The 57,471-nt window shown below is 40.7% G+C and carries 47 protein-coding genes; 31 read left to right on the forward strand and 16 right to left on the reverse strand.

Annotated elements, in window-relative coordinates:
• From odhB to argA, 4 genes are all read left to right on the forward strand, one after another.
• Positions 1 to 934: 2-oxoglutarate dehydrogenase complex dihydrolipoyllysine-residue succinyltransferase (gene odhB / locus CWC02_RS16645; RefSeq protein WP_138619442.1), on the forward strand; the 934-nt coding region annotated here is incomplete at its 5' end.
• Positions 935 to 1,111: 177 nt separating this feature from the next.
• Positions 1,112 to 2,278 (forward strand): ADP-forming succinate--CoA ligase subunit beta, encoded by a 1,167-nt coding sequence (gene sucC / locus CWC02_RS16650; RefSeq protein WP_054551366.1) that lies wholly within the window; start codon positions 1,112 to 1,114, stop codon positions 2,276 to 2,278.
• The gene (gene sucD, locus CWC02_RS16655) at positions 2,278 to 3,150 is read left to right on the forward strand and encodes a succinate--CoA ligase subunit alpha (RefSeq protein ID WP_054551365.1); all 873 of its coding nucleotides are present in this window, start codon (positions 2,278 to 2,280) and stop codon (positions 3,148 to 3,150) included. Before sucC ends, sucD begins: the two co-directional genes overlap by 1 nt.
• A 194-nt stretch (positions 3,151 to 3,344) precedes the next feature.
• Positions 3,345 to 4,685, forward strand: a complete 1,341-nt coding sequence (argA, locus tag CWC02_RS16660) for an amino-acid N-acetyltransferase (protein WP_138619444.1) — start codon at positions 3,345 to 3,347, stop codon at positions 4,683 to 4,685.
• 76 nt (positions 4,686 to 4,761) lie between these two features.
• On the opposite strand, the gene CWC02_RS16665 is transcribed toward argA, so the two are convergent.
• The gene (locus tag CWC02_RS16665) at positions 4,762 to 5,832 is read right to left on the reverse strand and encodes a DUF3083 family protein (protein ID WP_138619447.1); all 1,071 of its coding nucleotides are present in this window, start codon (positions 5,830 to 5,832) and stop codon (positions 4,762 to 4,764) included.
• 228 nt (positions 5,833 to 6,060) lie between these two features.
• On the opposite strand from CWC02_RS16665, the gene glnS reads away from it, so the two are divergent.
• Complete coding sequence (glnS, locus tag CWC02_RS16670; RefSeq protein WP_138619449.1) at positions 6,061 to 7,728, forward strand: glutamine--tRNA ligase; 1,668 nt, start codon at positions 6,061 to 6,063, stop codon at positions 7,726 to 7,728.
• Positions 7,729 to 7,814: 86 nt separating this feature from the next.
• Here the strand turns inward: glnS and CWC02_RS16675 are convergent, their stop codons facing one another.
• On the reverse strand, positions 7,815 to 10,235 hold the full coding sequence (locus CWC02_RS16675) for a TonB-dependent receptor (RefSeq protein WP_138619494.1): 2,421 nt from the start codon (positions 10,233 to 10,235) through the stop codon (positions 7,815 to 7,817).
• Positions 10,236 to 10,388: 153 nt separating this feature from the next.
• Between CWC02_RS16675 and CWC02_RS16680 the strand changes: the two genes are divergently transcribed.
• Positions 10,389 to 10,916: a YaeQ family protein gene (locus tag CWC02_RS16680; RefSeq protein ID WP_138619451.1), complete on the forward strand. Its 528-nt coding sequence runs from the start codon at positions 10,389 to 10,391 to the stop codon at positions 10,914 to 10,916.
• Here CWC02_RS16680 and yfaE read toward each other — a convergent pair.
• The 5 genes from yfaE to ubiG all read right to left on the reverse strand — a co-directional run bounded on the left by yfaE (position 10,913) and on the right by ubiG (position 16,448).
• A complete protein-coding gene (gene yfaE / locus CWC02_RS16685) occupies positions 10,913 to 11,185 on the reverse strand; it encodes a class I ribonucleotide reductase maintenance protein YfaE (protein WP_054551359.1) in 273 nt (90 codons plus the stop codon). The genes CWC02_RS16680 and yfaE overlap by 4 nt on opposite strands.
• Entirely contained in the window at positions 11,185 to 12,315 is a 1,131-nt protein-coding gene (gene nrdB, locus CWC02_RS16690) for a class Ia ribonucleoside-diphosphate reductase subunit beta (RefSeq protein ID WP_138619454.1), read from the reverse strand. Before nrdB ends, yfaE begins: the two co-directional genes overlap by 1 nt.
• Before the next feature lie 70 nt (positions 12,316 to 12,385).
• The gene (gene nrdA, locus CWC02_RS16695) at positions 12,386 to 14,671 is read right to left on the reverse strand and encodes a class 1a ribonucleoside-diphosphate reductase subunit alpha (RefSeq protein WP_054551357.1); all 2,286 of its coding nucleotides are present in this window, start codon (positions 14,669 to 14,671) and stop codon (positions 12,386 to 12,388) included.
• Positions 14,672 to 15,063: 392 nt separating this feature from the next.
• The gene (locus CWC02_RS16700; RefSeq protein WP_138619456.1) at positions 15,064 to 15,738 is read right to left on the reverse strand and encodes an HAD family hydrolase; all 675 of its coding nucleotides are present in this window, start codon (positions 15,736 to 15,738) and stop codon (positions 15,064 to 15,066) included.
• On the reverse strand, positions 15,738 to 16,448 hold the full coding sequence (gene ubiG, locus CWC02_RS16705) for a bifunctional 2-polyprenyl-6-hydroxyphenol methylase/3-demethylubiquinol 3-O-methyltransferase UbiG (protein ID WP_058585083.1): 711 nt from the start codon (positions 16,446 to 16,448) through the stop codon (positions 15,738 to 15,740). The genes CWC02_RS16700 and ubiG overlap by 1 nt, the downstream gene beginning before the upstream one ends.
• A gap of 176 nt (positions 16,449 to 16,624) precedes the next feature.
• On the opposite strand from ubiG, the gene gyrA reads away from it, so the two are divergent.
• The 13 genes from gyrA (at position 16,625) to CWC02_RS16765 (ending at position 30,206) form a co-directional block, all read left to right on the forward strand.
• Positions 16,625 to 19,321, forward strand: a complete 2,697-nt coding sequence (gene gyrA, locus CWC02_RS16710; protein WP_138600685.1) for a DNA topoisomerase (ATP-hydrolyzing) subunit A — start codon at positions 16,625 to 16,627, stop codon at positions 19,319 to 19,321.
• 69 nt (positions 19,322 to 19,390) lie between these two features.
• Positions 19,391 to 20,479, forward strand: a complete 1,089-nt coding sequence (gene serC / locus CWC02_RS16715) for a 3-phosphoserine/phosphohydroxythreonine transaminase (protein WP_054551353.1) — start codon at positions 19,391 to 19,393, stop codon at positions 20,477 to 20,479.
• Between the two features lie 2 nt (positions 20,480 to 20,481).
• A complete protein-coding gene (aroA, locus tag CWC02_RS16720; protein ID WP_138619458.1) occupies positions 20,482 to 21,762 on the forward strand; it encodes a 3-phosphoshikimate 1-carboxyvinyltransferase in 1,281 nt (426 codons plus the stop codon).
• 104 nt (positions 21,763 to 21,866) lie between these two features.
• On the forward strand, positions 21,867 to 22,574 hold the full coding sequence (gene cmk / locus CWC02_RS16725; RefSeq protein WP_058585079.1) for a (d)CMP kinase: 708 nt from the start codon (positions 21,867 to 21,869) through the stop codon (positions 22,572 to 22,574).
• A 98-nt stretch (positions 22,575 to 22,672) separates the two neighbouring features.
• Entirely contained in the window at positions 22,673 to 24,340 is a 1,668-nt protein-coding gene (rpsA, locus tag CWC02_RS16730) for a 30S ribosomal protein S1 (protein ID WP_054551350.1), read from the forward strand.
• A 65-nt stretch (positions 24,341 to 24,405) separates the two neighbouring features.
• Complete coding sequence (ihfB, locus tag CWC02_RS16735) at positions 24,406 to 24,693, forward strand: integration host factor subunit beta (RefSeq protein ID WP_036968575.1); 288 nt, start codon at positions 24,406 to 24,408, stop codon at positions 24,691 to 24,693.
• 20 nt (positions 24,694 to 24,713) lie between these two features.
• A complete protein-coding gene (locus CWC02_RS16740) occupies positions 24,714 to 24,995 on the forward strand; it encodes a lipopolysaccharide assembly protein LapA domain-containing protein (RefSeq protein ID WP_054551349.1) in 282 nt (93 codons plus the stop codon).
• A gap of 2 nt (positions 24,996 to 24,997) precedes the next feature.
• Positions 24,998 to 26,134: a lipopolysaccharide assembly protein LapB gene (lapB, locus tag CWC02_RS16745; RefSeq protein WP_058585078.1), complete on the forward strand. Its 1,137-nt coding sequence runs from the start codon at positions 24,998 to 25,000 to the stop codon at positions 26,132 to 26,134.
• Positions 26,135 to 26,166: 32 nt separating this feature from the next.
• A complete protein-coding gene (gene pyrF, locus CWC02_RS16750; RefSeq protein ID WP_062564454.1) occupies positions 26,167 to 26,871 on the forward strand; it encodes an orotidine-5'-phosphate decarboxylase in 705 nt (234 codons plus the stop codon).
• A gap of 626 nt (positions 26,872 to 27,497) precedes the next feature.
• Positions 27,498 to 28,049: a hypothetical protein gene (locus CWC02_RS16755; protein WP_138619460.1), complete on the forward strand. Its 552-nt coding sequence runs from the start codon at positions 27,498 to 27,500 to the stop codon at positions 28,047 to 28,049.
• A gap of 86 nt (positions 28,050 to 28,135) precedes the next feature.
• Positions 28,136 to 28,360, forward strand: coding sequence for a hypothetical protein (locus CWC02_RS20870; protein ID WP_212751480.1), 225 nt, complete (start codon positions 28,136 to 28,138; stop codon positions 28,358 to 28,360).
• Between the two features lie 16 nt (positions 28,361 to 28,376).
• Complete coding sequence (locus tag CWC02_RS16760) at positions 28,377 to 29,357, forward strand: hypothetical protein (protein ID WP_212751481.1); 981 nt, start codon at positions 28,377 to 28,379, stop codon at positions 29,355 to 29,357.
• A gap of 120 nt (positions 29,358 to 29,477) precedes the next feature.
• The gene (locus CWC02_RS16765) at positions 29,478 to 30,206 is read left to right on the forward strand and encodes a restriction endonuclease (protein WP_138619462.1); all 729 of its coding nucleotides are present in this window, start codon (positions 29,478 to 29,480) and stop codon (positions 30,204 to 30,206) included.
• A gap of 212 nt (positions 30,207 to 30,418) precedes the next feature.
• Here the strand turns inward: CWC02_RS16765 and CWC02_RS16770 are convergent, their stop codons facing one another.
• Both CWC02_RS16770 and CWC02_RS16775 read right to left on the reverse strand, forming a co-directional pair.
• The gene (locus CWC02_RS16770; RefSeq protein WP_138619464.1) at positions 30,419 to 31,249 is read right to left on the reverse strand and encodes a CvfB family protein; all 831 of its coding nucleotides are present in this window, start codon (positions 31,247 to 31,249) and stop codon (positions 30,419 to 30,421) included.
• A 2-nt stretch (positions 31,250 to 31,251) separates the two neighbouring features.
• Positions 31,252 to 32,577 carry a DEAD/DEAH box helicase gene (locus CWC02_RS16775; RefSeq protein ID WP_054551932.1) on the reverse strand — a complete coding sequence of 442 codons (1,326 nt, stop codon included), beginning with the start codon at positions 32,575 to 32,577 and terminating at the stop codon, positions 31,252 to 31,254.
• A 199-nt stretch (positions 32,578 to 32,776) separates the two neighbouring features.
• Between CWC02_RS16775 and trhO the strand changes: the two genes are divergently transcribed.
• From trhO to CWC02_RS16800, 5 genes are all read left to right on the forward strand, one after another.
• The gene (gene trhO, locus CWC02_RS16780; protein WP_054551341.1) at positions 32,777 to 33,784 is read left to right on the forward strand and encodes an oxygen-dependent tRNA uridine(34) hydroxylase TrhO; all 1,008 of its coding nucleotides are present in this window, start codon (positions 32,777 to 32,779) and stop codon (positions 33,782 to 33,784) included.
• Positions 33,785 to 34,074: 290 nt separating this feature from the next.
• Complete coding sequence (locus CWC02_RS16785; RefSeq protein ID WP_138619466.1) at positions 34,075 to 35,091, forward strand: efflux RND transporter periplasmic adaptor subunit; 1,017 nt, start codon at positions 34,075 to 34,077, stop codon at positions 35,089 to 35,091.
• A gap of 2 nt (positions 35,092 to 35,093) precedes the next feature.
• Positions 35,094 to 38,171, forward strand: coding sequence for an efflux RND transporter permease subunit (locus tag CWC02_RS16790; protein WP_082389291.1), 3,078 nt, complete (start codon positions 35,094 to 35,096; stop codon positions 38,169 to 38,171).
• A gap of 84 nt (positions 38,172 to 38,255) precedes the next feature.
• A complete protein-coding gene (locus tag CWC02_RS16795) occupies positions 38,256 to 40,154 on the forward strand; it encodes a DUF294 nucleotidyltransferase-like domain-containing protein (protein ID WP_138619468.1) in 1,899 nt (632 codons plus the stop codon).
• Entirely contained in the window at positions 40,154 to 40,861 is a 708-nt protein-coding gene (locus CWC02_RS16800) for a 3'-5' exonuclease (protein ID WP_138619470.1), read from the forward strand. Before CWC02_RS16795 ends, CWC02_RS16800 begins: the two co-directional genes overlap by 1 nt.
• Positions 40,862 to 40,965: 104 nt before the next feature.
• Here CWC02_RS16800 and CWC02_RS16805 read toward each other — a convergent pair whose 3' ends face one another.
• The 5 genes from CWC02_RS16805 to CWC02_RS16825 form a co-directional block, all read right to left on the reverse strand.
• On the reverse strand, positions 40,966 to 42,540 hold the full coding sequence (locus CWC02_RS16805) for a BCCT family transporter (protein WP_138619472.1): 1,575 nt from the start codon (positions 42,538 to 42,540) through the stop codon (positions 40,966 to 40,968).
• A 332-nt stretch (positions 42,541 to 42,872) separates the two neighbouring features.
• Positions 42,873 to 44,540, reverse strand: a complete 1,668-nt coding sequence (asnB, locus tag CWC02_RS16810; protein ID WP_138619474.1) for an asparagine synthase B — start codon at positions 44,538 to 44,540, stop codon at positions 42,873 to 42,875.
• A 368-nt stretch (positions 44,541 to 44,908) separates the two neighbouring features.
• Positions 44,909 to 45,844 carry a 5-oxoprolinase subunit C family protein gene (locus tag CWC02_RS16815; RefSeq protein WP_138619476.1) on the reverse strand — a complete coding sequence of 312 codons (936 nt, stop codon included), beginning with the start codon at positions 45,842 to 45,844 and terminating at the stop codon, positions 44,909 to 44,911.
• The gene (pxpB, locus tag CWC02_RS16820) at positions 45,841 to 46,509 is read right to left on the reverse strand and encodes a 5-oxoprolinase subunit PxpB (RefSeq protein ID WP_138619478.1); all 669 of its coding nucleotides are present in this window, start codon (positions 46,507 to 46,509) and stop codon (positions 45,841 to 45,843) included. The genes CWC02_RS16815 and pxpB overlap by 4 nt, the downstream gene beginning before the upstream one ends.
• 152 nt (positions 46,510 to 46,661) lie before the next feature.
• Positions 46,662 to 48,185, reverse strand: coding sequence for a leucyl aminopeptidase (locus tag CWC02_RS16825; protein ID WP_138619480.1), 1,524 nt, complete (start codon positions 48,183 to 48,185; stop codon positions 46,662 to 46,664).
• 157 nt (positions 48,186 to 48,342) lie between these two features.
• On the opposite strand from CWC02_RS16825, the gene msrA reads away from it, so the two are divergent.
• From msrA to CWC02_RS16845, 4 genes are all read left to right on the forward strand, one after another.
• Entirely contained in the window at positions 48,343 to 49,620 is a 1,278-nt protein-coding gene (gene msrA, locus CWC02_RS16830) for a peptide-methionine (S)-S-oxide reductase MsrA (RefSeq protein WP_138619482.1), read from the forward strand.
• 276 nt (positions 49,621 to 49,896) lie between these two features.
• Positions 49,897 to 51,303 (forward strand): TackOD1 domain-containing metal-binding protein, encoded by a 1,407-nt coding sequence (locus CWC02_RS16835; protein ID WP_138619484.1) that lies wholly within the window; start codon positions 49,897 to 49,899, stop codon positions 51,301 to 51,303.
• Positions 51,300 to 52,628 (forward strand): glycosyltransferase family 2 protein, encoded by a 1,329-nt coding sequence (locus tag CWC02_RS16840; RefSeq protein WP_138619486.1) that lies wholly within the window; start codon positions 51,300 to 51,302, stop codon positions 52,626 to 52,628. Before CWC02_RS16835 ends, CWC02_RS16840 begins: the two co-directional genes overlap by 4 nt.
• Before the next feature lie 14 nt (positions 52,629 to 52,642).
• A complete protein-coding gene (locus CWC02_RS16845) occupies positions 52,643 to 53,731 on the forward strand; it encodes an HlyD family secretion protein (RefSeq protein WP_054553787.1) in 1,089 nt (362 codons plus the stop codon).
• A gap of 66 nt (positions 53,732 to 53,797) precedes the next feature.
• On the opposite strand, the gene CWC02_RS16850 is transcribed toward CWC02_RS16845, so the two are convergent.
• Entirely contained in the window at positions 53,798 to 54,217 is a 420-nt protein-coding gene (locus CWC02_RS16850) for a tetratricopeptide repeat protein (protein ID WP_054553788.1), read from the reverse strand.
• Positions 54,218 to 54,653: 436 nt separating this feature from the next.
• Here CWC02_RS16850 and CWC02_RS16855 point away from each other — a divergent pair, with 436 nt between their 5' ends.
• From CWC02_RS16855 to CWC02_RS16865, 3 genes are all read left to right on the forward strand, one after another.
• The gene (locus CWC02_RS16855) at positions 54,654 to 55,088 is read left to right on the forward strand and encodes a GNAT family N-acetyltransferase (RefSeq protein WP_138619488.1); all 435 of its coding nucleotides are present in this window, start codon (positions 54,654 to 54,656) and stop codon (positions 55,086 to 55,088) included.
• A 107-nt stretch (positions 55,089 to 55,195) separates the two neighbouring features.
• On the forward strand, positions 55,196 to 55,720 hold the full coding sequence (locus CWC02_RS16860) for a hypothetical protein (RefSeq protein WP_138619490.1): 525 nt from the start codon (positions 55,196 to 55,198) through the stop codon (positions 55,718 to 55,720).
• A gap of 75 nt (positions 55,721 to 55,795) precedes the next feature.
• A complete protein-coding gene (locus tag CWC02_RS16865) occupies positions 55,796 to 56,713 on the forward strand; it encodes a DUF5700 domain-containing putative Zn-dependent protease (RefSeq protein WP_138619492.1) in 918 nt (305 codons plus the stop codon).
• A gap of 69 nt (positions 56,714 to 56,782) precedes the next feature.
• Here the strand turns inward: CWC02_RS16865 and CWC02_RS16870 are convergent, their stop codons facing one another.
• Positions 56,783 to 57,205, reverse strand: coding sequence for a hypothetical protein (locus CWC02_RS16870; RefSeq protein ID WP_054553792.1), 423 nt, complete (start codon positions 57,203 to 57,205; stop codon positions 56,783 to 56,785).
• Positions 57,206 to 57,471: the final 266 nt, after the last annotated feature.

The raw sequence follows: 57,471 nt of genomic DNA on the forward strand, positions 1-57,471 counted from the left end.
GGCAGCAGCAGCTCCTAAAGCTGAAGCAGCACCAGCAAGCGAATCAAATGACAGCTCTGACGTATTAACACCGTCAGTTCGTCGTTTAATCGCTGAGAAAGGTCTTGATGCATCAAAAATCAAAGGTACTGGCAAAAATGGCCGTGTAACTAAAGAAGATGTTGATACATTCTTAAAAGCACCGGCAGCAGCGCCTAAAGCAGAAGCAGCAGCGCCAGCAGCACCTATGGGTGACCGTACGCAAAAACGTGTTCCTATGACTCGTTTACGTAAAACAATCGCTAATCGTCTTCTTGAAGCGAAAAACTCAACTGCAATGTTAACGACTTTCAACGAAGTTAACATGAAGCCAATCATGGATCTTCGTAAGCAGTACCAAGAAGTTTTCGAAAAGCGTCACGGTATCCGTTTAGGTTTCATGTCTTTCTACGTGAAAGCAGTAACTGAAGCACTTAAGCGTTTCCCTGAAGTAAATGCGTCTATCGACGGTGATGACATTGTTTATCACAACTACTTCGACATCAGCATCGCGGTTTCTACACCACGTGGTCTTGTTACACCAGTACTTAAAGACTGTGACAAGCTATCAGTTGCTGAAATCGAAAAAGGTATCCGTGAGCTAGCGCTTAAAGGTCGTGACGGTAAATTATCAATTGATGACATGACAGGTGGTAACTTCACTATCACTAACGGTGGTGTATTCGGTTCATTACTATCTACACCAATCATCAACTTACCACAGTCTTCAATTTTAGGTATGCACAAAATCCAAGAGCGTCCTATGGCTGTAAATGGTAAAGTTGAAATCTTACCAATGATGTACTTAGCGTTATCTTATGATCACCGCCAAATCGATGGTAAAGAATCAGTAGGTTTCTTAGTAACAATTAAAGAGTTACTTGAAGATCCGACTCGTTTACTACTAGATGTTTAATCTGGTTGTATGAAAACTAAGCTGTGAACCTCGTTCACAGCTTTTTTTTTGCGCCTTTGGTCTAACTGGGGTTTTCATGTGGAGCCTTGGGATTTATACTAAGTGCGCAATTTGGGATAGCTGTTTATTTTGCATAAATATTCAGCTCTTTTAGTATAAAAAATTGGATAAAGCATCATGAATTTGCATGAGTATCAGGCAAAACAACTTTTTGCCGAATATGGTTTACCAGTTTCTCAAGGTTTCGCTTGCGATACACCTGAAGAAGCTGCAGCAGCTGCTGAGAAAATCGGCGGTGATATGTGGGTTGTTAAAACACAGGTTCACGCAGGTGGCCGTGGTAAAGCTGGCGGTGTTAAGCTAGTTAAAACAATCGACGAAGTTAAAGAGTTCGCTGCGAACTGGTTAGGTAAAAACTTAGTTACTTACCAAACAGACGAAAATGGTCAGCCAGTAGCTAAAATCCTTGTTGAAAGCTGCACTGACATCGCTAACGAATTATACCTTGGCGCTGTAGTAGATCGTGCTTCTCGTAAAGTTGTTTTCATGGCATCTACTGAAGGTGGTGTTGAAATCGAGCAAGTTGCAGAAGAAACTCCAGAATTAATTCACAAAGCTGAGATCGATCCACTAGTTGGTCCTCAAGCTTACCAAGCTCGTGAATTAGGTTTCAAACTAGGTTTAAACCCTACTCAAATGAAACAGTTCGTTAAGATCTTCATGGGTCTTGCAAACATGTTCAACGATTTCGATTTCGCATTATTAGAAATCAACCCGCTAGTAATCACAGACGAAGGTAACCTTCACTGTCTAGACGGTAAAATCGGTGTAGATGGTAACGCGCTTTACCGTCAACCTAAAATCCGTGAAATGCACGATCCTTCACAAGAAGACGCGCGTGAAGCTCACGCTGCAAGCTTCGAGCTTAACTACGTTGCACTAGACGGTAACGTTGGTTGTATGGTTAACGGTGCAGGCCTAGCGATGGGTACTATGGACATCGTAAACCTACACGGTGGCAAGCCAGCTAACTTCCTAGATGTTGGTGGCGGCGCAACTAAAGAGCGTGTATCTGAAGCATTCAAGATCATCTTATCTGACGACAACGTTAAAGCTGTTTTAGTTAACATCTTTGGTGGTATCGTTCGTTGTGACATGATCGCAGAAGGTATCATCGGTGCAGTTAAAGAAGTAGGTGTAAATGTTCCTGTAGTAGTACGTTTAGAAGGTACTAACGCGGAACTTGGTCGTGAAGTACTAGCTAGTTCTGACCTTAACATCATCGCTGCTGAATCACTAACAGACGCAGCTGAAAAAGTTGTTGCTGCTGCGGAGGGCAAATAATGTCTGTATTAATCAATAAAGATACAAAAGTTATCTGTCAAGGTTTCACAGGTGGCCAAGGTACTTTCCACTCTGAGCAAGCGCTTGAGTACGGTACGCAAATGGTTGGTGGTGTAAGCCCAGGTAAAGGCGGTCAAACGCACCTTGGTCTTCCAGTATTCAACACAGTACGTGACGCTGTTGAAGCAACTGGCGCAACTGCATCAGTTATCTATGTACCAGCACCTTTCTGTAAAGATGCAATCTTAGAAGCTATCGATGCTGGCATCGAGCTAATCGTTTGTATCACTGAAGGTATCCCAACACTAGACATGGTTGACGTTAAAGTTAAGCTTGATGAAACTGGTGTTCGTATGATCGGTCCTAACTGCCCAGGTGTTATCACTCCGGGTGAAACTAAGATCGGTATCATGCCTGGTCACATCCACAAGCCTGGTAAAGTAGGTATCGTATCGCGTTCTGGTACTCTTACTTACGAAGCGGTTAAGCAAACTACTGACGCTGGTTTCGGCCAATCAACATGTGTTGGTATCGGTGGTGACCCAATCCCTGGCACTAACTTCATCGACGTTTTAGAAATGTTCGAAAAAGACGAGCAAACTGAAGCTATCGTTATGATCGGTGAAATCGGTGGTACTGCAGAAGAAGAAGCTGCAGAATACATCAAGCACAACGTGACTAAACCTGTTGTTTCTTACATTGCTGGTGTTACTGCACCTGCAGGTAAGCGTATGGGTCACGCTGGTGCAATCATCGCAGGCGGTAAAGGTACTGCTGATGAGAAATTTGCTGCATTAGAAGCTGCTGGCGTAAAAACTGTACGTTCATTAGCTGATATCGGTAATGCACTTAAAGAGAAAACAGGCTGGTAATCAGTTCTAATCTCTTAAAAAAGGCTCGCTTATGCGGGCCTTTTTTGTATCTGCCACTATCTTATAACATGCACGAAAATTCCACCTGCAAATTAAGAATAATAATGCTTTATTTGTGAATATAAATTCTCTACACTTGTTGCTTGTATATCTGTTTTTATTAAAACATTCGACTTTAATAAGGTAAATATTACGTGCGTACCACAGAATTGGTAGATGGATTTCGCCAGTCAACTCCATACGTTAATGCTCACCGCGGTAAAACATTCGTTGTTATGCTTGGCGGAGAGGCGATCGATCAGTCTGGTTGTCGCAGCATCATCAACGATGTCGCGTTATTAACTAGTCTTGGTATTAAGATTGTTTTAGTGTTTGGTGCTCGCCCACAGTTTAACGCCGCGCTTGAACAAGTTGGCATAACTAGTCAGTTTCATAATGAGATACGTGTAACTGATAACGCAACATTTGATGTAATTAAAAAAGTTGCGGGTGCAATGCAGTTTGATATAACCGCGCGTTTATCTACGTCTTTAAGTAGTACACCTATGTCTGGCTCATTTTTAAATGTGGTGAGTGGTAATTTTGTTATTGCTCAGCCTTTAGGTGTTGATGAAGGTGTTGACTATCATCATTCAGGTAGAGTGAGACGTATCGATGTTGCGGGTATTCGCCACCAGTTAGATAACAACGGAATTGTGCTGCTTGGGCCAATAGCGGCGTCTGTTACAGGTGAAAGCTTTAATTTAACTGCTGAAGAAATTGCTACGCAAGTAGCTCTCAAACTACGCGCCGATAAAATGCTTGGCTTTTGTAAAGAAGCCGGTATTTTGGATGAAAATGGTGAAGCAATTGCAGAGCTAATGCCAAATGAAGCTGAGCAGCTATTAGCAAGCTATCGCAAGCAACCAGATTCATGTTTAAGTGCTACTGTATTTTTACAAGCTGCAATTGATGCTTGTCGAGGTGGCGTGCATCGTTGCCACCTTGTTAGCTATAAAGAGGATGGCGCATTACTTCAAGAGTTATTCTCTTTAGATGGTATTGGTACACAAATCGCACCACAAAGCTCTGAGCAATTACGAAGTGCCAGTATTGCTGATATTACCGGTATCATTAACCTTATTAGACCCCTTGAACAGCAAGGCTATTTGGTTCGTCGTTCTCGTGAACAGCTAGAAATTGAAATTGAACAATTTACGGTTATTGAGCGTGATGGACTTATCATAGCCTGTGCGGCTTTGTATCCGTTTGCTGATGAACAAGTAGGGGAGTTTGCAAGTTTGGCTGTCCACCCTCAGTACCGAGATGCCGACCGCGGCAGTTATCTACTGAGGTTTATTATTAATAAGGCTAAACGTGCAGGTTATTCGCATTTATTTGCTCTCACTACACGCAGCATTCACTGGTTTTTAGAGCAAAGTTTTGAAATAGTGACAGTTGATGAGCTACCTGCGAAGAAAAAAGCGCTTTATAACCATGAACGCCGCTCTAAAGTATTGCGTCTAGATTTAACTAAGCTAGGTAATAAGAGGTGACGCATGTGTCACCTCTTATATACCCAAACCACCCCAAGGTGCGAGTTTCAGCATATTGAGGGGCTTGGGTATACTCTTAATATTGATAGTTAATGTGCTGATAAAAACGCACACGTAAATCTTGGCGAGTTGGATTAAATGCCAGCTCGTCAGTAACTTCATTTATCGCACTTTGCACTTGATTCATAAACTTACCATAACCAATGTCATGCTTGTCTTTATCGGCTGCGGCAATCACAAAATGTAGTGAATCTACAAGTTGAGCTGCATCCCAATACTGTTGTAATTGCACCTGCTCAGAGCTGCAATCAAAGGTCAGCTTTTGCAGTTCGCTGTTACTTTGTGCGTTATCAATATTGCTATTACGAACAATAGGGCGGGTACCGTTAGCGATGAAAGCGCCGAGTGTTAATCCGCGTTTATCACATGCTCGTTTGAATGCATCAAAGATGTATTGATAAAACTGCGTATAATTCTCTTCATTCAACATATGCTGAAATTGCGTTTTAATGGCGCGAGTTACTGGAAGCGAAAACCCAGCGTATGTCATCTCACTGTGTTCATTTGGCACATGACATTGGCGAGACTGGTAACGTGGGTATAAGCTACGTAATTTATAGCCATAGCTTTCTTTGTGACCTTTTGCTTTAGCAAATAAATCATAAGTTAGATGTTGGTGGTCACGAATTTTAAGAGGTGGTTGGCCGCTTAGTAGCTTTTCTTGTAATGAGTTGATCACTCTTTGCACATTATGATGAAAACTAGCCGCATGAGCGCGAATATCTTTACCAGTCGCTAAGAATAATAAACGAATTTTTTTGCATTTTTGCTCACCATCAGCAAATACATTATGTGCTTCATGGTATTGTGGGTTATAGAAAAACAAAATCTGCTTAGCGGTTTCTAAGCTATATGCCTCATCATGGTAACGAACCACGGGTAATTTATCGTTGGCGATTAGGTGTACATTATGTAATTCATACTCATCACATAGTGCAAATAACTCCCTTGCAAGACGCTTATAAGCACAGCTCACATTGGTGAACTGGGCAAAAAACTCATCAGTAGGTTTAAATTCAACTAACACATACTGGTTTGCACGTGCTGAGCTTGGAATATAGACTCGATGTTGATTGAGCGAAGCCATCTTTTTTCCTTATTGGTAGTGAAACTGACGGCACTATATCGCTAGTCAATGATCATTTTATTGCGTTAGAACAATTTTTTTACCGATTTTGTCGAGTCTGTGAACTATGTATTCAACAATCGACGTAATATCTTCAATAAACATGATGCAACCACTGTATGTTAGGGTTTGTTTTTGTAATAATGCATTAGTTTTGTCACCATGCAATATTCAGAGGATTATGCTCCTATGGCGGAAATTGAGAATCGCCCAAGTAACTTTATTAGAACGCGTATCGACGAAGATCTAGCAAGCGGTAAGCATGCGACTACACACACGCGTTTTCCACCAGAACCAAACGGTTTTTTACACATTGGTCATGCAAAGTCTATTTGTTTAAATTTTGGTATCGCCCAAGATTATCAAGGTCTTTGTAACTTACGTTTTGATGATACGAATCCAGAAAAAGAAGACATCAACTACGTAAACTCGATTAAAGAAGATGTGCAGTGGTTAGGTTTTCAGTGGGATGGTGAAATTAAGTATTCATCTAACTATTTCGATGCGTTATACGGCTATGCTGTTGAGCTTATCGAAAAAGGCCTAGCATATGTGTGTTTCTTATCGCCAGATCAAGCCCGTGAATACCGTGGTACTTTAAAAGAGCCAGGTAAAAACAGCCCATACCGTGATACACCAGTTGAAGAAAACCTAGCGTTATTCGAAAAAATGCGTAATGGCGAATTCAAAGAAGGTGAATGTGTACTGCGTGCTAAAATCGATATGGCAAGCTCATTCATGGTATTGCGTGATCCAATTTTATACCGTGTACGTTTTGCTCATCACCACCAAACAGGTGACAAGTGGTGCATTTACCCAATGTACGACTTCACGCACTGTATTTCAGATGCGCTAGAAGGTATTACACATTCATTATGTACGCTTGAGTTCCAAGATAACCGTCGTTTATACGATTGGGTATTAGATAACATCAGCCTTGAGTGTCATCCGCAACAAATCGAGTTCTCACGATTAAATCTTGAGTACACCATTATGTCTAAGCGTAAATTAAACGACTTAGTAGTAAATGGTCATGTTGAAGGCTGGGACGACCCACGTATGCCAACGATTGCTGGTCTACGTCGTCGTGGTTATACACCTGCATCAGTGCGTGAGTTCTGTTCTCGTATCGGTATCACTAAACAAGAAAACATGGTTGAAATGGGCATGCTAGAAGCTTGTATCCGTGAAGACCTAAATGAACATGCACCTCGTGCAATGGCTGTTCTTGATCCGGTGAAGATTGTTATCGAAAACTATGACGCAGATAAAGTAGAAACATTGTCTGTAGCTAATCACCCGAATAAAGAAGAGATGGGTCGCCGTGACGTACCTTTCACTCGTGAACTTTATATCGAGCGTGAAGACTTCCGTGAAGAAGCAAACAACAAGTTTAAGCGTTTAGTTCTTGATAAAGAAGTACGTTTACGTGGTGCGTATGTAATTAAAGCTGAGCGCGTTGAAAAAGACGAAAACGGCGAAATTACAACTATCTACTGTTCTTACGATCCTGAAACTCTGGGTAAAAACCCAAGCGATGGCCGTAAGGTTAAAGGTGTAATTCACTGGGTATCAGCGAGTGAATCTATCACAGCTGAAGTTCGTTTATACGACCGTTTATTTAACGTGCCTAACCCAGCGGCAGCAGAAGACTTTAACGCAACACTAAACCCTGAATCACTTGTGGTTCTTGAAAATGCGAAAGTTGAGCCGTCACTTGCAAATGCACAAGCAGAGCAGGGCTTCCAGTTTGAGCGTACAGGTTACTTCTGTCGTGATAGCAAAGCAGAAACCTTAGTATTCAATCAAACTGTGGGTCTTCGTGATTCATGGGCGAAGATTGAACAAAAGGGCTAATAGCTAATTTTGTTAAGTTTCTATGCTTAATAAAAAACCCTTTCACTTTAAAAGTGAGAGGGTTTTTTTATAACTATTAAAAGCGATTAGAAATAACCGCGAATACCCAAGCTGAAGTTACGACCAGGTAGTGGTGCTTTTTCTTTAATGAATGAGCTGTGTACGAAACCAAGTTCATCGGTTAAGTTGTCAACATTGATGTAAAGCTGTGTATCAACAGGACCTAAGTCAAGTTGGTAGTTAGCTGATGCATCAAATAGGGTATAGCCGTCAGTTTTTGTCTCGTAAGCAGTAATGTCAGACTGCTCAAAATAATGAGTACCGGTTAGGCTAAACTTCCAATCAGACACTGTGTACTGTAATTCAGAACCCAGTTTATTAGCCGGAATACGAGGTAAGTAACCTTCATCATCTTTTAGCTTAGCCGTTGTTGAATCACCAAACACTTTAACTAACGCACTTGGCGTCACTTGATAATGTACGTCAAATTCAATACCGTATAATTTCGCATCTTTACTTGTGAATTGGTAAACCGCCATTGCATCTTCATCTGCATCAGCTGCTGATTCTAAGCCATGCTCTTCATCAAAAACTAAACCGGTATTTTGCTGGTAGTAGTAGTTTTCAATGTCGTTATAGAAGAAGTTAACTGTGTAACCAAAGTCACCAATAAAACGACGGAAACTTAAATCAAAGTTAGTTGCAGTTTCTTGCTTGATATCTTCTGGCTCAAAATGAATTTCGCCATCTTCAATATGATAACCAAGGCCTAGCTCATAAGTACCTGTTGCGATATGAATACCGTTTGAAAGTAATTCAGCACTTAGCGGCGCACGTTCTGAACGTGATACACTCAGAGCAACACTTTGGCCTTCTTGATATTGCCAAATTGCACCTGCAGATAAGCCTAGATTTGTGAAATCTTCACTGTAGTTAATTATTTCAGCTTCTTCTTCGTCATGGTGCTCTTCTTCCTCTTCATGATCGTGATCGTGATCATGATGATGCTCAGCCATGCTTACAGCAGAATCGATTTGATAATCTTCAAGGCGTGCACCTAGCTCAATGGTCACATCACCAAACTGGCGCTCTTCAAGAACGAATAACGCGTTTGTTTTAGTGACACTTGCTGGCGTAAAGGCTTCTTCACCATCTGCATCATAGTCAGACTCAGTGTAGTGATAACCAGCCATACCGTGCCAAAGGCCTAACTTGTGCTCAACGGTTGCACGTGCTTCGGTTGTTTTGTTTGTAAACACGGTGCCCACTGCACCATCTTCGATTTCAGCGTGTTTGTAGTCTGTGTAGCCAACGCGTAGTGAGATATTTTCAATCCAGTTATCATGAAGTGCATAGCTCATGTAGCCTTGCCAGCGGTCTTGCTCTAGCTGTGCAAATACTGATTCTTCGTGCTCTTCTTCACCTTCATGTTCGTCATGATCTTCCTCTTCTTCATGATGATGATGCTCATGAGCAGGAATACCGTAATCTGTTTCGATGCGGCCGAATGACACACCTAGCGTTAGGTGATCGCCCACGTAACTAGTACCAAAGTTAACTGTTTGGCTATCGATAAAGGTGTTTTCTACGCTGTTAGCTGTATCGTGTTCTTCATGCTCTTCACCTTCATGCTCCTCGTGCTCTTCATGTTCCTCAGGAAGCTCAAAGTTCGGTGTGTCGTAATCGTGACCTTTGCGCTTAGTACCGTCAAAATGGAAGTTGAAACCATCGTTACCGGTTTCAAGTTTTGCAGCATAGGTGTTGGTATTAGATACTGTATCGTGTGTATATTGAGCAGCACCGGTTAAAGACTCGATGTTATCGGTAGGAATACGGTTATCAACAACGTTCACCACACCACCGATAGCGCCAGAGCCATAAAGTAGAGTAGCAGGGCCGCGAAGTACTTCGATTTGCTCTGCTGCTAGGCTGTCATTTGATGTTGCGTGGTCAGGGCCTATACGAGATGCATCACTGCTATCAAGGCCATTTTGGGTGATCTTCACACGCGGACCATCTAAACCACGAATAATTGGGCTTGATGAAACTGGGCCAAAGTAGCTAGCATTAACGCCCGGTAAACCTTTTAGTGTTTCGCCTAATGTCGGTTTTGCTTTGTCTTTTAACTCATCACCGGCTAAAACATTCACAGGCGAAATCATTTCAAGACTATTTTTATGAAGCGCTGATGCATAAACAACAACCGTTTCAACTGAGGTTGGTGTAAGCGTAACCACAACATTTTGGTCTTCGCCATTAATAGCAATACGCTTATCGATGAAATTGTTTTTACTGATGTGAAGCTGACCTTTATTGTCTACATCAATTTTAAACTGACCTTGTTTGTCAGTCACAACGCTTTGTGATTTGCCGTGTACATGTATTTCAGCATTGCTGATAGGTTGTTGGTTTTTATCTAATACTTGACCTGTGATCACAGCAGCCATTGTTGATTGAGAAAACAGCGCAGCGGCAACAGCACTAGAAAGAATTGAAACTTGTTTCATCATTACTACTTCTAAGTTTGTTGTTGAGTGTTGCGTTATATTATAACGCTGAAAATATTAATCGCAATAACGTTATACTATAACTTTACCTGAAGTCGCGATTTTATCACCATACACTATACTTAGACTGTTACACTGAGATGGCTGAATCTTATGTCTGATAAAAATAGGGTATTCAAAGCAAATTTTACTATTGCTGATTTAAGAGAGCATCGTAATCACAAAGAGGTGTTTACCACTGCTTGTGACCGTCGTGAAAGCTATCAACACTTTGTACTCAAGCTTTTAAGTTATTGCTTATTTTCACACAAAGAAACAGCCATATTGAATGCAAGGTTCAGTCATGCTGAACCAGATGTGTCAATAAAAGCGCTTGATGACCACTATCAAACATGGCTTGCTGTTGACCAACCGGATATTGTGCAGCTTAATAAAATCGCGAAGCGGGTTGATGAACTGTGGGTCGTGACAACCTTAAACAACGACTGGCTTAAAGAAAATGAGCACCAGTTGGATCTGATCAATAATGGCCATTTAATTGCGTTTGATGACAGCTTCATTGAGGAATTAGCGAGTCATCTAACTAAAAATCTGCAGTGGGATGTTACGATTGATCAGCAAATGGTGAGTGTGTCAGATAAAGAAAATTTCTACCAAACGAGTAAGCTTATTTGGCATTAAAGCTCAATTTTTACCTTGCCATTGGGTTTACTACAACACAGCAATACTTCACCAGTTCTAACAAAAGCAAGCGGCTCTTGATTGTAGCTCACATCACCTTCGACTAATTTTGCACGGCATGCGCCACAATAACCTTCACGGCATTGGTAGGGGACATCTATTTTGTGTTGTTCTAGGCATTCAAGGAGAGATGAACAGCCAGAATCAAATTCAAGATTCTGGCTGTCTGTTCCTGCAAGGATAACCTCTGCAGTGGTGTTTGAGCTCATTACAGGTCGAAGTCACCAAAGTCAGATGCATCAACTTGAGAGTCAATTTGACCAACAAGGTAAGAGCTGATTTCAGCTTCTTGTGGGGCAACTTGAACGTTGTCTGATACTAACCAAGAGTTGATCCACGGAATAGGGTTACTCTTACTTTCAAACTGTGTAGGTAGGCCTACCGCAGTCATACGTGCATTAGTGATGTATTCAACGTATTGGCATAAGATATCTTTGTTAAGACCAATCATAGAACCATCCTTGAACAGGTATTCTGCCCAATCTTTTTCTTGTTCTGCTGCTTCAACAAACATCTGAATTGCTTCTTCACGACATTGTGCTGCAACGATTGCCATTTCTGGGTCGTCTTTACCTTCTTGCATAATGTTCAAGATGTGCTGTGTGCCAGATAAGTGTAGCGCTTCATCACGGGCGATTAGCTTGATGATTTTTGCGTTACCTTCCATTAATTCACGCTCAGCGAAAGCAAATGAACAAGCAAAGCTTACATAGAAACGAATCGCTTCTAAGATGTTAACCGACATCATTGCTAGGTAAAGTTGCTTTTTAAGGTCAAACAAGCTGACTTTAACTTCTTCACCGTTGATCACATGTTTACCTTCACCATATAGGTTGTAAACAGAAATCATGTTAATTAAATCATCGTAGTACTTAGTTACCGCATCAGCACGCTCACTGATCTTCTCGTTGCTTACGATATCGTCAAAGATAAGTTCAGGAGATTGCGTAACGTTACGAATAATGTGCGTGTATGAACGGCTGTGAATGGTTTCACTGAACGCCCATGTTTCAATCCAAGTTTCTAACTCAGGAATAGACACAATAGGTAATAACGCAACGTTAGGTGAACGGCCTTGTACACTATCAAGAAGCGTTTGATATTTTAAGTTACTTAAAAATATGTGCTTTTCGTGTTCTGGTAACGCTTGGAAGTCAAGACGGTCTTTACTTACATCAACTTCTTCAGGACGCCAAAAGAACGAAAGTTGCTTTTCGATTAGCTTTTCGAAGATAGGGTACTTTTGTTGGTCGTAACGTGACACGTTTACCGTTTGGCCGAAAAACATCGGTTCTTGTAATTGGTTATTATGATTTCGGCTAAAAGTTGTATATGACATAGTGATTTCTCAAAAAACAGTCAGGACAAAGCGGGCTAATGAGCCCGCTTTTGTTATGTTATTAATTTAATTAGATTTTACAAGCGCCGCCTGCACAACCGTCATCTTCTACCTCTGGTGTTAACTCATCTTGAGAGTCTGATGCACCATCACGTGTGTTGTGATAGTACAGGGTTTTAACACCAAGTTTATACGCAGTCAGTAGGTCTTTTAATAGCACCTTCATAGGTACTTTACCGCCTTCGTACTTAGATGGATCATAGTTAGTGTTTGCAGAGATCGTTTGGTCAACGAATTTTTGCATAATACCAACCAGCTGTAGGTAACCATCGTTTGAAGGAATATCCCACAGTAGCTCGTAGTTATCTTTCAGATTTTCATAATCTGGCACTACTTGCTTTAAGATACCATCTTTACTTGCTTTAACGCTGATATGACCACGTGGTGGCTCGATACCATTTGTCGCGTTAGAGATTTGCGATGATGTCTCTGAAGGCATAAGGGCAGATAGCGTTGAGTTACGCATACCGTGCTCTTTAATGCTCTCGCGTAATGAATCCCAATCTAAGTGAAGAGGCTCATCACAGAACTGATCTAGGTCACGTTTGTAAGTATCTGTTGGCATAATGCCTTGAGAATACGTTGTCTCGTTAAATTTAGGACACGCACCACGTTCTTTCGCTAACTCATTTGATGCTTTCATTAGGTAATATTGAATTGCTTCAAATGTCTTGTGAGTTAGGGCATTTGCGCTGCCATCTGAGTAACGCTTACCATTTTTCGCTAAGTAGTACGCGTAGTTAATAACACCAATACCTAGCGTACGACGACCCATAGTCGCGTTTTTAGCCGCAGGAACAGGGTAGTCTTGGAAATCAAGTAAGTTATCAAGGGCACGTACTGCAAGTTCAGCAAGCTCTTCTAATTCATCAAGTGATTCAATTGCACCTAAGTTAAACGCCGACAGCGTACAAAGTGCAATTTCACCTTCTTCATCCATTACATTGCTAAGTGGCTTAGTTGGTAATGCAATTTCTAAACATAAGTTAGATTGACGAATTGGTGCCACAGTCGAGATGAAGGGGCTGTGCGTATTACAGTGGTCAACGTTTTGCAAGTAGATACGACCTGTGCTCGCACGCTCTTGTGCAAACATTGAGAATAACTCAATCGCCTTAATACGTTTTTTACGAATTGACTCGTCTTGCTCGTATTTGATGTATAGCTCATCAAACTTTGCTTGATCTTCAAAGAACGCATCGTATAGACCTGGTACATCTGAAGGGCTAAATAATGTGATGTAATCGTCTTTGATTAAACGGCTATACATTAATTTATTGAATTGCACACCGTAGTCAAGGTGACGTACACGGTTATCATCAACACCACGGTTGTTCTTAAGAACAAGTAGGTTTTCAACTTCTAAGTGCCAAAGTGGGTAGAACAGTGTTGCTGCGCCGCCACGAACACCACCTTGTGAACAGCTCTTAACTGCTGTTTGGAAGTGCTTATAAAACGGAATACAACCTGTGTGGTACGCTTCGCCGTTACGAATAGGGCTACCAAGGGCACGGATGCGACCGGCATTAATACCAATACCTGCACGTTGCGAAACATATTTAACAATCGCAGACGATGTTGCATTAATAGAATCTAGGCTATCACCACATTCAATAAGTACACATGAGCTGAACTGGCGTGTAGGGGTACGAACACCAGCCATGATAGGTGTCGGTAATGAAATTTTGAATGTAGATACTGCATCATAAAAACGCTTGATGTAATCAAGGCGTGTCTCTTTTGGATAATCAGAGAATAAGCTTGCAGCAACTAAGATATATAAAAACTGTGCACTTTCGTAGATTTCACCAGTAACACGGTTTTGAACTAAATACTTACCTTCAAGTTGCTTTACAGCAGCGTAGCTGAAGTTTAAGTCACGGTTGTGATCAATGTAAGCATCTAACTCGTCAATTTCTTGCTCGGTATAATCAACAAGTAGGTGTTGATCATAACGCTTGTCTTCAACTAATTTCGTGATGTGATCGTATAAGCGCGGCGGCTCAAATTGACCATATGCTTTTTTACGTAAATGGAATACAGCTAAGCGAGCAGCGAGGTATTGGTAATCAGGCGTATCTTTAGAGATCTGATCAGCTGCAGCTTTGATGATTGTTTCATGAATGTCATCGGTACGAATGCCGTCATAAAATTGAATGTGTGATTTTAATTCAACTTGTGAGACAGACACATTCTCTAGACCTTCTGCGGCCCAAGCGATCACGCGATGGATCTTATCTAGATCAAGTGACTCTTTACGGCCGTCACGTTTGCTTACAGATAGCTGTTGGTTCATAGTTTTGCCTGTATTCCTTGGGAAATTTTAGTTGTAAGACAAAGGTATTCTTTAATGTAATTATTATTATTCAACACCAAGATAAACTAATTGAATAACATTTAGCCACAATATCTGGTGTTGTTTAAATTGCAGATCACAAGATAGTGTGGTCTGAGTTGTTTTGCAAGGGATAGAATTGCCCCAATTTGTGGATAACTATTGGATAAGCGCATTGTGTTAGTAACCATTAACCTTTGAACATTCATAGACGACGAAATTTGTAGAAATCAACAAAAGATCCAGAAAATTTACCGTTTTGAAAAATAAATTTTGACTGATTTTTTTATCATCAATGAATGCTCAAAAGTAAATCAAATCACAATATATGGTGTTTCAGTTATCAAATAACACTATATATGGTTGAAACCATCAATCGGCGTTTGCCAATTGAAATCCGCTTGCCAGCCAAGTGCAGCGTCTACACTGGGTATATAACCCCATAACGCTGTTGCGCTATACATGTTGGCTGCTTTTGCTGCTTGAATATCACGTTCAGCATCACCGATATATAAACAACGGCTTGGATCAACATCTAAGATCTCAGCAGTGTGTAATAGTGGATCCGGTGATGGTTTTGACACAGCTAATGTATCGCCACTCACAACTGCCTTTGCATCACGCAAAGAGGGAATAGCTTGCACTAAGGGCTCAGTTAAAAAGCCGGGCTTATTAGTCATAATGCCCCACTTAATATTGTTTTGCTCAAGTGCAATTAAAAGCTGTTCGATGCCGTTGAAGCATTTACTGTGCACAGCAATATCTTCGGCGTAATAGTCAAGAAGCTGCTGGCGCAAGGCGAGTTGTTCAAGTTCGGGCCATTTATCCCCAAACCCTACTTCTAATAATGCATTTGCACCGTTAGACGCAACAGGGCGATAAACATGCTCAGCAACAGGCGCCACATTGGAGTCTGCTAACACGCGGTTTAATGCACCACCTAAGTCATCCGCGGTATCGAGTAGTGTGCCATCTAAATCAAAGATAAACGCATCAAAATCGATAGAGGGTGTTTGCACACCACTCATTAGGCTAGTTTCTCAAAGTGCAGGATGTAATTAACACTTACATCATCATTTAAGCTGTACTGCTTAGAAAACGGGTTATAGTGAAGGCCGGTACTGGCGCGTACTTTTAATCCTGCTTCTTCTGCCCATGCAATAAGCTGCGCAGGTTTGATAAACTTTTTATGGTCATGCGTACCTTCAGGCACCATCTTTAAAAGCTTTTCAGCACCGACAATAGCAAACAAGTAGGCTTTTGGTGTTTTATTTAATGTTGAAAAGAACACATCAGCGCCCGGTTTAGCAAGTTCTGCTACAGCACGAATAATAGAAGCAGGGTCTGGAACATGCTCAAGCATTTCCATACAAGTCACTACATCAAAGCGAGCAGGGTGCTCAGCAGCGAATTGCTCTGCAGGTACTTTTATATAATCAACAGGTACGCCTGTTTCTAAACTATGTAACTTAGCAACGGTAAGTGGCTCTTGGCCCATATCGATACCGGTTACTTTAGCGCCCATACGTGCCATACTTTCACTTAAGATGCCGCCACCACAGCCAACATCTAAGGTTTCCTTATCAAATAAGCCGCCTACTTTATCAGCGACAAAATCCAAACGTAGAGGATTTATTTCATGAAGGGGTTTGAACTCTCCGTCGCGGTCCCACCAACGTTCTGCGATGGCTTCAAACTTTGCAATTTCTGCATTATCTACATTTTGATGCTCGGTCATAAAAAACTTCCTCGTTAATCTGAGGCCATTATATAGGGGGAAATTAATAAATCGCAAAGATTTAGCGCCTGTAAATCTAAATAAATTGTGATAGCATGGTCTGGAAATAATAACTAAAGCTCTTAAGACGGCGGTTTGCCTCTTAATGAGTCAATACTGAAGGAATGTGAAATCAAATGACTGATCTCGCCAATGAAATTCTGCCAGTCAATATTGAAGATGAATTAAAAAACTCCTACCTTGATTACGCGATGAGTGTAATCGTAGGACGTGCATTGCCAGACGTACGTGACGGCTTAAAGCCAGTTCACCGCCGCGTTCTATTTGCAATGAACGAACTCAATAATGATTGGAATAAACCTTACAAGAAATCAGCACGTGTTGTTGGTGATGTAATCGGTAAGTACCACCCACATGGCGACAGCGCGGTATATGACACCATCGTTCGTATGGCGCAGCCTTTCTCATTACGCTACATGCTTGTTGACGGCCAAGGTAACTTTGGTTCTGTTGACGGTGACTCTGCGGCAGCAATGCGTTATACGGAAGTCCGTATGGCGAAAATGTCACATGAATTATTAGCTGATTTAGAAAAAGAAACGGTTGATTACGTACCTAACTACGACGGTACTGAGCAAATTCCTGACGTATTACCTACAAAAGTACCTAACTTATTAGTAAATGGTTCTTCGGGTATCGCGGTTGGTATGGCGACGAACATTCCACCTCATAACTTAACAGAAGTTATCAATGGTTGTTTAGCGCTTATTCAAAACCCTGATATGTCAATTGCTGACCTTATTGAATATATCCCAGGTCCAGATTTCCCGACTGCGGCGATTATCAATGGTAAAAAAGGCATTGAGCAAGCGTACTTAACCGGTCGTGGTAAAGTATATATCCGTGCTCGCGCTGAAATCGAAGTTGACGAAAAAACCGGTCGTGAAACAATCATCGTTCACGAAATCCCTTATCAAGTTAACAAAGCACGCCTAATCGAAAAGATCGCAGAGCTTGTTAAAGATAAGAAGATTGAAGGTATTAGTGCACTACGTGACGAATCTGATAAAGACGGTATGCGTATCGTTATCGAAATCAAACGTGGTGATGTTGGTGAAGTAATCTTAAACAACCTATATGCACAAACTCAGTTACAAACTGTGTTTGGTATGAACATGGTTGCACTTGATAACAACCAACCTAAGTGTTTCAACTTAAAAGAAATGCTTGAAGCGTTTATCGTACACCGTCGTGAAGTTGTTACACGTCGTACTGTATTCGATTTACGTAAAGCCCGTGACCGTGCTCACACGCTTGAAGGCTTAGCGATTGCACTTGCGAATATCGACCCAATTATCGAGCTTATTCGTAAGTCACCAACACCAGCTGAAGCAAAAGCGGCACTAACAGCACGTTCTTGGGAATTAGGCACTGTTAAAGCAATGCTTGAAAAAGCAGGTGAAGATAACGTAGCACGTCCTGATTGGTTAGCGGCTGATCTAGGTATCCGTGACGGTCAGTACTATTTATCTGAGCAACAAGCACAAGCAATTCTAGACTTACGTTTACACAAACTAACAGGTCTTGAGCATGAGAAGATCTTAGACGAGTATCAAACACTTCTTGATCTAATTGCTGAGCTTTTACACATTCTTTCAAGCCCAGAGCGTTTAATGGAAGTTATCCGCGACGAGCTAGTAGAAATTAAAGAGCAATATGGTGACGAACGTCGTACTGAAATCAGTGCAGCAGCTCACGATATTAGCCTTGAAGACCTAATTAATGAAGAAGACGTTGTTGTAACGCTTTCTCACGAAGGTTACGTTAAGTATCAACCATTATCGGATTACGAAGCACAGCGTCGTGGTGGTAAAGGTAAGTCAGCAACGAAGATGAAAGATGAAGACTTCATCGAACGTCTATTAGTTGCAAATACCCACGATACAATCTTATGTTTCTCAACAGCAGGTCGCTTATACTGGTTGAAAGTATATCAGTTACCATTAGCAAGCCGTGCAGCGCGTGGTAAGCCAATTGTTAACTTATTACCACTTGAAGCTGATGAACGTATTACTGCTATCTTACCAGTACGTGAGTACGAAGAAGATAAATACATCTTCATGGCAACTGCGTTTGGTACAGTCAAGAAAACACCACTTACAGCATACAGCCGTCAACGTGCGAGCGGTATCATCGCTGTTAACCTAAATGAAGGCGATAGCCTAATTGGTGTTGATATCACTGATGGCACGAATGAAATCATGCTATTCACTGATGCAGGTAAAGTTGTTCGCTTTAAAGAAGCAGAAGAGTCAGCAGTTGTTGATGAAAACGGTAACCCAGTTCTAGACGAAAACGGTAACCCAGAAATCCGCTTCAAAGGTGTACGTCCAATGGGTCGTACAGCAACAGGTGTTCGTGGTATTAAGATGGCTGACGACCAACGCGTTGTGTCGTTAATCGTACCTAAGTCAGATGGCGCAATCCTAACTGTGACAGAAAACGGTTATGGTAAGCGTACTGCACTTGAAGATTACCCATCGAAGAGCCGTGCAACACAAGGTGTTGTATCAATCAAAGTAAGCGAGCGTAATGGCGCTGTGGTTGGTGCAGTACAAGTTGACGATAACGACGAAATCATGATTATCTCGAATCGCGGTACCTTAGTACGTACTCGTGTAAATGAGGTTTCTACGGTTGGTCGTAATACTCAAGGCGTTATTTTGATACGAACTATTGACGAAGAGCAAGTAGTTGGTTTACAACGTATCGAAGAAATCGAAGTTGATGAGCTTGAAGCCATCGAAGGCGAGGCCGTTGAAGTAGTCGATACCAATACTGAAGAAACGGGTGATAACCCACCTTCAGAATAACATTGATTTAAAAAGCGGCTTCGGCCGCTTTTTTTATCCGCACTATAATTACTGGAATGAGGCAAAGTAATGACTAAGTATAATTTTTGTGCAGGACCGGCAATGCTACCGCCGGCAGTTATGCAAAAAGCACAAAAAGAATTTATAGATTGGCAAGGTTTAGGTGTCTCTGTGATGGAAATTAGCCATCGCAGCAGCGACTTTTTAGCGCTTACCACTAAATGTGAAGCAAGCCTGCGTCGTTTAATGAATATTAGCGATGAGTTTGAAGTGTTATTTATGCACGGCGGTGGCCGTGGTCAATTCAGTGCTGTACCACTGAACCTTCACCTTGATGATAAGCCAGCTGTGTACTGTGAAAACGGTGTGTGGTCTAAAGGGGCTACTTCAGAAGCGGCAAAATTCACTGCAGTTGAAAGCATCAATGTACGTGATGATGAGCAGCAAAATGGCCAGTTCTCTATAAAACCAGCAAGCAGCTGGGAATTACCAGCTGATGCGTCATACATTCACTATTGTCCGAATGAAACCGTTGATGGTATCGAAATTTTTGACGTACCATCACACCCATCAGCACCGATTGTGGCTGATATGTCATCGACTATTTTATCGCGCGAGTTTGACGTAAATCAGTTTGATCTTATTTACGCTGGCGCACAAAAGAATATCGGCCCGTCTGGTTTATCGATTGTTATTATTCGCAAAACACTTCTTGAGCGTGAAGGTCTTGCCAAGCCAGGTATTCTTGATTACGCATTAGAAGCAAAACAAGGCAGCATGTATAACACGCCACCGACATTTGCGTGGTACTTAGCAGCTGAAGTATTTGAATGGCTTGAAGCAAACGGCGGCGTTAAAGCGATGGAAGAACAAAACATCGCAAAAGCAGAACTTCTTTACAACTACATTGATAGCTCAGATTTTTACAGCAACAAAGTTGCTAAACATTGCCGTTCGCGTATGAACGTACCGTTTTGGCTAAACGACGAATCACTGAATGATAAATTCATTAGTGAATCAAAAGAAGCAGGCTTATTAGCCCTTGAAGGTCACCGTATTGTCGGTGGTATGCGCGCAAGCATTTATAATGCGATGCCACTTGAAGGTGTTCAAGCCTTGGTTAATTTTATGGAAAAATTCGCCAAGGAGAACAGCTAATTATGGAACAGCTTCGTCTTGAACCGATTGCAAAGGTAAATGGTAGTGTGACACTGCCAGGCTCAAAAAGTTTATCAAACCGTATTTTGTTACTAGCTGCTCTTGCTGAGGGCACAACGGTTGTTGAAAACCTACTAGATAGTGATGACATTCGTCACATGCTAGGTGCGTTAAATCTTCTAGGTGTAAATGTATCGCTTAATGAAGATAAAACAGTGGCTACCGTAGAGGGGGTTGCAGGTAAATTTAAAACCCCAAGTGAGCCTTTATTTTTAGGTAATGCCGGTACTGCTTATCGTCCTTTGACAGCGGTTTTAGCTGCTGTCGAAGGCGAGTACCAGCTGGTGGGTGAGCCTCGTATGGAAGAGCGCCCAATCGGTCATTTGGTAGATGCATTGCAAGCATTGGGTGGTGATGTTGAATACCTTAAGCATAAAGATTATCCACCACTGGCCATAAAAGGCGGCAAAATCAACGGTGGTAAAGTTGCAATTGATGGCAGCATTTCTAGCCAGTTCTTAACAGCGTTACTAATGGCAGCGCCATTATTTAATGGCGATACAGAAATCACCATTAAAGGCACGCTAGTATCAAAGCCATACATTGATATTACACTAGATGTAATGAGGCGCTTTGGCGTTACTGTAAGCCATGACAATTACGAAACATTTTACGTTAAAGGCTGTCAGCAGTATCAAGCACTTGAGCGCATTATGGTTGAAGGTGATGCATCAAGCGCCTCTTATTTTGTTGCGGCGGCTGCAATAGCTGGTGGCGAAATTGAAATTAACGGGGTAGGTGCAGCATCTGTTCAAGGTGATATTGGTTTTGCCAAAGTTATGGAGCAAGTAGGCGCTAAAATTGATTGGTACGATGAAAAGCTGGTGGTTCGTAAAGGCGAGCTAAACGCGGTTGATATTGATGCCAATGCAATCCCTGATGCGGCAATGACACTAGCTACTGTTGCGCTTTTTGCAAAAGGTAAAACAGCAATTCGTAATATCTATAACTGGCGTGTCAAAGAAACAGATCGCTTATATGCCATGGCGACAGAGCTTCGTAAAGTTGGCGCAGAAGTGGTTGAAGGTGAAGATTTCATCGAAATTACACCACCAGACACTTTTAACGATGTAGCGATTGATACCTATAACGATCACCGTATTGCCATGTGTTTTGCAATGGTTGCCGTTGGCGGAAAGCCGATAACCATTAACGATCCTAAGTGTACATACAAAACTTTTCCAACGTTTTTCAAAGTACTAGAGTCTGTCTCAAGTCAATAAAACAGAAGAAAATATAAAAAGTTACATTCTAAATGCGGATCTATTTCTAGAACTGGCGTATAATATCGCGGTTTTATTTTGGTGTGCATTGCAGGAGGTTATAAATGCAGGCGTTATCAATGCCCGTAATCACCATCGATGGCCCAAGTGGTTCAGGTAAAGGAACTGTTTGTCGCTTGTTAGCCGAGAAATTAGGTTGGGATGTATTAGACAGTGGAGCGATTTACCGTGTGCTGTCACTTGCAGCGCTTCATCATCAAATTGAACTAGATAATGAAGATGCGCTAGTTCCGCTAGCTGCAAACTTAGATGTACAGTTTTTGGTCGATAGCCAAACGCATACTTCTAAAATTGTCTTGGAAGGCGAAGACGTCACAACCACAATTCGTAACGAAGAAGTGGGTGCTGCGGCATCAAAAATTGCTGCATTACCACGGGTGAGAGAAGCATTATTACGTCGTCAACGTGCGTTTCGTACTGAGAGCGGCTTAATTGCCGATGGTCGTGACATGGGCACAGTTGTGTTCCCAGATGCACCATTGAAGATTTATTTAACCGCATCAGCTGAAGAGCGCGCTCGTCGTCGCTTTGCTGAGTTGAACGAACGCGGTCTTGATGTTACACTAAGTGGTCTACTTGAGGACATAAAAGCTCGCGATCACCGTGATATGACGCGTGAAGTTGCGCCGCTTGTTCCTGCAGAAGACGCCATTGAGCTCGATACAAGCGAGCTCAATGCAATGCAAGTGTTTGATAAAGTAGTAACTTTACTCGACGAAGCAGTACTTGCAGGTAAGCTTCCAAAAGCTTAAAAGTAATTTATTAAGGTGCCGGCAGGAAGCCAGTGCTATTTTAACAACCCCATGCAGCATGGTTGCTAATTGGTTATTTAATTATTTAGAGACGTATAATGTCAGAAAATTTTGCGCAGTTATTTGAAGAAAGCCTTAAGGGTTTTGAAGCAGAGCAAGGCTCTATCGTTAAAGGTACTGTTATCTCAATCGAGAACAACATCGTACTTGTTGATGCTGGTCTTAAATCTGAAAGTGCAATCCCTGCTGAGCAATTCAAAAATGCTGCTGGTGAACTAGAAGTTGCTGTTGGCGACGAAGTAGATGTTGCTTTAGACGCAATCGAAGACGGTTTCGGTGAAACTATCCTTTCTCGTGAGAAAGCGAAGCGTCACGAAGCGTGGATCCGCTTAGAAAAAGCATGTGAAGAGCAAGAGACTGTTACTGGTGTAATCAACGGTAAAGTTAAAGGCGGTTTCACTGTTGAAGTTGATTCAATCCGTGCCTTCCTACCTGGTTCACTTGTTGATGTTCGTCCAGTACGTGACACAACTCACCTTGAAGGTAAAGAGCTTGAGTTCAAAGTAATCAAGCTTGACCAAAAACGTAACAACGTTGTTGTTTCTCGCCGTGCAGTTATCGAATCAGAGAACTCACAAGAGCGTGAAGAGCTTCTTGCTAACCTTGTTGAAGGTCAAGAAGTTAAAGGTATCGTTAAGAACCTTACTGACTACGGTGCGTTCGTTGACCTTGGTGGTGTTGACGGTCTACTACACATCACAGACATGGCGTGGAAGCGTGTTAAGCACCCTTCAGAAATCGTTAATGTTGGCGACGAAATCGCAGTTAAAGTTCTTAAATTCGACAAAGAAAAGACTCGTGTATCTCTAGGCCTTAAACAGCTTGGCGAAGATCCATGGGCAGCTATCGCTGGTCGTTACCCAGAAGGTTCTAAGCTTTCTGGTCGTGTAACTAACCTTACTGACTACGGTTGTTTCGTTGAAATCGAAGAAGGCGTAGAAGGTCTAGTACACGTTTCTGAAATGGATTGGACTAACAAGAACATCCACCCTTCAAAAGTTGTTTCACTAGGTGACACTGTTGAAGTTATGGTTCTTGAAATCGACGAAGAGCGTCGTCGTATTTCTCTTGGTCTTAAGCAATGTATTGCTAACCCATGGCAAGAATTTGCTCGTCTACAAAACAAAGGCGACCAAGTTACTGGTAAGATCAAATCAATCACTGACTTCGGTATCTTCATCGGTCTTGAAGGCGGTATTGACGGTCTTGTTCACCTTTCAGACATTTCTTGGAACACGCCAGGCGAAGAAGCTGTACGTGAATTCAAGAAAGGCGACGAAATCACTGCTATCGTATTACAAGTTGACCCAGAGCGTGAGCGTATCTCTCTAGGCGTTAAACAAATCGAAGCTGACCCATTCAATAACTACCTGGACGCAAACAAAAAAGGTGCTATTGTTAAAGGTAAAGTGACTGAAGTTGATGCGAAAGGCGCAACTGTTGAGCTAATCGAAGGCGTTGAAGGTTACATCCGTGTAGCTGATATCGCTCAAGAGCGTGTTGAAGATGCTACTACTGTAGTTTCTGCAGGCGACGAAATCGAAGCGAAATACGTTGGTGTTGATCGTAAGAACCGCACTTTAAGCTTATCTGTTAAAGCTCTTTTCGAAGCAGAAGAGAAAGAAGTACTAGAGAAGCTTAAGAAAGAAGAGCCAGCGTTCGAAAACGCTATGGCTGCAGCATTCAAAAATGCTCAAAAAGACTAATATCTAGTCTTTTAAAATTGGAAGGGCAGTTTTGCCCTTCCTTTACCACTCTTTAAGGAAACGCTATGACTAAGTCAGAATTGATAGAACAACTTGCCGAGCAACACGCACACATCCCTGTGAAAGATGTTGAAAATGCCGTTAAAGAAATTCTTGAACAAATGGCCGGCTCATTATCTAGCTCAGATCGCATCGAGATCCGTGGCTTTGGAAGTTTCTCATTGCATTATCGTTCTCCTCGCACAGGTCGTAATCCAAAGACTGGCGAAACAGTTGAGTTAGACGGTAAGCACGTACCACATTTTAAACCAGGTAAAGAATTACGTGACCGCGTAAATGCGAGTATTGCCTAGTTTTATACAGGAGTAGTTACTTGTTTAGGGTATTAAAAATTGTATTAATTGCGCTGTGTTTATTTATTGCGTTTGTACTTGGTTCACAGAATCCACAATTGGTGCAAATCAATTATTTAATCGCCAGTAATACTTTGCCCCTAGCTGTTGTAATAAGTATCTGCTTTATTTTAGGTGTCGCAATTGGTTGTTTTATAAGCTTTACACTGTTTTCTCAGTTAAAGTGGCAAAATTATCGCTTAAAGAAAAAATTAGCGCCTGAAAAAAACAATAAAAAGCTTGTTGCTAATAAAGACACCTAATCATGATTGAGCTTCTGTTTTTACTTTTACCCGTTGCAGCCGGTTACGGTTGGATAATGGGTAAAAACAGCGCTAAAAACCAAGCTCATCAGCTTAATCGCCAAATTACCTCTGAATATTCTAAAGGCCTTAAATTTCTCTTAGACAGAGAAGAAGACCAAGGCTTAGAGCACCTTATTAATCTACTCGAAGTTGCCGCTGATTCTGTTGAACACTATTCAACGCTAGCCACTATGTTCCGCCGCCGTGGCGAACTTGACCGCGCCATTAAAATTCATGAGCTGCTATTAAAACATCCAAGTCTTGATGAGCAACAAGCTGCAACCAGCCGCTTAGAACTTGCTGAAGATTACATTATGGCAGGCTTGTTAGATGGTGCAGAAGAGCATTTAGTATGGCTTGTTAAGGCAGGCTATAAAGAAGCGTTAGAGCCTATTATTAATCTTTATTCACAAACCCGTGAATGGGAAAAGGGCATTAACATGTACGAGGCCCACAGTGAGTTGTTCACTAAACCTCAGCATGTAAAAGCGATTGCAAATTTTTACTGTGAAGCAGCCTTACAAGACAATGATACGCAAATTATGCGTAAAGCTATTAGCTTAAACCATAAAGCTATTCGCCCATTGTATGAGCTTGGTCACAGTGCTTTCACCAAAGAAGATTATGTAAAAGCAATTTACTATTGGCGAGAGCTGATTAGCCAATTTACGTTTTTTGCGCCGGTATTTATTGAAGAATTGGCGCTCAGTTATCAAAAACTTAATTTAACGCATCAGTTTTACGAATTACTCAATGAACTGCTCGATAAAGGTGGCGTATTAATAAAAATAAAACATTGCCAAGCTTTACTTGAACAAGGCCACATCGAGCAAGCAATTAAATTTTTAACGGATAGTTTAAAGCGTCATCCGACTATTCGTGGCTTTAGCTTTTTATTACAGCTACTTGCTAAACAAAACAACGATATTAAAGATGTACTCGATCAAATCGATAAGTTAGTTACGTCTTATATCGCAACCAAACCTGATTTTCAGTGCCAACACTGTGGCTTTACCAGTCATACCATTTATTGGGTATGTCCATCTTGTAAGCACTGGGAAACAATTGTTCCAAGCCGTGGCATAGACGGTTTTTAATTCATATTAGTCCATTAGTTTTTAGGAAAGTTATGTCTGTCGAAGATTCAAAAAAAGTATTAATTGCCCTTGATTATGATGATCAACAAACAGCTCTTGCGTTTGTAAAGCAATTATCGCCTGATACGTGTCGCCTTAAAGTAGGCAAAGAAATGTTCACGTATTTTGGTCCTAGCTTTGTTAAGGAACTAATCGACTTAGGTTTTGATGTATTCTTAGACCTAAAATTTCATGATATTCCAAACACAGTGGCTAAAGCTGTGACAGCAGCTGCAAAAATGGGTGTATGGATGGTTAACGTGCATGCCTCTGGCGGCGTTGAAATGATGACCAAAGCAAAACAAGCTTTAGAGCAGTTTGGTGATGATGCTCCATTACTGATTGCAGTAACTGTACTAACCAGTATGGATGCCGCAGAGCTTACTCGTTTAGGTGTAGATAAAACACCTGAAGAGCAAGTGATTTACCTAGCAAAACTTGCCAAAGAATCAGGCCTTGATGGGGTAGTGTGCTCAGCACAAGAAGCGAAAAAGCTAAAAGCAGAACTTGGCGCAGACTTTAAACTGGTTACTCCGGGTATTCGCCCAGCAGGCAGCGATGCAGGCGATCAAAAGCGCATCATGACACCAAAACAAGCCGTTGAAGATGGCAGCGACTATTTAGTTGTAGGCCGCCCAATCACCCAATCGGCAGACCCAGTTGCAACACTAAAAGAAATTAACGACTCACTAAAATAACCTTCATTATTTTAAAATAGTTTCTAAAGAGCATTGTATGTGTGATTTATATCGCGCTAAATACAGTGCTCTTTTTGTATGGCTAGCTTAAGTCAGCGAAAGAAAACATATTAAGCGTGTTAATGTTAAGGTCTCAGCTTTAGCCCGATGTAAGATGTTTTTGTGCAAGTAGGAAAACATAGTTATGGTCAATACGTATTCCATTTTGATCATTTGCAAATAATGAGTGTTTATAAATTAGTTAAACACTGTTTTTTAACTGTCATAATTCATGGTAGTTAAATTACATGCCTTATTCTCGGTATGTAAAATTCTTGAATTTTCGCTTTACCTTTTTTTAGAATTAAGTAACTGACTTTTAATCTATTTTGCTCTGCTATTCTCGTTTAATGAAAAATATTGATTCTCGATTAAGTAAATTCTCGGTATTGGGGTGACGAATTTTTATTGCCATCCATCTCATAAGTTAGTAAGTTGATAATATAAATTTAAATGTGTATTTACTTAGGTGAGGGAAAACACTCGTGAGTGTTTATCGGTATTTTTGGTAAAACGCTGTTATGCAGTAATTGAATTGTAACTCTGGCAATTCATTTGATCTTTTTTTCAGAGAATCATGGAGAGAAATGATGAAAAAAAGCTATTGGTTAACTTTGCCTGTTTTTGCTTCTATTATCTTATCGGGTTGCGCAGGAAATCTGTATACTCATACAACCAAAGATTCTGCTTGTGTCAAAGATAGCGGGAGTTGTAGTGGTACCTATAAAGGCGTTTTTTACCGGCCTTTAATTAAACATTCTGAAACCTACATGCAAGATCGTATTCTCAATTCAAAGGGGGAGGTTACTCATTTTGCAGGTGGAGCCGGAGATAAGGCCTGTGTACCTACAGTAGTAACGGAAGAAAAATTAATTCCTGATCCTGACAATGAGTATGTTGTTCAATATGATCCTGCATTTTTCGAGACTTCGACATTTACCGTTAAACTGTCCGCTCAAGGTACGTTAAGTGAAGTAGGTACTAGTTCCACACCAGGAGGCAAGTCTTTGGTGGACAGTTTTACAGGGCTGGCCACGACAATTAAGACGCTGAATCATGGTGTCGCATCATCTAGTTTTTTAGGAGATCCAGCCGGTAAACCATTGTGTTCTCATGGCAAGGTTTTTCTCCCTGAGTAAACTGCAAAAAAGCAAAGGCAGCGGATGCTACGCACCGTTGCTTTGGGCGTTAGAGCTATAGTCGAAATTAAAGTAGTCATCATTTAATGGATCAAAATAAAAACAAAATAACTCAAGTCAAAGAAGCAATATTAACTGCACCAGAAAACTCTTCTTTAAAAGATATCGTCGACAGCGACAAAAAAGCATTTAACGGGATTAGAATGCTGTACTCGACAAATGCTGCCGGTGCTCAACTTCAAATAGACGAATCACTAGAGCATTTATTTACTGGTGTTTTTTCAAAAAAAACGTTTGTTGGCATACTCTGACTCAATACGTACTGAAATGGAGGAAGGCACTTCAGTTATCTGTTTTAAACAAAGAGCATTATTCGATACAAACCTTCTGTCAGATCTTCCAAAATATTTTAAAGGAGCTGAGTTTTCAACAAGGAAAAAAGTTGAAAAAGTGATCGAAGCAGTCAGCGAGGTATATGGAGGAGGATTTGATTATTCTTTCCCTATGCTTGAAAACTTAAGAGAATTTACATGTGCTAATAATCCATATCCAGTTGCTAAAGTCTCAGCTGCGATATATTTCGACAATAAATTACGAGGAAATTTAACTTCATCTTCGAATCAAGATGATTTATTTGCGCCATATATTGAGCAAGCTGAATCGGTGTGGATGAGCTATAGGTCCAATCAGCATACGTGGAATATGATTGATCGTAGAGATTTAATTTATGCGGTTATGCTTAAAACATTTCAACTTTGCTGGACAACTAATAACATAACTATCGAAATAGCTCTAAATAATCTCATCGAATATTGTTTAAATGAACTAGGTGTATTGCCTCTAAAAGAGTTATATTTTGCTTGGAAAGCTGTAATTGGGTTCAGTGTTGGTTATTTTACACCTGTGTTCGATGAAAAGTTACTTAAATCCCCTAAGAGTAAATCAGTTGACCGTATTGGCGCTCTAGCGTGGGATTTATTTATATTTCGTTTCACCGAGACTTTGCTAACAGAAGAAAAAGAAAATAACTTTTATATTCCAAGTGTTACCACATTGGATAAAGGTTTATTGAGTACAATTGTTAGTTGCCCGGCAAAAGCTATGATTTCTTTCCCTGATCTAAAATATGTAGAAACAATTTTTGAAGATGAGCTCCAATTTCAGCAATGTTTGAATTCATCAATGTCAGCTAAACAAAGAGATAGGATTACCGATCCAAATAGAGGTATAAAAGGAAGTAAGAGATTGCGACACTATATGTCTGTATCAATAGCTAATTTAGAAAAGTCTATTAACAGGTTGGTTTAAAAGCGCTAACAAGTCGTTTAAAAGGACAAAAAACAGTTGGCTTTTGCTCCTTCGTCGCTAATTTTAGCCAACTACTTTATTGCCTCTTAACGAGGCGTTAATTTTCGAAGGTGACTGACTATGACTGACTGGAAGAAGTATGAGCGTTTCATAGCCGAACTTTGCTCTGAAGAATATCAATCTCAAGATGTCACGGTTATTCCAAATGCCAAAATCAAAGGTTGCTTAAGTCAAACGATTAGGCAAGTTGATGTCCTAATAGACTCTCGCTTTGGTGTCGATAGAAATCGCAGGGTTATTGTAGATGCTAAGAAATATAGCCGTCCCCTTAATGTTAAAGACGTTGAAAGCTTCCATGGAATGATGATGGACTGCTCCTCAAAAGTTGGCATTTTAGTTTGTCCAAACGGCTATAGTGATGCGGCAAAAAGAAGAGCACAAGATTATATTAATTTGAAAATTGTTGCTCTTTCTGAATTAGAAAATGTCGATCTCTCGCTGTGGGATGACTGTATAAGTGATAGTTGCAATGAAAGAAAAGAGCGAGGTCTAGTACTTTGGGATTTGCCTATGGGTATAGGAGCACCATCTAATCCAGTATCAATTACTACTATTGGTAAATGCGATGTCTGTGCGGATTTTCATATTTGGTGTTGGGACTGTGGTGGTAAATTTTGTTTGGGCAATGAAAGTGAGTTGAAATGCAACTGCAACCACCCTTGGTTTTGGCTTACCTCCATAGAAGAAGATGAAAGTAGTGAAGCTGGCAACGAAGTATTGAAGTCTGTATACCTGCTTTTGGTTACTTTAACAAATGCATTAATCGCGGATAGAAAACCGCTAAATTGAAATTAACAAGCGCATATTGTTCCGCCCTCCGGGGCTGGGATCTTCGTTCCGCTGCGTTTCACTACGGCCCCAAATGCGGGCGTTGGTTTTTGCTCTAATTCGGCGTTAAAATTTGTAAAAAAGAGCAAAGCACATACTTTACTCTTTTTTATAATATATACTTTGTTAGCCCGAAGCCCGAAGCCCGAAGCCCGAAGCCCGAAGCCCGAAGCCTATTTCAATCTAATCGACGTTGCTTCAATCTCAATCAAACCTTGCTTAAACAAACCACCAATGGCTTTTTTGTAGTTTGCTTTACTGGTTGAGAAAGTCTTTTTAATTGCTTCTGGGTCTGACTTATCACCTAAGTGAAGTACGCCGCCTTCTGCTTTTAATTTTGCTAAGATTTTTTCGCCTAAGTCGTTTACTTTGCCCATGCCTGGCTTTTCAAGTAGTACGTCGATTTTGCCGTCTTCACGTACTTTTTGAATAAAGCCTTTTAAGCGCTGGCCAACAAATAGCTTTTTAAATACCGTGTTGTAGTAAACAACGCCAATGTGGGCTTCGTTTACAAGTACTTTGTAGCCAAGGTCTGTTTTACCGGCAACGATTAAGTCAACTTCTTCCATTACTGAGTACGTTGGTTCTTCTTTCGATAAAAATTTATTAAAGTTGCTCGATGCACAAATACGTTGGCTGGCATTATCGAGATATAAGCGTACAAGATAAGAAAAGCCGTCTTTCATTTTTGGCTTTTGTTCGTTGTATGGCGCTAGTACGTCTTTTTCGAGGCCCCAATCCATAAACGCACCGGTGCTATTGATTGCTTTAACACGTAGTAGGGCATATTCGCCCACTTCAGCTAAAGGTTTTTTTGTGGTACCGGTTGGGTGACCTGCGTGATCTAGGTAAATGAATACTTGCACGCTGTCGCCAGCTTCTAGTTCGTAATCAATTTCTTTGCTTGGTAAGAATACTTCGCCTAAATCACGGCCATCTAAATAAGCACCTTCGTTAGACATTTCGTTAACGAAAAGGGTTTGTGTGGTTCCTAAAATACTCATTGTTATTCCTGTTCTGGCTTTTTCTTACGGCGCATTGGAGCAAAACCATCTACATCAATTGGTGCTTGAATAGGGGCTTTAGGCTTTTTAGGGGCTGCTTTGCGTTTTGGTTTTGCAGGTTTTGCAGCCACTTTTTTCTCTGCTTTTTTCCAAACTGTGTTTGGTTTTTTCTCACGCAGACCTTTAAATTTACCAACAAGGCCGTCAACGGTGAAAAAGCTTAATTCATCATTTAAAAATGCTTTAATTGCTTTGTAGCTTGGCCAATCTTTCGGGCCTACTAACGAAATAGCAGTTCCTTTAAAGCCTGCGCGACCAGTTCTACCAATACGGTGCACATATTCTTCAGCATGTTTTGGTAGGTCAAAGTTAATAACGTGAGTCACGCTTAATAAATCAAGACCACGTGATGCAACATCTGTGGTGATCAAAATTTTAAAGTTTTCACGGCTGAAGGCATCCATAATTTCAAGGCGCTTAGCCTGTGTTAAGTCACCCGCAAGCGCTTGCGCTTTAAAGCCTTTATCATTTAATAGCTGGCTTAAACGTTGAGTATCTGCACGTGTTGCGGTGAAAATAATGCATTGGCCAACATTGTCTTGTTTTACAAAGTGCTCAAGTAGGGCTTCTTTGTGATCTAAGTGATCAGCTAAATAAAGTTGCTGAGTAATGTCACTATGTTGCTCGTTTGATGCACTTAACAGAATTTGTTTTGGTGATCGTAAAAGGTTACGTGACAAAGCATCAACTTGTGCATGGTCAAGGGTTGCTGAAAACAATAACGTTTGGCGTAAACGGTGATCAGCAAGCTCGTTAATCATTTTAACTTGATCGGTAAAGCCTAAATCTAAAATACGGTCAGCTTCATCAAAAATTAAAAGCTCTAAGCCTGAAAGCTGTAATGAGCGTTGACTCAAATGGTCAGCTAAACGCCCCGGAGTACCCACTACAAAATGAGGGTCTTTACGAAGCGCTTTAATTTGATCGTTAAAGTTTTCACCACCCAGTACTTTTACTGCACTAATGTTTGTGCCGGCAATTAATAGCCTTAATTGGCTGTACACTTGGGTTGCTAATTCGCGGGTAGGCGCAACGATCAAAACGCGCGGGTCGCGTTTACTGAGTGCTTTTTGTTTCATTACGCGCTGTACAGCAGGTAATAAAAACGCCAGCGTTTTGCCCGATCCTGTTTTTGACTGTGCAAAAATATCATGGCCTGCGATAGCTGTTGGTACCGCGTGAGCTTGAATGTCAGTGGGCTGGGTGATGCCTTGATGCGCAAGTTGTTTTTCGAGGCGTGTATCAATCCCAAGTTCAGTAAAATGCAATGCGTAATCTCCGATGAGCAAAATTTGTAAATCCTGTTCATTATAACGCACTTGCCTCACTTGGAGACAGTAAAAACACAGCTATTTCGCATCAGTTTTTGCAATTATCGCTAATTCGCGTAAAATACGCGCCCTCAATGCGCCGGATTTGCGATTCGGTTAACGCCCCACATGGGCATTTAAAGCAAAAGGTAAAACCATGACTGCTGTTCATAAAGACAATGTAACTAGCGAGCACTTTGTTGTTTGCGCACTTTACAAATTTGTAGCCCTTCCTGATTTTGAAGCGATTCGCCAACCACTACTAAAAGTAATGGAAGACAATGAAGTACGCGGTACTTTGTTACTTGCGGCTGAAGGTATCAACGGTACTGTTTCTGCTAAACGTGAAGGTATCGATAACCTACTTGCATGGTTAGATGCACAACCAAACCTAGACAACATTGTGACTAAAGAGTCATACGATGACGAATGCCCGTTCTACCGTACTAAGGTAAAACTGAAAAAAGAAATCGTAACTATGGGTGTTGAAGGTATCGACCCACGTGAAGTAGTGGGTACATATGTAAAACCAGCTGATTGGAATGCATTAATTTCAGACCCTGAAGTGATTCTTATCGATACACGTAACGATTACGAAATCGAGATTGGTACTTTCCAAAATGCGGTTGATCCAAACACTAAAACATTCCGTGAATTCCCAGCGTGGGCGAAAGAAAACCTAGACCCAGAAAAGCACAAGAAAGTTGCTATGTTCTGTACCGGTGGTATTCGCTGTGAAAAATCAACTGCGTACATGAAAGAGCAAGGCTTTGACGAAGTATTCCACCTTGAAGGCGGTATTCTTAAGTACTTAGAAGAAGTACCAAAAGAAGAAACCATGTGGGAAGGTGAGTGTTTTGTATTTGATAACCGTGTAGCGGTAAATCACGATTTACAAAAAGGTTCTTACGACCAATGTCATGCTTGTCGTATGCCTATCACTGAAGAAGAAAAGCAAAAGCCCGAATACATGGAAGGTGTATCGTGTCACCACTGTCACGACAGCCTAACAGAAGAGCAACGTGCCCGTTTTGCTGAGCGTCAAAAGCAAATCGAGTTAGCACAGGCGCGTGGCGAAGGTCACATCGGTAATGAAGCGCAAGAAGTTCTTCGTAAGCGTAAAGAAGCTAAAAAAGCGCAAAAAGAAGCACAGCGCCAACAGTAATTGTTAGCTTTATGAATTGATAGAAACCCCAGCATAGTCTGGGGTTTTTTTATGCCTATTCAAAAGGAACAAATAACTAATCAATCTGATTGTGTAGAGGTGTCCATAGCAAGCGAAGCACACTTAAAAGAGGTCGATTCATCACATTGTCGTTTCTAATTAGAAAACAAAGGCGATGTATGGGTTTATTTCACCTTGGCTAATTGTTTATTAAACGAAGTCAGCTTTTTATTGATCACAAAGCTGTTACACTTCGTAACAATTAAAACGATTCTTATTTAGGTGAAATTTTGACAATTGGCAAATTACATACATGGACTTTAATTGCCTGTATTAGTTGTGTTTCCGTCGCTGAGGCGGCTAATGTAGTTGTAGAATCAGTGTCTGTTGAAAAGTCTAAACAACAGATAAAAGCAGTGGGTAATGCTGAAGCAATTCACTCAGTCACTCTTTACCCAGCCGTTGGGGACAGAGTCACCGCTGTTTACTTTAAACCAGGCGATAACGTTGCCAAAGGTGACTTACTATTAGAGCTTGATTCACGTAGACAAAAAGCAGCGTTGATCGAAGCCGAAATCACCTTAAAAGATGCTGAGCGCACCATGAAAAGGCTTGAAGAAAGTCACGCCCGTGGTGCGGTGCCGCAAAGTGATTTAGATGATGCGAAAACACTTTATGAGCTTGCAAAAGTCCAGCTAATGCAAGCGAAAACAGAGCGTGAAGACCGCGAAGTACGTGCTCCATTTAGTGGTGTTATGGGTTTAACTGACGTCGAAGTAGGCGACAGGATCACAACCCAAACAGCCATTGCCACTATCGATGATATTTCTGAGCTTTATATCAATTTTAATGCCCCAGAAGCCGCTATCTCAGTGCTTAAACAAAAATCTTCGGTCGAAGTAGTGCCTTGGTTAGGCGATAAAGCTTACACGGCTAAGGTGGCAGAGCTTGATTCGCGTATCAATGCGCAAACCCGCACACTTAGAACAAAAGCCAAACTTGATAATAATGCTCAGCAATTTATGCCGGGTATGAGTTTTCGTGTGCACATAAATATTCTAGGTGAAGAGCTTGCCGTAGTACCCGAAGCTGCGATGATGTGGGGGGCAGCAGGCCCATACGTATGGAAGAGTGTCGATAAAAAAGCCACACGCGTTGATGTTAAAATTGAGCAGCGCTTAGCAGGGCGTTTACTAGTCTCTGGTGGCTTAAACGAAGGCGACTTATTGGTGACAGAAGGCGTTCAGCGCCTAAGACCTAATCAAGAGCTTAACTTCATCAATGAAGTGCAGCTAGCCAAGGAGTAATGATGAAACAGCAACCTATGATGGAAGACTTGCCATCAATGGCGATACGTCGTCCTGTTTTAATTGTGGTACTTAACTTACTCATTATTATTGCCGGTATCGCTGCAATAGCAGGGGTTGAAGTACGTGAGCTTCCTGATGTTGATAGACCACGTATTACTGTATCAGCGTCTTTCCCTGGTGGTTCACCGGAGACTGTAGATACCGAAGTAACTAGCAAGCTCGAAGGAGCGGTTGCTAGGGTAAGTGGTGTAAAGTCTATTCGTGCGCAAAGTGAAGAAAACAACGCCCGTATCGTGGTTGAGTTTCGCCCCGGTGTTAATTTAGATGATGCTGCAAACGAAACACGCGAATCGGTAGCCCGTGTGCAGCGAGAGTTACCCGAAGAAGTAGAACGGGTATCAATTATTAAAGCCGATAACGATGCCGAAGCGGTTGTATCGTTAACGGTATCAAGTGATAGCTTATCCCTTGAGGCACTGACAGAGCGTGTTGATGTCGACTTAGCTCCGCAGTTTTTAACCATTCCAGGGGTTGCCGATGTTCGTTTAAATGGCGACCGTGAACGGGTGCTTAGAGTGCGCATCGACCCACTTAAGCTAAGTAGCTTTAACCTTACCGTACCAGATATTGCCAACGTACTTCGTCAGGCTCCCTTTGATGTGCCGGCGGGTAGTTTAAAATCAAGCGATCAACAGGTGATCGTTCGTGCTGATGCAACGTCAATCTCTGCTGAACAAGTAGCCGATATCATCGTTCGTGACGATACCCGTATTGGCGATGTTGCGGCTGTTTACTTTGGACCAGCTGATCCGCGTTCATTCGTAAGGCTTAATGGCACACCTGTGATTGGCATGGAAATTATTCGTCAGGCGCAATCTAATACCATTGAAATTTCGGATGAAGTGCTAACTTTAATCGAGCGTATGCGAGTGCGTTTTCCTGAAATGGAATTTACTTTAACCTCTGACGATGCGCAGTTTATCAGAAGCTCAGTTGATGAAGTTATTAACTCACTTTTACTAACCGTGCTGTTAGTGGTGATCACACTGTGGGTGTTTATTGGCTCATGGCGCGCAACGCTTGTTCCTGCATTTGCGATACCTGTTGCATTAATTGGCTCTTTAGCACTTATTTGGGCGCTTGGTTTCTCAATTAATATTCTTACCTTGCTTGCACTCGTGTTAGCTACTGGTCTAATTGTAGATGATGCCATAGTGGTAAGTGAAAACATACAACGTCAGCGGGGCTTAGGTCTTGGTCGTCGTGCAGCTGCAGTGGTTGGTACCCGTGAAGTATTCTTTGCTGTTGTGGCAACAACCGCCGTATTAGCTGCGGTGTTTGTGCCTATTGCGTTTTTACCATCAACAGCTGGGCGACTATTTAGAGAGTTTGGTGGGGTATTAGCTGGCGCTGTGATCATCTCAAGCTTTGTAGCACTGTCTTTGGTACCTGCGCTGACATCAAAACTGAAATTAAAGCAGGGCGGTTTTCATCCATTTGCAAAAGTTGGCCATGTGTTAGCCGCTGTTTATAAGCGCACAATACACGGTGTACTTGAGCATGCATGGCTTACCTTTTTTGCGTGTTTGTTGGTCGCTGCAGGCTCTGGTGCACTGTATTTCAATTTAGATAACGAGCTATTACCAACAGAAGATCGCGGTAAAATTCGTATTTTTGCTCGTGGTCCTGATGGTGTTGGCTTGAACTTTATGGACAGGCAAGCGGTGCAAATGGAAGATATCTTACTGCCGTATGTTGAAAGTGGTGATATTGAGTCTATTTACACTGTGGTTGGGCAATGGGATCCAAATATTGTATTTATTACTGTGCCGCTAAAACATTGGGACGAGCGTCATTTTAGTCAGCAAGAAATTATTAATAAAATACGTGAACCTTTAGGGAATATTCCTGGTGCGGCTGGTTACCCTGGTGGTTCAAATAGCTTGAACTTGCGTGGTCAAGGCGGTGGTATTGAGCTTGCCTTATTGGGCCAAGACTACCTCGAGATATTTAAAGCCGCGCAAGATTTCTCTGCTGAAATTGAAAAAGCAGTGCCAGAAGTGGCCCCTGTGCGTATTTCATATCAGCCGTCACAGCCACAATTACGGGTTAATATTGATAGACGTCGTGCTGAAGAGCTAGGCGTATCGCTTAGTGATATATCAGTAACGTTACGTGCTGCAATCAATGGTGATGATATCGCCGATTTAAACATTGGTGACCAATCAATCCCGATTATGTTGCAAGCACAAAACCAAACCATCACAAACCCGAGCGATTTAGCTAACTTGTATGTTGGTGGCCGTAATGGTCAATTAGTGCCATTGAGTAGTGTGGCAACGATTACTGAAGAAGGTGTTGCAGCAGAGCTTGAGCGCCACGCGCAGCGCCGTGCTATTGAACTGAGTATGGAAATGCCTGAGGGCGTAACTATTGCTGAGCTGGTTACAAAAATCCGTGATATTTCAGAGCAATCTCTGCCTGCTGGCATCAGCTTAGCGTTTAAAGGTGAGGCATTAACCTTTGAAGAAACCGCCAATGAAGTATTAGTGACCTATGTATTGGCCTTTTTAATTGTTCTTCTGGTATTGGCAGCGCAATTTGAAAGTGTGAATAGTGCAATCGTTGTTATGATCACTGTACCATTTGGTATTACATCAGCAATTTTAGCGTTATATCTAACAGGTACATCATTAAACATTTACTCGCAAATTGGTTTAGTGATGCTGATTGGTCTAATTGCTAAAAACGCCATCTTGCTGGTGGAGTTTGCCGACCAATTACGTGACCAAGGCCGCTCGGTTAGAGTGGCGGTAGAAGAGGCCGCACTAGTGCGCCTTCGTCCAATCGCGATGACACTGGTTTCAACTTTATTAGGTGCATTACCACTTATTTTATCTACCGGTGCAGGGGCTGAGGCTCGTAACGCGATTGGTTGGGTAGTATTTGGCGGTTTAGCACTGGCGGTGTTATTTACCCTCTATTTAACGCCTGTTATTTACCTTGGTTTAGCTCGCTTTACTAAACCAAGAGGTGACGAGTCGAAACTTCTGGCTGAAGAGTTAGAAAAGGCTTAATCCAACTTAATTGGCTATTTTTTCTTTGAAAAAATAGCCAATTACCCTCACAATTAAATCAAATGTTTAAAACTAGGTACGCGTATGCAAGCCGAACACGTCGATATCGCCCAATTTCTTTCTGATCACGCTCCCTTTGATGATCTTCCTGAAGAGGCGGTAAATAAACTCGCATCACAAGTCGAAATCGCTTATTTTCGCGCAGGCACTGAAATACTAAATTATGGCGAGGATATCGCTGATTTATTTGTTATTCGAACAGGTGCTGTAGAGATATATCGTCGTGATGGTGATTTATACAACCGTTTAACTATCGGTGGCATTTTTGGGCAAATGGGCCTTCTGATGAACCGCAAAGTGCGCTTTCCGGCAAAGGCACTCGAAGACACCTTAGTTTATTGCATTAATGTTGAGTTGTTTAATCAATACTGCGACGAATACGAAACATTTGCTGATTTTTTTGAAGCCGATGGTAATGTGCGCCTTCACCAAGCAATTGTTGAACAGGCAGACAGCAACGATTTAACAACCGCCAAGGTTAAGTCGCTTCTTCATCGTGATGTTGTCACTGTGGCAAAAGATGCCTCTGTGCAAATGGTTGCGCAATTAATGACGCAAGAGTCGGTATCGTCTGTGCTGGTTACTGATGCCGATAAACCAATCAGTGATGATCCTGATGATGACGACGGCCAAGTTGTTGGCATTATTACTGACCGTGACTTACGCACCAGTGTAATTGCTGAAGGGTTAAGTTACGAAGCTCCAGCTGCGCAAATAATGCAAAAAGACTTAATACTACTCGATAGTAATGCCTATGTGTTTGAAGCTGTACTGGCCATGCTCAGAGATAACATTCACCACTTGCCTGTGGTTGTTAAGAAAAAGCCGATTGGCGTTATTTCGTTATCGGATATTTTACGCTACGAGTCGCAAAGTAGCTTATTGTTAGTGCGCGGCATATTAGCTCAGCAATCGGTTGAAGATTTAGCTCACTATGCAAGGCAATTACCTAATGTATTTGTTCGTATGGTTAACGAAGATGCTAACTCTCACATGATTGGTACCGCAATGGCTGTAATAGGGCGTACCTTCAAACAGCGTTTACTTGATTTAGCTGAAGAAAAGTTTGGCCCACCGCCGGTTCCTTATTGCTTCATCGCTTTAGGTTCAATGGCGCGTGATGAGCAATTAATTGTGACCGACCAAGATAACGCCATTATCCTTGATAATAGTTTTAACGAGGAATTACATGACGAGTATTTTCAGAATTTGGCTGATTTTGTTTGTGACGGTTTAGCTGAGTGTGGCTACAAATATTGTGAAGGCGAAATCATGGCGTCATTTAAAAAGTGGCGCTTAACACGCGAGCAGTGGAAAGAACAATTTGCAGGTTGGATGGCCGAACCTAAACCGCAGGCTTTATTACATAGCTCGATCTTTTTTGATTTAGACGGTGTTTACGGTAAAAACAAATGGGCCGATGAGCTCAAACGCTTTATCGCAACAGAAGGGCGTAAGAATAAACGTTTCTTGGCAAACCTTGCTGCGAATGCGCGTAACAGAACGCCGCCTTTAGGTTTCTTTAAAGACTTTGTGTTAGAGCATAATGGTCAGCATAAGCGATCTATGAACTTAAAACGCCGCGGTACAGCGCCTTTATCTGATGTAATACGCGTGCATGCATTAGCGATAGGCAGTCGTAAACAAAATTCATTCGAGCGTTTAGAAGATATTATCGAAGCTAAACTACTCCCTGAAGGCAAAGCACAAGATTTACGAGACGCCTTAGAATACATTGCCATGATCAGAATTAGACACCAAGCGTGGCAAATAGAAAAGCTTGATGAAGCGCCAGATAACGACTTAGAGCCTCATTTACTTTCTCCTTTTGAGCAGCGCAATCTTAAAGAGGCGTTTGCCATTTTAGATAAAGCGCAGAATTTCCTAAAATTCAGATACTCTGCTAACTCAGGGATGAAGTAATGGCAAAACAAGGCGCAAAACTTGATTGGCCGACTCGGTATCAAGAGTTATTAGAACAGAGCAAACAGCCGTTAATCAAAGCGTTTTATGGATCAGCTATTTGTGATTTAAGCAAACCAATTAGTGATATTCCCTTAGTAGCACTTGATTTTGAAACAACCGGTCTAAATTATCAAAATGACGATATAGTCAGTGTTGGTTTAATTCCATTTAATACCAAGCGTATTTTTTGTAAAGATAGCCAACATTGGATTGTTCAACCAAGGCGCAAGCTTGCTGAAGAGTCGATTGTTATTCATGGTATAACTCACTCAGAAGTGAGCGATGCACCTGACTTTTCAACGATTATGGCGCCTTTGTTAGCAGCATTAAAAGGCAAAGTGATTGTGGTGCATTTTGCTCCCATTGAACGGCACTTTTTATATCAAGCGTTGCAAGCCCGTTTAGGCGAAGGGCTTGAATTTGCCGTTATAGACACGCTAGATCTGGAAACGCGCGCACTTAAAGCAAAGCAGGGGTTACTAGGGCGATTATTTAATTCTAAGCTGGATTCTGTGCGCTTAGCAGACTCTCGCATTCGTTATTCGTTACCAGCGTATCAAAACCACAATGCGCTCAATGATGCTACAGCCACTGCAGAGTTGCTACAAGCGCAAATAGCTTACCATTACCGCCCAGATACGCCGCTGAGCGAATTACTCATATAGCGTGCTTAGCATCGACTTTATGTGGGGTCTTTGAATTTGAGCAAAGCTTATTAATAAAAAAACGCCGCAAAATGCGGCGTTTTAGATTATTTAAAGTTTAGTGCTTAGCTTCTTGGCTCTGTTCTCAAACCAAGAATTAAACTTACGCACATTAATAACAATACAAAGGTAAACGGCAAGCCCGTAGATACGGCGCCGGCTTGTAAGGCCTCGATTGCTTGTGTGCCACCAATCCAAACAAGTGCAGCTGCAATCGCACCCTCGATTGTAGCCCAGAAAATACGTTGTGGCACTGGCGCGTCAACTTTACCACCAGCGGTGATTGAGTCGATTACTAATGACCCTGAGTCAGATGACGTAATAAAGAACACGAGTACTAGCACAATTGCAATGAATGAAAGCACTTGCGACATTGGCAGGGCTTCAAACATTTGGAACATAGCTAGTGGTACATCAGTTAAGCCTTTTTCACCAAGTACACCTACTTTATCAATCACTTGTTCAATAGCGATACCACCATAAATTGACATCCAGAAGATAGTCACAACAGTAGGTACTAGTAATACAGCAATTAAGAACTCACGGATTGTGCGGCCTTCAGATACGCGTGCAATGAACATACCTACGAACGGTGACCATGAAATCCACCAAGCCCAGTAGAATACAGTCCAGCCATGCATCCATGTTTCATCTTCACGACCATGAGGATTACTCAGTGGAATAATGTTTTCAACATAACCCATTACTGTATTAGAAAGGTTGCCAAATGCTGCAGAAAACCCAACAAGTGCAACAAATACGAGTAATACAAAAGCGATAAGCATGTTTACGTTACTAAGCAGTTTTACACCGCCGTCGATACCGCGAACAACTGAAATAACAGCTAGTAACGTCACACCAATAATAACGCCTATTTCTAAGCCAATTCCGCTATCAGTACCAAATACGTGATTAATACCAGCAGCGGCTTGTTGTGCGCCTAAACCAAGAGATGTTGCAAGGCCAAATAGAGTGGCAAGTACAGCTAGAATATCAATAAGGTGGCCAGGCCAGCCCCACGCTTTGTCACCTAAAATTGGGTAAAAAATTGAACGAATAGATAACGGCAAACCTTTGTTATAGCAAAAGAATGCGAGTGAAAGCGAAACAACAGCGTAAATTGCCCAAGGGTGTAAACCCCAGTGGAACATAGTTGCACCCATTGCCAGTTTAGCGGCTTCCGGCGTGTTTGCTTCAACACCAAGTGGTGTTTCGTACCAACCTGTAAAGTAGGCGACAGGTTCTGCGACGCCCCAGAACATTAAGCCTATACCCATACCTGCAGCAAATAACATTGCAAGCCAAGAAATACGCGAATGAGTTGGACGTGCTTCTTTACCACCAAGGCGGATATTACCGTATGGTGAAACAATTAACGCTAAGCAAAACAATACGAATAAGTTTGCTGACCACATAAAAAAGCCATCAAAATTATTAATAATGTCGTTTTTAATTCCATTCAGAGTTGTTTTTGCTGTTTCAGCATCTGAAATAAGTGTTGCCACTAAGAATAGGGCAATTAATCCAGCACTAATGCCAAATACAGGGTTGTGCACATCAAAACCCCATTTTTGTACATTGTCCTGTCCGACAGTGTAGTCGGTATTGTCGATACTGTACTTGTCATGATGTTCGCTCATGAATACCTCTTGTTGTGATTATATTTAGCAGAGAGCTAAACGGCCGGTTGGCACTAGCTTGGCTATTACTATTTTTACGTATCAAACCCAAAAATAGTTTGTAGACGAACTAAATTTGTACCAAAGTTTAGTCTTTAGTGTAGGAGCTCGAAAAAAAATGTAAATGGTTTTGTCCCTAAACAGCCGAATAAATGCAGTTTTTTAGGTTTTTTGTAGGAATTGTGAACAAATTAGGCAGCGAAAGGAATAATTTGATGACAGTATTATTTCAAAGCAAATTATTTCAATTGAGAGGAAAGTGCTGCAAACACAGGGCTTGCAGCACAAAGTTACTACTTTTTGTAAGCGTCGTTATGAACGCCAGCAGCACGACCTGAAGGGTCAGCATTGTTCTGGAATGATGCATCCCAAGCGAGTGCTTCAGGAGTAGAACAAGCAACAGATTTGCCATGCGGAACACATTTTGCGGCGGCATCGCCAGGGAAGTGCTCTTCGAAAATACTACGATAGAAATACGCTTCTTTAGAATCAGGCGTATTGATCGGGTATTTGTATTTAGCATTAGCAAGGTCTTGATCGCTAACTTGTTCGTTCACATACTCTTTTAACGTATCAATCCAGTTATAGCCTACACCATCAGAGAACTGCTCTTTTTGGCGCCAAAGCACGTCGTCTGGCAGGTAGCCGTCGAACGCTTCACGAATAATGTGTTTTTCGATTTTACCGTCTTTACACATTTTCGCTTCAGGGTTGATACGCATTGCGACGTCTACAAACTCTTTATCAAGGAATGGCACACGCGCTTCAACGCCCCATGCAGCCATTGATTTATTCGCACGCAAGCAATCGAACATGTGTAGTTTAGAGACTTTACGGTTAAGCTCTTCATGGAACTCTTGCGCATTTGGTGCTTTGTGGAAATAAAGGTAACCACCAAATAGCTCATCAGCACCTTCGCCCGACAACACCATTTTAATACCCATGGCTTTAATTTGGCGCGCCATTAAGTACATCGGCGTTGAGGCACGAATAGTTGTTACGTCGTAGGTCTCGATGTGATAAATCACTTCACGTAGGGCATCAATACCTTCTTGAATGGTGAAGTGAATAGGGTGGTGAACCGTACCAATCATATCAGCTACTTTTTGTGCAGCTGCTAAATCGGGTGAACCCTCAAGACCCACAGAGAATGAATGCAGTTTTGGCCACCATGCATCAGACTCATCATTATCTTCGATACGTTTTGCAGCAAAACGCTGTGTGATAGCAGAGATAACAGATGAATCTAAACCGCCTGATAATAGAACACCGTAAGGTACGTCACACATTAATTGACGTTTAACAGCAGCTTCTAAGCCTTCTTTAACATCGCTTGATTTAGCTTCGTTGTCTTTTACTGCGTCATAGCTTTGCCAATCGCGGCTGTAATACTTACGAAGTTGACCATCTTTGCTCCACAAGAAATGACCCGGAGGGAATTCTTCAATATGTTTACAAATTGGCGATAATGCTTTTAATTCTGAGGCAACATAAAAGTTACCATGTTCATCATGACCTGTATAAAGCGGAATAATCCCGATATGGTCACGACCAATTAAGTAGGCATCTTGCTCTTCGTCGTATAAACAAAACGCGAAAATACCATTTAAATCGTCTAAAAACTCAGGGCCTTTTTGCTTATATAAAGCCAAAATAACTTCACAGTCTGACTGAGTTTGAAAAGTAAAATCAGTTTCTAAGCTGGCAGCGAGCTCTTTGTGGTTATAAATTTCACCGTTAACAGCAAGGATATTTGTACGCTCAGGGTTGTACAAAGGCTGTGCACCACTCGATACGCCAACAATCGCTAGACGCTCGTGCACTAAAATAGCTTTATCTGATGAATACACGCCAGACCAATCTGGCCCGCGGTGCCTTAATAGTTTTGACATCTCAATTGCTTGGCTACGCAATTGAGCGGGATCAGATTTAATATCTAATACCCCAAAAATTGAACACATAGTGACTCCTCATTCCAAATATGTGCGCAGTTAACAGAATTTATATAACTGCGAATGTTTGTTTTAACAGAAATAATTACCTAAGTCACACAGGTTTTTTAATTAATTGAGAATAAAATATGCACCTGCGCTAACCTCTTTGCACCAGTATGGGGTATGTGGTTAAAGGGTGAGCGGTTTAAATGCTTGATTTGTGCAAATTGGATGATAATGAGTCTGGAATAAAGGCTTTTGTTAGTAAATAATCTGCACTGCTTTGGTGCAAAGGAATGTATAGGGTTTTTACCTTTTTAAATGTATAGACAAGCTTTAAAGCAATGCGAGCAAAGACTTTCTTTGCTCGCTTTTTAAACACCAATAAATTAACGCTATTTATTAATATAGTTTAGTGCTATCGCAAGTTGATTTAAGTGCGCAGTGAGTTTTTCTTGTGCTGCATGGGCTTCTTTAAGTGTAACAAACTTAAAGTGAAGGAAATCACCGGGTTTTAATTGTGCAAAGTGACGAAGATCGGCTTCGATCACGGTACCGAGCAATGGGTAACCACCCGTTGTTTGCGCATCGTTTAATAGCACTATGGGTTCACCATTTGGCGGAAGCTGAATACAGCCAGGAGCGACAGCCATAGAGGGTAGCGAAACATCATGGCTAATATCACACTCATCACTTAATAGCCGTGTGCCCATGCGGTTGCTATTTGGTGATACATGCCATGAATGATTTATAAAGTTAACGATGGTTTCTTTTGGTAACAGTGCTGCATGTGGTGCGGCATGAATACGAATTTGTGTACTTTTAGGTGGTAGCATAGCGCCTAAGCCAATTTTGGTATTGTACCTTGGCGTTATATCAAAACTATCGCCAACCTGTAGTGCTTGACCGGTCAAGCCACCAAAACCTGCTAATATATCTGTTGAGTAAGAATCTAAAATTGGCTCAGGTAAATGCCACTCGCCGCCAATCGCAAGGTAACTTCTAAAACCATGACGCGCCGCATTAAATTTTAATACATCGCCTTTTTTTATGTAAAAGCTCCAGCCTGGTTCAACAGCATTGCCATTCACTGTGGCTTTCATATCTGTGCCGTGCAGTGCAATGTAGTAATCGTTATCGAACTGAATCTCGGCAAGACCCAAAGTGATTTCAATAACGGGGTTGTTGTCGTCGTTGCCAACTAAACGGTTTGTAATAACTTGAGCATAAGGGTCAATGCACCCTGATTGTCCAATGCCTAAATGGCGAGATCCTGTGCGGCCTTGATCTTGTATAGACATTTGCATACCAGGTTTGATGATAGTGATCATTTTAACACCTCCTGAATAACAAACTCTAAGGTATCACCGGGTTCGATAGCACAAGGCGAGGCTGCATTGATATCAAATAGACGAAAATCTGTATGACCAATAATTTGCCAGCCTCCAGGGGAGCTTTCAGGGTAAATACCGGTTTGATTGCCGCCAATAGCAACAGAACCTTTTGGAACAGAGAGCCTTGGTTCAGCATGTCGAGGTGTGAAAAGTTGTGGACTTAAACCATCTAAATAAGCAAAACCGGGTTTAAAGCCTAAAAAAAGCACGTGGTATTTGGCACTGCTGTGCATTTGAGCAACATCATCAACAGACAGATTATGATGTTTAGCAACATGTGCTATATCAGGCCCATATTCACCACCATAACGAGTCGCAAGTTTATGATGACGTGAGTTAAAGTCAGTAGCTTTAAGTTCGTGCCATTGTTCAAGTAATCGTGGCAGCCAACCAGCAAGTTGAGCGGGCTCTTTCAGGTAAAGTGTTAAATTATTATTGGCAGGGACTACATCAACAAAGTCATCACTGCTTTGGCAATATTGGGCTAATGCCCATATTTTCTTTTGCGTAGTGAGTATGTCGCTTGCTGTTTCATAGGCATCAAAAAAGATGCTATGCGTAGTGAGCGCAATAATTTTAGGTGTACTTTTGGTCGTCGTCATTGCGTATCAATCTTATTATTATCCCTTAATGCTTATTAGCATATAGGCTGTTTGTTGATGATGTAAATGTGTCTTTAGTGTTAATTAGAAAAACTCAAGACAATCAAGTGGCTATAATAGTTTATAACCACTTGATAAAGTGCAATGTCTAATTACTGTGCGTTATTTAGTAACCAATTAGACAGTAAACGTACGCCATAGCCTGTACCGCCTTCAGCTAGTTCATCTTTTGCTTTAGAGTTTAGCGCGTTACCTGCAATATCAATGTGAACCCAACGTGTGTCACCGGCAAAGTTTTGTAAGAAACTCGCTGCTGTAGTAGCACCTGGGCCATGTGAACCGATGTTTTTAAGATCAGCAATGTCTGACTTTAATGCATCTTCATAACCTAGAGGTAAACGCCATAGGTTTTCATTTACTTGCTTACCCGCAATAGTTAGTTGCTCAACAAGAGTATCATCATCAGAGAAAACCGCCGCGTATTCATTACCTACAGCACGAATTTTAGACCCGGTTAGGGTCGCAACATCAACCATAATACTTGGTTTGTATTTGTCACGGGCATACCACATTGCATCACTCAGTACTAAGCGACCTTCAGCATCTGTATTAACAATTTCAACACTTAAACCTTCGGCTGTTCTTACAACATCGCCAGGCGCAACAGCAAATTGCGATACCATATTGGCAGCCATGCCCATTACAGCAACTACGTTTGTGTCGGCTTTAGCCAGTGCCATTGCTTTAACAGTACCTAGTACTGCAGCTGCACCTGCCATGTCTGATTTCATGCGGGCAATTGAAGCGCCTGTTTTAAGGCTGTAACCACCAGAATCAAAGGTAATACCTTTACCTACTAACGCGATAGGGGTGTTTTTGCTACCTTGATAATGAGCAACCACTAAACGTGCACCTTCTTCACTACCACGACCAACCGCTTCTAATGCACCCATGCCAAGCTTTTTAAGTTGCTTAGGCTCTAAAATAGTAATTTTAACATCTAACTTTTTAAGCTCTTTTGCCGCTTTAGCAAAATCAACCGGTGTCATTTCTGTTGCAACTTCAGACGTTAAGTCACGTGCTAAAAATACACCTTGTTCGATGCTTTGTAGTAGTTTATGGGTTTTGACCGCTTGGTCTAAATTTTCAACATCTAATGTGTAGTTAACAACGTGGCTGTCTTGTTCTTTTTTGTATTGCTCAAAACGGTGGTCACGTAAATTTGCGCCATGTGCAAATTCTGCTGCATATTTAGCATTGATTGCGCTGTCTTTAAGCTCTGAAAAATCAAGGCTAACATTTGCTTGTTTAGCCGACTGCAATTTAGCGTGAACGTTACCACCTAGTTTTGCCATTTTTGCTGCATCTAGTTTTGGCTGCTCTCCTAAGCCAACAAGTAAGATGCGTTGATGGTCGCTACCGTTTGGTGCGATAACTTCTAACGTTTTTCCATAACCTGCTTTAAAGTCGCTAAATTCAATGACTTTATTTAGGTGAGTTTGGGTTTCTGGCTTTAAATAATTAAAATTAGCAACTTGGCTATCTGTATCTAAAAATAAAACTAGTGTGTTGTCGTTCGGTTTAATTGATTTTGCAAAAGTGAACTCTGCGGCATTCACTTGCGTAGCAAGTGTTAATCCTAATGCAATAGCAGATAAGCTGTGTGCAATTTTCATTTTTTAATATCCCAATGTTAAAAAGCTGTGTTTTACCGTAAATAAGGTTAAGAGTTAAATTGTTAGCGGTGAATCGCTGTTTGCATGCGTTTAAGTTGAAATTATTAATACCTATACGCGGTCTGTCTTAAATACAGGCTTTTAAGAGGAAATTAGTATGACAATTAAGTCGATGTTACTGACACTATTCACTTGCAGTGCCATTTTTACCACCAGCCCAATTAAAGCTGAAACAATGCCAGATAACGCAACAGGGCATATTGAAACCATTGTGCTAGGTTCGGGTTGTTTTTGGGGAGCAGAAAAGCGTTACGAAGCACTTGATGGCGTGTTGGATGCGGTATCTGGTTATGCAGATGGGCATGGGTTTAAAGCGACCTACAAGAACATAACACGTAGCTCACGCCGCTTTGATAAAAACAATTATGCAGAAGTTGTTAAAGTGACATACAACAGCAACGAGTTAACAACACAATCACTGTTAAAACATTATTTTGAAAATCATGATCCAACCCAGCTAAATCGCCAAGGTAATGATATTGGCACTCAATACCGCTCAACAATTTTGGTAAGTAACAAAAAGCAACTAGAAGTTGCGAATAAACTTGAAGATGAATACCAAAGCAAATTAACCGCAGCAGGCTACGGCAAGATTGTGACTGTAATAAAACCGCTTGATGTATTTTATGCTGCTGAGGATTATCATCAAGACTATTTAAAGAAAAACCCGAATGGCTATTGCCCTGATCATTCAACGGGCGTTGTATTCACACCAGTCGAAAAACAGCAGGTTGATAACACAGCCTTATTGGCAGGTAAGCAAATTGTAGTGATAGATGCTAAAGGTTATTGCCCATACTGCGAAAAGTTTAAAAAAGAGGTCGCTGATGAGTACATGGGTTCGATACCTATGACTTTCCGACATGCTGATCAACTTGATGGTTTAACAATTAAAACCCCAACATGGGCGACACCCACACTCTTATTTATAGAAAATGGCGAAGAGGTTTATGGTCGCCAAGGCTATGTCAGTAAAGGTGAGTTTTACAAAGCCTTAGGTGCATTTAAACTGGGGGACAGTGAAGCCTTTAGAGTGGCGTTTCATGCCAGAACTGACAGCCCATTTTGTAAGCAGTACGATATCTTTAAAAATACACCCGACGGTATTTTTATTGATAAGCTAAGTGGAGCGCCGCTTTTTGATACCCGAGATAGATTTAACTCAGGCACTGGCTGGCTTTCATTTACACATCCAGTTAAAGACAGTGTAACTATGCATGAAGACAACAGTTATGGCATGCAGCGTATTGAGCTTAAATCAAAAAGCTCGGGTATTCATTTAGGTCATTTGTTCCCTGGTGAAGGGCCAAGAGGTAAAGACAGGTACTGCATTAATGCAACAGTGCTTGATTTTGTGCCAAGAGATGAAACTTAAGAAGTTAGAACTTATTTATAGCCAGCTTTCAGAGCTGGCTTTTATATTAAAAGCTACCTCATACAATTCTTTATTAACATAAAGTTTATATTTCAATTAATAACAATAAAATATTATTTTAAATATAGATTTCAATCATACCTTCTTATTTTTATAAGCTATTGACTAGTTAATTTAAACCATAAATTACCAGTTATATGAAAAGTCTGATCGTACCTTATATAAAAACAGTTTAAAATGCGGTATGAATACAATAGTTCATTTCATGGAGGGTAAATGAATAAACAGCAATTAAATGATATTTCGTTACAAAAAATTTGGATTGGTGAGCTTAAGGATATTGATTTTTTAGTTTACGGACACGAATTCACAGTATTTAACGACGTAGAGCACTTTTTTTCCGGTTTTGAAGCTCAATCTCATTTTCCACTTATTGTTTTTGCTGACAACATTGTAAACCAAGGCGAGGCGCTCAAGAAAATCCGTAAGCACGAACTGTTATGGCAAAGCTGTATTTTGGTAAATACGCCTTGTTATTTATCAGAAGCTCTTGCAAATGGTCTTTTTAATAAACAAAGTGATGATTTTTATAACTCCGTAATAACGCACGCAACTAGTTTAAATCTAAGTCTTAATTTAGTCGACTCAGCTTTAACTAAGCTTTTGTCTTTTATGTGGATTTATAAAGGTAATAGCTTGTTACCTGTTCATGATTTAAGCATTAATAGTGTTTATTATTATCCGCTTTTAGAGTGTTTCGGGGTTAACACTAAAGATGCGATGTCATGGTTGTCGAGTATCCATAGAAGAAAACTCTTACAGACAGATAAGTTAATCGACCGTGTTCGCTACTGTAGACACTGCCAATCAGGGCACTTAAATTATGTTGATTCATGCCCAAGTTGTCAAAGTATTGATATTGCCAGTGTATCTAGTTTGCACTGTTTTAACTGTGGTCATGTAAATGGCGAATCTAAATTTAAAGAGGGTATCGGGCTAAGCTGCCCTAATTGCCATACAAAATTGAGACACATTGGCGTTGACTATGATCGCCCAATAGAAAACCAGAAATGTAACCAATGCCATACTAGCTTTGTAGATGCTGACGTTATTGCTAAATGCTTCCACTGTCAGACCAGTAATCAAGTTGATGAGTTAATAGTACAGAACATTCATAGTTACAACATATCAATGGAAGGTAAAAGTTTAATTAGACTTGGTGAGCGTTTTGACAATTTTAATTTAACCAGCACTGACTCTATTAACTATTCACATTTCGAATGGGTGGTTAAGTGGCAAAACCAACTTGCCGTAAGGCACCAGCAAACACACTCAATAGTTAAGATAGAGTTAAAAAACCTCGCGCAATTTATTGCAGAAAATGGTGAAGCACGTGCTATTCAATTAATAGACGAATTTGAGAGCAGAATTAACGAGAGTATCAGGACCACGGATATTTGCTGTTTAGCAGGAGAGCATACATTACTTTTAATGTTACCTAATACGACAATTGAACATTTATCCTTTGTTTATCAAAAATTAAAAGGGATTTCTTCACTCAATAAAAATAGCGATTTCTCACTTTCGATTAAAGGCATTCCACTTCCATCAAAAGAAATGCCAGATGAAATAGGTGTTTGGCTTGAGCAACAATTTGCAGCTCAGCAGGAGAGTGTTTTATGAGTACGCTAAGCACTTTAATACATATTACTGAACAAATTATGTTTTATGTACAAAGTAATATATTAGTTCTAGTGAAATTTATTCCTTTATACCTTATCTATGAGTTGCCGCTATTTTTAATAATCACGTTTGGCATAATTAAATGGACTAAAGAAAAGACACGTATAAACAATACTAAATTATTTTATTTACCAAAAGTTAGCTGTGTTATTACTTGTTATGCAGAAGGGGATGCAGTTAAAGAAACCATTCAGTCACTCGTTGAACAAACTTACCCAGGTAAAATTGAAATAATTGCTGTAATAGATGGTGCTGTTCAAAATAACCACACTTACCATGTAGCTAAAGAATGTAAGCAGTTATTTAAACGCAAAAATCGTGAGATTGTTTTATTGCCAAAATGGCAGCGGGGAGGGCGAGTTTCAACTTTAAACGCAGGCTTATCCTATGCTAAAGGTGAAATTATCGTCAATGTTGATGCGGATACTTCATTTGACAATGATATGATGGCAAATTTAGTCAGGTTATTTGAAGACCCTAATGTACCTGCTGTGGGAGGTGCTTTAAGAGTTCGTAATGTGAATAAAACTTTATGGACTAGAATGCAAGCAATCGAATACTTAATATCGATGCAGGGTGGTAAAACTGGATTAGCTCAATGTAATCTAATTAACAACATTTCAGGTGCATTTGGTGCATTTAGACGTGATTTCTTAAAACAAATAGGAGGTTGGGATACTCATACTGCAGAAGATTTAGATCTAACAGTTCGTATCAAACAGTATTTTAAACGCTACCCTAATTTAAAAATACCTTACGCGACTGCGTCGATTGCACATACAGACGCACCTCAATCATTTAAAGAGCTTGTCTTGCAAAGATTACGTTGGGACGGGGACTTGCTGTTTTTATATTTGCGTAAACATTGGCCAGCTTTTTCTCCTAAGCTTTTAGGCTGGAAGAATTTTTTGTTTACACTTTTTTATGGTTACTTGCAAAACGTTATGTTGCCATTTGTCATTTTTGTGTATTTTGTTGGGGTTGCTATTATTTATCCTTGGCAATTCTCACTAGCATTAATATTCGTCATTTATGCCTTATACCTTCTAACTATCGGCTATTTTTATTTGTTAGTTTTAGTTAGTGTTTCAGAAAGGCCTAAGCAAGATTTTACACTATTCCTCTGGTTACCTCTCTATCCCATCTATGCATTTATAATGCGCCTAGTATGTTGCTTTGCGCTGGTTAATGAAGTATTCCGGCGGTCGCATGAAGAGTCTAGTATGGCACCTTGGTGGGTGCTTAAACGTGGTCAAAAATTTTAGATTAAGGGAATAATATGAAATTGCATTTTAATAGCACTGCAAAGGTCAACAATCCGAATGAAGAAAAAGGAATTAAAGTTCCATATGCTGGAGCAAAAAGAACATCACATAAATTACGCTGGTATTTTTTAATTCTGATTGCATTGAGCCCTATTTGTATTGTCGCATGGATTTATTTAGTGCCACAACTTAAGGTTGAAGCTGTTGGTATCATTACGACTGAACCGCTTCTGATTAAAGCTCCAAGTAAAGGAACTATTGAATTTGTTGACGTTAACCTTGGTGATTCTGTGATGAAAGATGAAATATTGCTCACATTATATAACCCTGAATTGACAGGGCAGTATCAAGAAGTTGACCGACAAATATTAAATCTAACTCAACAACAGATACCATTTAGCAAAACAATTATGACGCAGCTAGAACAAAGAAAGCGAGTCGCAAAAGAAGGCGTTGAAAGGCAGCAAGAATTACTTAATACGTATAAAGATTATAAAAGCCGCGGAATAGTCCCCGTTTCTGATTTAGCAAGCGCAATAGCTGCTTTTAACAGTGCTCAATTAAGTTACGAACAGACAAAAGTTGATATCTTGCGTGAGAAAGAGCGGCAAGAAATGGAACGCTTGTATGGATTAAAGGGGCAACGCTATCAAGATCTTTCAATTGAATTTGCAAAGTTGTCTGCACTGCAACAAAACCTTGTTGTTAAAACTCCGTTTTCGGGAAATATTAACGATATCTTTGTGCAAGATGGTCAGTTTGTAGATCAAAACTCACCATTATTTTCAGTAGATACCGGCAGAGAACTAAGAGTTCATGCTTATCTTGCACCAAAATTTTTGGAGTATTCAAAAATAGGTCAAAAAGCGACTGTAAAACTTCCAAATGGTAAAAAATTTGATGCTGTAATTAATGAATATACAGAGCTTACAAGTAAGATACCCCCGCAGCTTTCGGGTCCATTCGAAGGCGAAAAAGCCGCTTTAAAACTTATTTTGCAAGTAGATATTCCAGCAGAATACCACATAGAAGGATTACCTGTAGAAATTCAATTTGATCGCATCACAATGAAGGGGATGTCAGATTTATTTGCCAAACATTAAATAAAAAAAGCCCGGTCAGAACACACAAGAACCGGGCTTTCGACAACAATTTGGTTGGGGGAACTTTTACAGCGCTAGGTTTTGTTTTGCGCGACTTAAGTTGTGATTAACAAGTTCATTTTTAGAAATTTGCACCGCTTCATAAAAGTCAGAAAGTGCAGCAGTATCTTTTTCAGACATGATGCGGGCAACACCACGGTTACTAAGTGCAAACGAAGTTAATTCGCGGCGTTTGTAACCAGGTACCTTACTTGTACTTAGAAGAGAAATTGCTTGTGTACACAGGCTTTCCGCTTCTGAAAAATTCTTTTCTTTAACGCTTAATGCACAGCGGTTGAAGGCAGTTTCGTATTGGCTAGTTGCATTATCGTTCGTTTGAGCTTGCTCAATAACCATCAGTTTATAATCAGCTTGTTTGGCTACTGCCATCGCTGAGCAAGTTAATAAAGAGCTAAGTGCAATAGTGGTTACAAGTGTTTTTAACATGATAGTTTTCCTCTGAATAAGTTGGTGTTTCTTGCCAACGAGTGAACTTTAAAATATTCCCATAAGCTAAACAAACGATTAAATTAAAACTGATAGATGAAGAAATTTAATCTATAGAGTAATTACTCAGGTTTCGGAATTTTACTGTGATGTAGAGGAGGTTAAGTTGTTTTATTCCTGTATTGAAAGTAACAAATTAGCTGAGTTGAGTGCTGATAAATTTAATGCTGTCTCTTATATAGAAATGTTATTTGGGTCCGTAAATTGTGGTTTAAAATATATTTAGGTCAAAGGGGCACAGTCTTAATGTTTGGACAGTAGCAATTGGTTAGTAACTTTGTTAAAACTAAACATCTTAAATAACAAGAGTTTATTGTGGTACGCAGACTAGCAATAAATTCATAATTATCATGATAAACCGTAAGAAGGAATACTGGTGCAAGGATATAGAATTAGCACAAATAAAACTGATCTCGATTTTGAAGTAATTTACGGTTTTATTTCAAAAAGCTACTGGGCGTCCGGAATACCAAAGCAGACGCTAGAAACTGCCATTTCAAACTCTTTTTGTTTTGGAGTCTATGACAGCTATGATTCTCAAGTAGGTTTTGCCCGCCTTATAACAGATAAAGCAACATTTGCTTATCTTTCCGATGTATTCATAGTAGAAAGCCATCGAGGTAAAGGTTTGAGCAAGTGGCTTGTTGAGAGCATAGTATCTCACCCCGAGCTTCAAGGTTTGAGACGTATGGTATTGGCAACAAAAGATGCGCATGGTTTGTACGCGCAATATGGTTTTCAACCAATTGAAAATCCAGAGATGTTTATGCAAATTTGGAATCCAAATGTTTATCATGAGCTAGAGAAATAACGACAATTTAAAGGTTACATGGAATCAAATACTTTCAGTTCGTGGTGAACTTGCGTTTGATTGCAGTGTTATCTTATACAGGCATTAGCAAATTTAAGGACAGAATTATGAAAACAGGACTCTCATCAATCGGGTTTTTAATTATATCAAATGTAAGCTTTGCTGACTGTAAAGTTGAGCTTGAAGAAAGGTTAAAAGACGATTTGAGCCTAACATACCAACAATTTGATCAGACGTACGATGCCGGTTTTAGATTGTTAGAAAAATCAGGTTGCCATGCTGAAGCTGCCATTCTGATAAAACGTTATATCTCTCATAATAATTCAAATGAAAGCTCATTAACTTGGCATTTAGCTCAAATGGAAGGGTTAGCGGGTGACTATCAACAAGCGGTTTTTCACGCTAAAAAAGTATTGCATCCCAATGAAAAGCTAAGTGGTTCAAAAATGTATTGGAATGACTTTGTACTAGGAAACATCGCTTTTTGGAATAAAGACAAAGCAAAACTAAAACAACACATAGCAAATATTGAAAAGGGGCAAAGCTTTAAACCTAACCAGATAAATCTGAACTACTTGAATCAGTTACTCAAACATTTTGATTTAAGTTACAAACAGGCATTGTCTGAGTAACCAACCACTTAGACATGAATTATCGAATCTTCAACATATTCGACTTTAACCTAACAAATAATTCTGACTATAATTATGCAAATATTCTCTAAATTTCTTCTACTCTCTATCTTCATATTTGGTGTGCTTTCATTTAATGCGCTTGCTAACAAGCAGTCAGCTGATTTTGAAGTCATTAATCTCGCTGATGATTTTTATACTTTATATCAGTCAAGCAAGACGTTGACTGCAGAAAATAGAGCCGAGCAGTTTTCTCAACATTTCACCTCTCAATTTGCGCCTTTTTATAGTGATAAAAGCTTTGTTAAAGCTATTGAGGGTTTCAGTGGAATAGAAGAAGTATATTTTTCAAAAAATAGACGTTTATCTAAAGAGTTAAACAGCAGTATGGAATCATTTATTGCTACTTTCCCTGATTTCAAATCTGAAATCCCCATTTACATACTTCACTCATTAGGAAGGTTCAATGGGGCAACGCGAGAGTTAAATGGTAAGACTTACTTAATGTTTGGTGTAGACCTTATGGCCAAGTATCATACCTGGAAAAACGATACGCCATTCTTTCATCACGAGTTATTTCACGTTTATCATGAAAAATTATTTCAATGTAAGGATGAGCTATGGTGCTCTATTTGGACTGAGGGATTAGCTACTTACGTTTCACATAAATTAACTCCGTCAGCCAGTGATGATGAATTGATGCTAAACATACCTAGCAATTTGGTGAAAAAGATTCGAGCAAGGCACCTCGATTCTTTCGTTGACCTTAAGAAAAAGTTTTACTCAAAAAAAACTGAAATATATTCTTCATTTTTCAACTTCGCAAAGGACGAGACAAAGCTGCCATACCGAAGAGGTTATTACCTAGGTTATATTTTAGCGAAAGAAATTGGCAAGAATTACAGCTTAGAGCAATTGGTTAAAATGGATAAAAAGACAGTAGAGAGCCTATTGCTAAAAGAACTTGATTTATTGATAAAAGCGGAAGACTAAAAAACGAAACACCTAAACGACAAAACCCAGCCGAAGCTGGGTTTTGTGACAACACAATTTTGTGAAAACTTATAATGCTAAGTTCTTTTTCGCACGCGTTAAGTTGTGCTCGACTAGCTCGTTACCTGAAATTTGTACTGCTTCGTAAAAGTCAGACAATGCAGCAGTGTCGTTTTCAGACATGATTCGAGCTACACCGCGGTTGCTTAATGCAAATGAGGTTAATTCACGACGTTTATAAGCAGGTACCTTGCTCTTGCTTAGTAAGCTGATTGCTTTAGAGCAAAGTGTTTCAGCTTCTTTAAAATTCTTTGCTTGAACACTTAATGCGCATTGGTTAAATGCTAGTTCGTATTGGCGATTTGTTTCTACTGTTGCTTGTGTAGATTGATCAATAACCATTAATTTGTAGTCACTTTGATCAGCCACTGCCATAGCTGAACAAGTTAATAATGAGCTAACTGCAACGCGTTTCATAAGTGTACTAAACATAATCATTTCCTCTATTTGAGTCGGTATCAATCGCCGACAAATGAACTTTAATTGAACACTGCAAATTCAACAAACGATAAAAAATGACCTAATAGATGAAGAAATTTAACCTATAGACTTTAGTCTAATGTAATGAATTACTCTTAAAGCCGTCAGCCGTCAGCCGTCAGCCGTCAGCCGTCAGCCGTCAGCCGTCAGCCGTCAGCCGTCAGACGTCAGCCGTCAGCCATCTGATCGGACTCCCATTGAAAATACCCCGCAAAATA

This window comes from Pseudoalteromonas sp. S2721 (assembly GCF_005887425.1).
GTDB lineage: Bacteria > Pseudomonadota > Gammaproteobacteria > Enterobacterales > Alteromonadaceae > Pseudoalteromonas > Pseudoalteromonas simplex.

Bases quoted from the DNA above. Each gene is read 5' to 3' on its own strand.
- CWC02_RS16800 (WP_138619470.1), top strand. From the start codon at position 40,154: ATGGCAAAACAAGGCGCAAAACTTGATTGGCCGACTCGGTATCAAGAG.
- pxpB (WP_138619478.1), bottom strand. From the start codon at position 46,509: ATGACGACGACCAAAAGTACACCTAAAATTATTGCGCTCACTACGCAT.
- glnS (WP_138619449.1), top strand. From the start codon at position 6,061: ATGGCGGAAATTGAGAATCGCCCAAGTAACTTTATTAGAACGCGTATC.
- sucD (WP_054551365.1), top strand. From the start codon at position 2,278: ATGTCTGTATTAATCAATAAAGATACAAAAGTTATCTGTCAAGGTTTC.
- CWC02_RS16680 (WP_138619451.1), top strand. From the start codon at position 10,389: ATGTCTGATAAAAATAGGGTATTCAAAGCAAATTTTACTATTGCTGAT.
- CWC02_RS16790 (WP_082389291.1), top strand. From the start codon at position 35,094: ATGAAACAGCAACCTATGATGGAAGACTTGCCATCAATGGCGATACGT.
- CWC02_RS16755 (WP_138619460.1), top strand. From the start codon at position 27,498: ATGATGAAAAAAAGCTATTGGTTAACTTTGCCTGTTTTTGCTTCTATT.
- CWC02_RS16805 (WP_138619472.1), bottom strand. From the start codon at position 42,540: ATGAGCGAACATCATGACAAGTACAGTATCGACAATACCGACTACACT.
- rpsA (WP_054551350.1), top strand. From the start codon at position 22,673: ATGTCAGAAAATTTTGCGCAGTTATTTGAAGAAAGCCTTAAGGGTTTT.
- CWC02_RS16870 (WP_054553792.1), bottom strand. From the start codon at position 57,205: ATGTTTAGTACACTTATGAAACGCGTTGCAGTTAGCTCATTATTAACT.
- CWC02_RS16825 (WP_138619480.1), bottom strand. From the start codon at position 48,185: ATGAAAATTGCACACAGCTTATCTGCTATTGCATTAGGATTAACACTT.
- CWC02_RS16675 (WP_138619494.1), bottom strand. From the start codon at position 10,235: ATGAAACAAGTTTCAATTCTTTCTAGTGCTGTTGCCGCTGCGCTGTTT.
- CWC02_RS16835 (WP_138619484.1), top strand. From the start codon at position 49,897: ATGAATAAACAGCAATTAAATGATATTTCGTTACAAAAAATTTGGATT.
- yfaE (WP_054551359.1), bottom strand. From the start codon at position 11,185: ATGAGCTCAAACACCACTGCAGAGGTTATCCTTGCAGGAACAGACAGC.
- CWC02_RS16795 (WP_138619468.1), top strand. From the start codon at position 38,256: ATGCAAGCCGAACACGTCGATATCGCCCAATTTCTTTCTGATCACGCT.
- CWC02_RS16770 (WP_138619464.1), bottom strand. From the start codon at position 31,249: ATGAGTATTTTAGGAACCACACAAACCCTTTTCGTTAACGAAATGTCT.
- pyrF (WP_062564454.1), top strand. From the start codon at position 26,167: ATGTCTGTCGAAGATTCAAAAAAAGTATTAATTGCCCTTGATTATGAT.
- CWC02_RS16665 (WP_138619447.1), bottom strand. From the start codon at position 5,832: ATGGCTTCGCTCAATCAACATCGAGTCTATATTCCAAGCTCAGCACGT.
- CWC02_RS16760 (WP_212751481.1), top strand. From the start codon at position 28,377: ATGGAGGAAGGCACTTCAGTTATCTGTTTTAAACAAAGAGCATTATTC.
- CWC02_RS16850 (WP_054553788.1), bottom strand. From the start codon at position 54,217: ATGTTAAAAACACTTGTAACCACTATTGCACTTAGCTCTTTATTAACT.
- gyrA (WP_138600685.1), top strand. From the start codon at position 16,625: ATGACTGATCTCGCCAATGAAATTCTGCCAGTCAATATTGAAGATGAA.
- CWC02_RS16700 (WP_138619456.1), bottom strand. From the start codon at position 15,738: ATGAGTGGTGTGCAAACACCCTCTATCGATTTTGATGCGTTTATCTTT.
- serC (WP_054551353.1), top strand. From the start codon at position 19,391: ATGACTAAGTATAATTTTTGTGCAGGACCGGCAATGCTACCGCCGGCA.
- CWC02_RS16860 (WP_138619490.1), top strand. From the start codon at position 55,196: ATGAAAACAGGACTCTCATCAATCGGGTTTTTAATTATATCAAATGTA.
- msrA (WP_138619482.1), top strand. From the start codon at position 48,343: ATGACAATTAAGTCGATGTTACTGACACTATTCACTTGCAGTGCCATT.
- nrdA (WP_054551357.1), bottom strand. From the start codon at position 14,671: ATGAACCAACAGCTATCTGTAAGCAAACGTGACGGCCGTAAAGAGTCA.
- cmk (WP_058585079.1), top strand. From the start codon at position 21,867: ATGCAGGCGTTATCAATGCCCGTAATCACCATCGATGGCCCAAGTGGT.
- CWC02_RS16840 (WP_138619486.1), top strand. From the start codon at position 51,300: ATGAGTACGCTAAGCACTTTAATACATATTACTGAACAAATTATGTTT.
- aroA (WP_138619458.1), top strand. From the start codon at position 20,482: ATGGAACAGCTTCGTCTTGAACCGATTGCAAAGGTAAATGGTAGTGTG.
- sucC (WP_054551366.1), top strand. From the start codon at position 1,112: ATGAATTTGCATGAGTATCAGGCAAAACAACTTTTTGCCGAATATGGT.
- asnB (WP_138619474.1), bottom strand. From the start codon at position 44,540: ATGTGTTCAATTTTTGGGGTATTAGATATTAAATCTGATCCCGCTCAA.
- CWC02_RS16765 (WP_138619462.1), top strand. From the start codon at position 29,478: ATGACTGACTGGAAGAAGTATGAGCGTTTCATAGCCGAACTTTGCTCT.
- ihfB (WP_036968575.1), top strand. From the start codon at position 24,406: ATGACTAAGTCAGAATTGATAGAACAACTTGCCGAGCAACACGCACAC.
- CWC02_RS20870 (WP_212751480.1), top strand. From the start codon at position 28,136: ATGGATCAAAATAAAAACAAAATAACTCAAGTCAAAGAAGCAATATTA.
- CWC02_RS16845 (WP_054553787.1), top strand. From the start codon at position 52,643: ATGAAATTGCATTTTAATAGCACTGCAAAGGTCAACAATCCGAATGAA.
- ubiG (WP_058585083.1), bottom strand. From the start codon at position 16,448: ATGACCGAGCATCAAAATGTAGATAATGCAGAAATTGCAAAGTTTGAA.
- trhO (WP_054551341.1), top strand. From the start codon at position 32,777: ATGACTGCTGTTCATAAAGACAATGTAACTAGCGAGCACTTTGTTGTT.
- CWC02_RS16815 (WP_138619476.1), bottom strand. From the start codon at position 45,844: ATGATCACTATCATCAAACCTGGTATGCAAATGTCTATACAAGATCAA.
- CWC02_RS16865 (WP_138619492.1), top strand. From the start codon at position 55,796: ATGCAAATATTCTCTAAATTTCTTCTACTCTCTATCTTCATATTTGGT.
- lapB (WP_058585078.1), top strand. From the start codon at position 24,998: ATGATTGAGCTTCTGTTTTTACTTTTACCCGTTGCAGCCGGTTACGGT.
- nrdB (WP_138619454.1), bottom strand. From the start codon at position 12,315: ATGTCATATACAACTTTTAGCCGAAATCATAATAACCAATTACAAGAA.